Below are 51,136 nucleotides of genomic sequence, written 5' to 3'. Positions count from 1 at the left end.
GCTTTCACTGTTACGCGCAGAGCGGCAGATGCGGAGAATATTTACCTATCTTGTATTCCAGTCGACAGCGTTCGAACGCAAGGATGTCAAAGTACTCCGCGATGCACTCGGGGCGCAGAGGCGCATCTATTTCCAGCATTTCGAGGCAGGCATCAGCGAACTGTCAGGTACAAACATCGCGGTGTTGATCGGAAATCAGCATCAGGCGCTGCGGAAACAATTGGACGATGCCATGGAAGCCCGGAACAAGATTTTCCATGGACAGCTAACCTCCGACCGCAACGACACGACGATGCTTCTCCAGCACGTCAGCCATATTCGCGATTGGTGCCGGCAACTCGCCAACGGGGCCCAGAACACGTTTGGCTACGACGGATTTCGAAGACCCTCATCTTTCAAAAAGGCTCCGCTGGGCATTCAACTATCCGACAGGGTGACCCGGCTTATTGCTAACGTTCCCGCCTATGAGGCCTTTCTGGTTAGGCTCGCTCGCGAGCGGCTATAGCCAGGATCGCGGGCTGATATGCGCGACCAGTAGGAAACTGTCTGGAACGCTAGCTCCAAAGAACGAGACAGAGTAGTTACTGCGGCGCCCTGCCAATTGCGACTGAGCGGCTGAGATGCTTGATAGAGAATGCCCGATCTGTGGAGCTAGCGCTGACACCGGCGGCAGTGGTGACATGAAGCAGGTCGATTGCGAGCGGTGTGGACAGTACGAGGTCACTCGATCGGCGATCGCGATGATGCGTACGCGCGTCAAAGATAGGATGTTCCGAGCACGGCTCAGCCATGCAGTTAGGCGAAGAAGCGGCGACCCGTGGCCAGTTATCGACTCGTCGAACTTGGATTTATGGGGCGGCGAGAAGCTTCCGCCAATCCGAGCACAGGTCGACCAACTTCTGCATTGGATAGCGGCCCAGCTAGACGACGATCGGATGGGCTATGTGGACATCGGTTGGCATGAACACCTGGCTGGCTTGATCGGCGCCGTCGATGGCGACGCTGTATCTCATGTGCTAGCCGAGGCATCCAAGGACGATCTAGTGCGACTTCGTCCCGACGATTTCTATGGGCTGACAAGCCTGGGATGGGACGAAGTTGAGCAAGCGTTACTTGATGCGGCAAGCACGGGGCAGCAGATGGCAGACACGAACAGTAAGCGCATATTCGTTGGCCATGGCAGATCGGCCGTCTGGCGAGACCTCAAGGACTACCTCGTCGAAAGGCTGGGCCTCGAATGCGTCGAATTCAATAGTGAATCAGTTGCCGGCCACTCAACGACGGAACGTCTGAAGCAGATGCTCGAACAGGCCGGCTTCGCCTTTCTAGTGATGACTGGGGAGGATGAGGCGAGCGACGGCAGTCTCACCGCACGTATGAACGTCGTACACGAGCTAGGTCTTTTTCAGGGCCGTCTCGGCTTTGAGAGGGCGATCATTCTGATGGAGACGAACTGCGCCGACTTCTCGAATATTCACGGGCTGACTTACATCCCGTTTCCCAAGGGCGATATTAACAGCGCCAAGGACGAGATACGTCGGGTGCTCGAGCGAGAGGGCCTGGTGCCGGGGCTCATTCGAAACAAGTGAACGCGCTAGCGCCACGCTGCAGGCCCGCGCGGAGCGCGCCCTAGGCAAGCTACCGAGGGGGCTTAAATGAAGATTGCAGTCACTCTATTGTTCTTCTTAATTTTTGCGTTTCCCGTGCACGCACTTACCTCAAAAGAGCGTCAGGACGCGCTAGTCCTTGGCCTATTGGCCAACGAGTGCGGCTGGAAGCTCAAGTCAAAAACTGCCGGGTGGCTTACAGGGCTTTGGGATGCATCTCCGCAATCTGTTACCGGCGAAGCGGAATGGTTCGCGCGAAACCAGTTGCGTGATTGGACGAAAAAACTTGGTCGGAAGGAAGCCTGTCGGCGCTTCAGAGGAATGCTCGCTGATCTGGACTGGTTGTAGAGCATTGCTTTTCTCTCGACCGCCGACGCGAATAAAGCAGCGGAATTCGCGTCGGCGGGCAGTTCCCCAACCAACGCGCGTAATACTTCCGCCCCCGCAGCGCCGCGCAGGTGGGCCGAAAATGCTGCGGAGCCCCTACCTTCGGCGGCCTCCACCGCCGTCGTGTAGGGCGTCCCTGCGGACCCTGCAGAGGCTGCCGGGGGGCCGCCGTAGCCCGGCCCGCGCCGTGCCATACCGGGGGGATTGCCGCAAAGCTCGCAAAGGACCCGCTACGCGCTTACGCCCGCGCCTATGATCGCGCGCGCGGGTAACGGCTTTAATGGCTTTACGTCCTTTACGCACGCTACACCCGAGGGCCGGCGAGGTGTCGCGAAAAAGCAGAACCCGACTTCGTGATACTTTGCTCGGCTTTTCGGCGCGACCATTAGATCGGCTCCCCCGGGATTGGCGGAAGGTCTTCGTGCCGAAACGGGTCGATGCTCTCGAATAGATTGCTCCTTATCCACCGAACCTCAGTGGTCACCCCCTTCAGCTTCTTGGTCGTCTTGCCGTGGTCGACGCCTTCACGGCCAATTCCTGCCAGAAGCCTGCCGAGGACCTGGCGCTTCGTACTCCTGAACGGGCCAGAGTCCTTTCTGTCGAGAAACCGGTGAAAGTCCTCGAAGCGAAAGTAGATGCGCCTGTCGTCGTCTACGTGGGCGGGCTTACCCAGCATGAGGTCCTCTACACTGTCGCCGTGATGCCTGTGCATGCAGAACTCGCGCAGGGCGTCGCGGAACATGCCTTCGACGGTTTCGTCGGGTGGAATCTCCAGTACCTCCGCAACCACGAGGGCAGCTGCGATCTGATCATTCCACGCGTCGGCCTTCATCTGGCGAAAGGACGTCCGCAGCTTGTCAGCGCATCGCATGTTGAACGTCCAGTAGTGCATCGCTTCCTTGACCGGCAGCGTAATGGTGCCGTGTCCGGCTAGCGTGATTTCCCACAGGGTCTCCTCGCCGCCGCGCCAGACGACGATGCTCTCGATGCGAGGATACCGCCCTCCCTCTTCCTCGCGGTCAGGGGGCTCTTTTCTCCCGTCCGCAATTCCGCGGCGGATGTGGTCGGTCGCCTCGAAGGGCGGCAGCGGAGTGCTGCTGTCGAAGGTTGCGGCCTTCAACAGCGCGCTACAGACTGCATCCTCGTCGATCCAATCCGCGCCGATCAGTCTGCCCATGTCCTTCGCGCGGCCATAGAGAAGCTTTGCCCGCCCGCCCTGCCGCTGTGCCGCTATCTCTACGCAGTATCTCGCCAAATCGCACTGCGCCCTCGCTGGTCTTTCTTCGCCCGCCTCGCCTGCCCTACCATTCGTCGGCCGGACTCCCCGGGACCCTGAGCCGAGCGCCCGCGTCAGGGCGACGAGTTCCGCGTGCGACGTCTGTGCTCCCCCCGCTGCCGCGACGAACTCCGCCAGGGTCATCATCAGGCCGCCAGCCTTCACCGCATAGCGGTTCGTTCGCTGGTCGCCCTCGAAGTAGGGCATGTTCAGCCAGTTTCCCGGTCCGTCAGCCCGGGGGAACACGTCGGCTCGCGGGAAGCCGAGCTTGGCGGCCATCACCTTCAGCGCACCGTTCACGGTTTTCTGCGGCGTCCAGTCGTCGAGAAAGAGCATCAGATGGGCACCCCCCGACTTCGATCGGCAGACGATCAGCGGAAGATTCGCCCTCTCGACCTCATTGACAACATCCGCGAGGCGCACATCGCCGTAGCTGCCGCTAGGCACGTCCCGGCCGTCCACGTCAATGACGCCCCATCTGCACATACCGTCGGCGCGTACCGGGCGGATGCCTAGCGGTACGACGCCGCCGAGGTGCTGCCGCCAGAGGTCCGGCGTTGGGGACCCCGGTACATCTCGCGGCCCGCGCCCGGTCTCATCCTTCATTTCCATCTTGCTTCCGACAAGATGCAGTCCTTTGTCATACGTACCGTGGTGGTTCCGATCCCCCTCGAAAAGTTCGTAGAGCCGCTCGGCCTTCCAATCGTCCGGCAACTTTGTCGCTGGCTCGCTCATCTGTCGGCCTCCTCGTCGGGCTTGTAGAGTTCGCCGGCGTCCTCCGCCGCGGTCCGGCAGATGGCCTGCATCACGCGATAGAACCACTCTTTCGGGTCGACCCAAGCGAACACCACCAGGAGCCGCTCCATAGCTCGCGCATGGAACGTTCGGTATCGCAGGATATCCCGCGCTTGCAGCGTCATCGTGCCGGCACCGCCCAAGGTAATCTGCCACTGTGCACCCCTGCCGGCACCGGGGGAGATAAGGCGCAGGATCTCAGGGGCCTCCGGGCTTGAGGCCGTCCTCATCAGAACCGTCCCCCAGACAGGGCGTACTGGGACCTGGCCTTCAGCTTGGCGCGCTGAACGGCCGCCGACTCCTCGTTCTCACTGGAGGCGATCCAATCGCGAATCGCGTTGGCGCTGATGCGAACGACCGAGCCGACACAGCGTATCTCGCGAGGCGCGCGCCCCTCAGAGCGCATCTTGTAGTACGTCGGCGTCGAGATGCCAAAGCGACGACAGAACTCCGGGATCGAGATTGCCCCCGCTAGATCAGGGTTAGCGACTTCCTTGATTGAATTCATTGGCCTAAGCTCCGTTTTATCAACAGAGCTAAAGGGTAGCCCGGCTTCGCCCGCACTATTAGCCCCGCGCGCTAAGCGCGCGGGGCTAATCTTAAAAGATTATCGCTTCAGACAGGCGTTGGACGGCCCTCTCAATCGCCCAGGCCGTCGTGTCCGGCTGGCGAGCTTTGGCGTTCTTCACCCTCTTCCGTGCGGCCGCGAAGGTCTCATCGGCACGTTGAACCTCGAACGCCATCAAATCCATCGCCCGCGACTGATAAATGCCCGTTCGTTTGTCAGGGTAGGAACGTCGCAAGATACCAACAAACCGCTCATGTCGCCGCCTTGCTTCGGCTGGAGTTATTGTCCCTTCCTTCCTCTGCCTTGGGCCGCGATTGTGAAGGGCGTTGGCTGCAATCAGATCGGCGACTACGCCTAGGAAGTGGCGCGAAGGTTGCTCTGCTCGCAAGCACGCGACTAAATCGTCCCACGCATGGAGCTTGCCCGCTTCCTGACGCTTCGCTCCCCGCAAAACGGCCCGGTATTCTTCGCGCGAAATGCGCGGCATACTCGCGAGATAGCGGTGCAGATCATCGCGTGAAGCTGCGGTCAGGTTGCTCTCGGGCGCATCGTGGGGTTCGTAGTCCTGCTGCTGGATCCAATCAGTCATCGCGGCCAACTGAGCATTGCTTGGCTTCTCCACGCCCCACTTGGGCGGGGCGGCCGTCGGATACTCTGGCTGCGGCTCCTCGCCCAGAATGTAGCGCGTCACCGCTGCGCCTCCGTCAAGGGCACGACATTCGTCGGCGCCGTCATACCGAAACGCGGCCCACTGTTGCGGATCGCCTCGTCGCGATAGTCCTCGGTCAGGTGGCCATAATGGCGCTCCACCATGCGCGTGTCTCGGTGCCCTAGGTTCTCGGCCACGATCATCAGCGGCATCCCGTTCATCACCGCCAGTGAGGCCCACGTGTGGCGCAGCTGGTGGAAGCCGACGGCCGGGACGATCTTCGCCGCTGTGCAGGCGTCGCGCATGGGCCTTGCCTGATGCGACTTTGCCCACGCCGAGCCGTCCGCGTGCGCGAATATCAGGGCATCCGCCGGGCGGCCCGACGTGAGCGACCGGAAAAACGTTGCCGCCTCGTCGGTCAGGCGCACGTCGCGCGGCTTGCCGCTCTTGGATTCGCGAACGACGATGCGCCCACGCTGGAAGTCACCCACTCGCAGACGAAAAAGCTCGCCGTAGCGGCACCCGGTCAGGAGCGCGCCGTGCGCAAGGTCGCGGAAGCCGGACTCTTCATCGGCGGCGTTTATGAGTCGCTGGGCCTCGGCAACGGACAGGTGGCCGGGTCGGGCCACGTCTACCTTGTCGAACGGCTTCAGCCGCCGCCATGCCAAGTCGTCATTCACCCGCCCGTGCTCGAACGCACGGTTTAGCGCGGCCTTGAGCACAGTGGCGGTCCGATTGACCGTTGCTCGACGAGCACGGGCGTCGCCTGGCGTGGCCGGGGCCGGCCGATAGCGCTGCTCCCTGCCCTTTCGCGTGCGCAGCCGGGCGGGCGCGGCGGCCAGCGCGTCCCGCCACTGTACCAAGCGCTCGGTGGTCAGCTCTGCGACCTTGAGACTACCAAGCTGCGGCAGGATGAAATTGTCGGCGCGCCGCTCAGCGTCGCGGCCGGTTCGCCGCTCAGCCTTCAAGAACCTGACGTAGTCATCAACCACGTCGCGCACTGTCGGATGCCGGGGAGACGTGACGGCACCTCCCCTCGACGCCTCTGCAGCCCACTCGTGCGCCCGCCTCTGCACGTCCGCGTAGGACAGCACCGTCACACCGTCGGCCTCCCGGTAGTCGTCGGCAAGGCCCATCGTCTCCTTCTGGTAGGGGTTCTTGCCCTTCTCAACCGCCCCTAGGTAGCGTCTGACCAGCCACTTGCCCGGCGCATCGGCACGCCTCTTGCGGTATCCCAGATGAAGCTCGCCCGGCACCAGCGTTCGCCAGTATGGATCGTCCCCCTTCGGCAGCCTCGACCGCGCCGCCCTCGTCTCAAGTTTAGCGTCCCTCACAGTTCTCGCCACTTCCCTGATCTCCAGTGTCCCCGGCCAACCGGGTTAAAAATCAGGTTAATATACCAGGGCGCTCCCGCGCTAGCCCTTGCTACTCGCCCGCGCCGAAAAAATATTTACATCAATGCTTTAGTTGAGTTTACCGGAGCTAGCGGGGGCTAACCGAGGTGCCGAAACGCGGCCCTTTCACGGCGGTAACAGGGGTTCGATTCCCCTTGGGCGTACCAGATCTTTCAGGAAAACAAGAAGCCTCGCGGCAGCCGCCGAACTAGCAGCGGCTGGAACGGTGGCGCGGCGCATCGGTGAACCGGCGCACGCGCTGCCGTGCCGAGATTTCCCCTGGCGCCTGCTCGCGGCAATCTCCGGCCACTCATCCCTGGTCGTGCGCTACCTGCGGCCAGCGCTGTAACGCCGCGTGGCCACCCTCGGTCAGCGCGTAGACGCCGCGCTCGGCCCTGGCGAACCAGCCATAGACATTGTCCAATAGGATGCTGGCCGCGCGCGGCGAAATCGCTTTCAGATCGCGCGGGCGTTTCGGCCCGTCGGTCATGGCTGCGGCGCAGGCCAGCGCATCCTGCCGGTAGGCCGTCATGATCGGGGCTCGCGAGCCACCGCCGACCACCGGATCGCCGCGCCGGCGCCGGTGTTCCTCCATCAGCCGCGAGCGCCGCTTTGGATCGCGACGCGGCGGCAGAGCGGCCGGGCTGAGCAGCAATTCGACCTCCCCCTTGCCGCTGACAGCCAGAAGCCCGAAGCCGAGCCGCCGGCACAGCGCGCGAAAACGGCGGTCGTGCTCGCGGCCTTTGCCACGCGCCGACATGCGCGCCGCCAGCCACACTTCGTCGCATGCCGCGGCGCGATCGACACCTTGCAGCACCAGTTCGAGGTTGAACTGCAATTTCAGTTCGCAGATGACCAGCACAGGCGGCTCGCCGTCGCGCACCGCCACGATGTCGCAGTGCCCGACTTCGCCCTTGACCGTGAATTCCAAGCTCTCGAGAAACCGCTTCACCGGGATGTAGAGAGACGTTTCCTGCATCGCGCAGGCATAGCCGATTCGGATCGGGTCGGCACAGGGATCACCGAGAGGCCGACGCCTTGCGCTAAGCCGCCTTGAAACCCACTGTTTGCAAAGGCGGCCGTCAGGCAGGGCTCCGGCATGATAGTCCCGCCATAGCGCTCGACGATTTCCTTGGCGATGACCGACGTCGCCAGGGCCGAGCGCGACCAGTATTTCATCGCCTGTCTCGCGTTCAACAAGGCGCTCGCCGTGGCTGGGACGGCACAATCGACAGCGTAAGACCCGAGATCCGTCGACGCCAAGACCGGTCCACGGTTGGCCACACAATGATGAGCGCGTGTGTTTTGAGGCTAGGGGCGGGTGCGCGTCCGGCGCTGCCCCGGTGCGGCATCGTCCGCCTTGAAATGCATCTCGTCCTGGACCGCGGCAAAAAACCGGCGGACATCGTTGGCCGCCGAAGCTGCATCGCTGCCGGCCGCGACTGCCTTGTCGAGGAGTTCGCGCGCCGTGGCCTTCCAGAACGACGTGGCCGTGTCGCCGTGCAGTCTGCCCAGCCTTGCGGCGACCTCGCGCACCAGCACGGTCTGCCGATCTAGCGGGAAGGTACGCACATTGGCTGAAGACATGTTCTGCACCATGAAACCGACGCAACGAATCAGACGCTGCTCTATGGCTCATGCCTAGCTGTGAAGTCGGAAACGGAACCTTAACGCCGCGGAGTCCGCGCCGATTGGAACGAGTCGGTTGGCCCGGCCTCCAGACCAAGCAGAACTCTAGACCCTCAGGCCCCTCGCCTCGCCGGCGCGCTTGGCCGTAACCATCATGTCCCTGGCCAGCAGGCCACTGACCCGGCAAAACGCCATGAAGGCGCGCCATGCGTCCTCAGTCCTGACCACATCCACCGTGGCCCCGAAACAGGCATTGAACGCCGCTTCATAGACCTTGCCCTGTCGCTTCTTTGGCCAGTCATGCAGGATATCCAGCGCCTGTTCGACGCTGTATATTTCCTCTACCGGCAGCCCGGGCGCGGGCGCGATGCGCACCGGCACCTCGAATTGCAATCTGTCCATTCTATATCTCCCGAACTGGCGTCGACCACAGCAACGCCGTTCGTCGTCAAAAGTTGCTTTGGCTGCTTTTGCGCGAAAATGTGTCGTCAGTGCGATCTCGGCATTTGTAGCGCGCAAAATCGTTTGGCACCTCCGCGCAACTTCACTTGGCATCAAAAGGGCGGCGCGAATAGCCCTTCAACGGCCATTCACGCCGGCGTTAAGGCAGCGGTGAGGGCGGCGCGCATCCACTTGGCGGTGTCTGGGTTGCGGCAGTAGGCGGCGGCATCCAACGCGCGGTTGACCATCTCCTCCGTCACCGCCCTTTCCTTCACGCCCAAAGGGGCGGCTGGCGCCAGCCGCGCGATGAAATCGCCCCACACAAAGCTATCCCGCCATTGGGCCTCGCCAACGCCGCACACGAAGACGAACAGCGCCTTTTGCTCGGCTGGATGGATTTCCCAATCCGGATCGTTCTCCACGACCTGGACGATCTCCCAGTTGTCACTTGGCGTCAGCTCAGCACCGTCCTGGGTTCCCTCAGTCGCCACACGCCATTTCGCCCAATAGTAGCCGGGTTTTAGAGGGATCTTCGGCGCACCTTCGCCAGCGGGAATGCTCATCTGCGTCTCCTACCTTCTGGCTAACCTTTTGCCATCGTGGGGACGGCGGCGGTACCTGTGCAATTGCACAGGTTTTATTCGCTCGCGCCGGTCTGACCCTTAAGTGCCCGCGAGATGATCGCCAGCTCGGTGTCCATCGGGACGAGAGCCTGCCGCTTCTCGCGATAGGTCGCGTCGATCGGCTTCAGCTTGGCCTCTAGGACGCGGATCTCGGCGATGATGTCGTCCATCTGCTTGCGCAGCGGTTCGACGTCGGTGGTGGACATCCGCTCTCGCTCGGCGCGCAGAGCGTGAAAGCGAGTGCGCATGTCGTTGTGATCGAAATTGTACGTGGTCTTCATGATGAGCCTATCCCCTATGCCAGTGTCAGAACGCCGGCGGAGCCGTCGAAGTCGATGGTGAAGCTGTTGCCGTTGACCATGGAGAGGTCCGAGCCGTAGTCGAGATATCCGATCAGCTCCTTGTTCGTGGCAGTGTCGTTATAGAGAACGACGTACCGGAACGGCCCGACAGCCCCGGTCGCACTCAGTACGAGGTCCGTCAGTACGAGCTTGTATGTGCCCCCCGTCTGCGCCGACGTCGAGGTCGTCACGGCTCTGGAGGACACGTTGGCGTAGCTGATCTCCGTCAGGTTGGAGAGCTGCGAGTTCCCCGCCACGGGAGCGTTTGCTGCCGCGCAGAGCGCGACCTTGATGGCATCCGATCCGAGGTTGTGGACCTTCTCGGCCAGTGCCTCAGAGAAAGAGTTGAACTTGTTAAATGCGACCATGATGGTCTCCTGTGTAGGGTGAGGTCTACTGGAATGACATGCCGACTATGTTCACTAATTGCCCGCTGTCCGCTGCGGTGAAGTCTCGACCGGTGTTGTTCTCGGTCGTGGGTATGGAGAAGACGTTCAGGCAGCCACTCTGATCGTTAAGTTGGTCCGTCACATCGCGGATTGGCGTGTCCACTCCGTTCCACGAGCTGCTGTCCAGCGACGGCGTGCCGGACCGACCGGTGTCGATCGCTATGAGAGCCAGCCCGGTGGTCTTGACCTCCAGATCAGTCAGGGTCGCAGATGCACTTGCGCCGGCGGTTACGCTGTCGACAGGCGTGCTGCTGGCCGGGAACAGGCGGTACGTCGCGATCGCGCAGTTCTGGGTTCCATTACTGAAGGTGACGACGAAGTTGGCCGTCGTCCCAGTGGGTTCGACGATATAGAACCAAGCTAGGGTTGCTTGACCGGTGCCGCCGCCGGTGACGGCTGGTCCTGGCGTCATGGCGTTGCCATTGCAGGTGACGCCCGAGACGGACCGAGGAGTGCCAATGCTCGACGGGCGCGACTGGACGGCTATGGCTATCACCCGACCGGCGCCAGCTGCGCCGACGTTCTTGGCATTGAACGTGTAGACGGTGAGGTTGGAGTTATCGAGCGTGTAGCCCTCGAAGCTGTAGGTCATTGTCGAGACGAATGTGAGGCCAACGGCGATGCCTGTTAGCGCAAACGAGCCCGTCCCGGCCGAGATCGACAGAGCGTTGCTGAGGCCCACGGCGTTGCCCGTGATAATGTACGAGCCCGTCCCGACCGGCATGGTGACCTTGAACGCCACAGGATTGAACGCCAGCAGGTAGTTCGCGACGGTCGCGACGATGCCTCGGGACAGGCCCACGTCGTGACCTGTGATTACGAATGATCCGGCCGACACGGCAGTGAAGGCCACCTGAAGCTGATACGCCTGCCACTCGCGATATCCGTCCCGTTCCGCGCCGAACCGCACCCATCCCGACGAGTTGCCGGCAAACGACGCCACAGGAACAGAGAACGATGTTCCGGATAACCCGCTGTGGGTCGTCAGCACCGTCGTGCCCGATGGGTCCAGCACTTCGAGGACCGTCGTCTGACCAGCCTCTGAACCCTCCGTTGCATCGGTCCACGATGGCAATGGCGACAGCTCGATCAGGCGGTTGCGCTCCGACCAGGTGGCCGCCAGATCGGCGATGCCGTTCGAGGTGACGAGGCCGGCCCCGATGTCGTTGAGCTTCCCGCCCGCCGGCCGCAGCGGCCGGATGGCACGGCTGTCGAACGCCACCGTGTCGGTCGGCGCCGCCGCCGCGTCCAGGGTGTCGATCCCGGTGACCGTCAGCAGCTTTACCGAGACATCGTCGCCGGCCGTGTAGATCTCGAAATCGGTGTTCGAGATGTCGTCGAAAAAGACGATTGAAGCGCCGCTGGAATGGGCGTGGGGCACCGTGTCGAGGAAGCCCCTGGCAATGGTGAGCGTGTTGCCAACGATGGCGTCGATCCGGACAATCTCGTCGGTCAGCGGCGTCGCACCGTTGATGATCGCCAGAGTGCCCAGCTCGACGATGTCGAAGTCGATCGCGCCGGTCACCGTGATCTCGGTCGCGTCAATCGCGACATCGCCGTCGAGGAACGCACCAGGTGCGAAATCAAGAGGCGTGCCGGCCTCGGCATAGCCGGAGCCGGCGTCGACCTCGATCAGCGCATTTGTGGCGTCAGGCGTCGGTGAGGCACCCGCGATCTGAAGCACGCCGGCATCGGGATTGCTGGCGAGCGTGGCGGCCAGGTCGGAAGGCCCCATCATCTGCAGCAACTCGCGGTAAGGCATCTCGGCGACCATCCTGGGCGAAACCGGCAGAGGCTCTTGAGAAGGCGGCTCCCAGCCACCGCCCGACGTGCCATCGTCGACCAGCGCCGCCGCCGGCAGCTTGAAGACGTCCTGGACAAGACCGAGGCCGATCTTGTTGCTGCGACCGTCACCGAAGCGCTGGTTGGCGACGCGCATGACCTCGCCCGAAAGTCTGTGGCGTGCGGAGACGATCCTGAATGGGTCGCCAGGGTTGAGGACCGAAGCGTTGCGGTTGGCAACGATGCGCCCACTGATCAGGCCAGAGCCGAGGGCTACCACATCCCTTTGAGCTACGCGTATCGCAAGCGCCGGTACGTTGATGCCGGGATAATCCCGCGTCGCCGGCGGCTGCACCTTCGTGGCCTGCATTGCCTGGGCGGTGTTGGTAACACGATGGGCGCCGACCTTGCGCTTTTCGCGGTTGTTGTATTTGACCACGACAGAGCTGATCGCCTCCGAGGGCTGCCGGCGCTTGATCTCGGTGAATTCGACGATGTCGTCTTCCGTCAGGATCGGGATCAGGTCGAGGTCGTAGTCGTCCCGCACGGGCTTCAGGACGAACTTTCCGGTTTTGCGCGAGCCGTAAAGGTATGCGTCGGCGCAAGACAGCACCGCCGTCGTAATGAACTCCTGGATCTCTTCTTCGCGGTACCATTTAAGGCTGAGACCAAATCCCTCGTTGAAGAAGGTGTCAGCCGCGTAGCTGAAGCTGGTGTCGTCGATGTCGTCATCGTGCCAGCCAAGGCCCCACACGGGGTCGGTCAGGCACTCCCGGATGATGTGAGCCGGGTTCATATCGTAGAAGCGGATCAGCGCTCCCGGCGTCATTGCGCTGTCCAGCGTGCCGGAGCCGAAGATGAGCAGATGGACGCCAGTGTCCTCGCCCGGTGTTGTATCCCCTGGCGTCGTATCGAACTGGGTAAGCACGTGGTCGACGCTGCCTGCTCCGAACACGCGGAAGCTGTAGACGGAGATATCGTCCATGCTGGCCAGCGTCTCCAGCGCACCCGGGACGCCCGAGAAGACGTCGTCAACCTGGTCGTCATCATCCGAGATGATGATGATGCACGGCGTCTTCTTGGTATCCGTGCCGTCGAAATAGGACGGTGCGCTGGCGAGGCCGGCTTCGAAGTTCGTTCCATTCTCGCTCGCCGTCGTCAGGGCCGTGACCCAGTCGTACAGTGCATCGAAGTCCGCCGCCTTGCAGTTCCGGCGCTGTATGCTTGACCTGACGCTGGCACCGAATGACACCATGCGAACGTCGTACTTGATGAGCACGTTATCATCGTCACCGTAGGCCGCGCGCATGGTGTCGATCGCGCCTTGAACGGCGTGCTTGAGTGCGTTCAGCCGAACGCCGACCACGCTGTCGGAGGTGTCGAGTGCGAAATAGAACGCGAGGTTGTCGGTGGTCGTTGCCTCGGCCGGGATCGCGGCCTTCTCCGGATACCATTGCTCGCTGCCGTCCGAGCGCTTTAGGATGCGCTGGACGCGAAATTCCCATGGTTTGATGTAGTTCGACGTGCCGAGATAGACCTGCCGCAGCACAACCGTGAAGACACCGCGGAACGCCGAGATTTTCTCGCTGAGCTTCGCCTGAAGGTAGTCGTTGCGCGGCTGGTCGGGCGCGCCCATGCAGATATCGATATCGCCGGAAATGCCGCCTTCGCTCTGGTCGCCGCCAAAGAGCTTGGGCTTGTTGATCGTGATCCGACCGCCGGCCGCTCTGCCCTTCCATGCCTGTTTGTCGCCGACCGTCACGCGCAGCAAATAGTCGGGCACGCCGTGACAGACGCTCAGCTGCATGCCGAGCGAGTATTTATAGCCGAGCACCTGGCGCGGACCGAAAAAGCCGTAACGCCGCGCCCCCTTGATCGCACGTTTGCCCAGGTCGCCATGCCAGGTCGAGTTCGGGCTCTGGTCATCATTGGTGCCGAAGAACACCGGAATAGAGCGGCCTTCTTCAGCCGTCGGCGCGTTGAAATCCTCAAGCGACTTTGGCTTCGCATTCTGCGGCTTAGGCGCAAATATCAGCTGGAGCGCGTATGAGGCGATCGCGAGGATTATGTTCCAAAACATCAGGTGATGCTCTGGGAGAACGGGTTGACGTCAGCCATGAACTCGAAGCCGCCATATTCAAGGTTGTTGTCGAACTTTTCGCAGCCGGTCGGGCCGCTGCTGAGATCGCAGCCTGGAGCAATGAAGACGGCTGCAGATCCGTGGGCGGCCACCTCTTCGGCCAGCCCTTCGATACCGCTGGCGATCAGAGTGAGCTGGTCGCCGTCATGATCGCCTACCCAGCCGTAGAGGCCGTCGAAAATGACCAGGCCGCCTTTAAACCATTGGTCGGTTTCCGCAGCGGCCTCGGCGACGGTGAGGAGCAGGCCGCCTGTCACCGCCGAAACGGTCGCCGGGATCTTCCAATCATCGACGTTGAGGTTGCAACCGGTGAAATAGAGGGCATGCCGGCATGGGCGCATATACTGGGCGCGGCAGCCTGTCCGGCGCATCGAAGTAGAGGCGAGTTCGACCGTGACTTTGATGTTGAGCTTCTGATCCACCGTGTCGACGACACGCCCTTTCCAGAAGACCTCCAGCTCACCGTCCGGATCCGTGTGGTGCCCCCGCCAGATCGTCACAGTGACGACTTCGCTGCCCGGCTTTTGCAGGGTTCGGGCATAGTCGTCGGACAGCGGAAAAGTGATGTCGACCGAGTTCCGCTCGATGTTGCCGGTCTGCTCGATCTCCGTGTGCGCGATTGCCGATTTGAACCATTTCTGTGGCGTCCCGGTTTCCTCGGGATCGGCCATGATCGGCTCGGCGTCGGACGTGAAGCGCCGTTTGGCGACGCCGTTGTTGAACAGATAGAGGAAGTATGGCTCGCCGTCGTCGACCGAGGCCTCGGGTGTGTCGTAGCTCACGCCGGCACCTCCATGACCGGAACAGACAGCGTGGCGACCAGCGGTCCGCGACCGGAGGCCGGAAAGTTGAAGGTGACCGCGTCGGCGTCCAGGCGCACCTTGCTGAGGTAGCAGAACCACAGGATCTGCACGGCGCTGACGGCAGCGCCAAGGCTGGTGTTCAACGTCACCTCGTCGGTGTCGCCCACGCGCACCGCGCCCACGATCTGCCGGAAATAGCGGGTGCCGTTCTTCAGCTCGATCATGACGTGGCGGCCGAGGTAGCCCGCCGGCAGCGCCGCCCGCTTGATAGTGACGACGGTGTCGGCCGCGCCGATCGGCGCCATGAGCTTCATGTCGGAGTTGAAGGTCGGTAGCCAGAACGGCTTCTGCTTGCCGTTGCGGGCATGCACCCAAACGCGGCGCCGCCAGACCGCAGCTGCTCCCAGCTCGAGGAAGGCAATGCTCTGGCCGTAGTCGACATATTCGCGCTGGCGCTCGAGCATGACCAGGCCGAAGCCGTTGTCCTGGTATTCGCCTGCCTGGATGATGTTCTCGGAGATGTCGGAGACGCGCGCGGTCGGCTCGGTCAGCACGTCTATGGATTGGTATTGCGGATAGCCGGCGTCGCCCTCCAGCTTGACATTGTCCTCGACCTGGAAGCGCGCGGTCACCTCGATCACCAGCTTGCCACGGCTGATGCTGAAGCCCTCGACCGTCCGAGCGACGCGGACCGGCACGACCGTAGGCGTGGTGAAGTCGGCGCCGATCGGCGCCAGCAGCGTGACGCTGTCGACCTCGACTGCGGTGATCAGGGCCAGCGCATAATTGTCCGCGCTCTGCCAGACGATCAGCCGACCGCCTGCGCGCCAGTCGCCGGCCGTCGTGTCGATCGAGATCTCCGTGTCGACCGCCGAAACATCGCCGGCCAGGCGGATGCCTTCCCACCAGATCGGAAGGCAGACCTGAGTGCCGGCTCTGCGACGAGCGAAGTCACTGGCCTGGCTGAACTCCGCCGGATCTAGCTTGACCGTGTAGCGCGGGTTCTGGCGCGGTGCCTTGCGCAGCGCCAGGCGCTGCTCCTCGGTGTAGGACGGCATCACTTCGGACAGGGTTTCCAGCGTGTCGCTGGCGCCGATCAGCGGGCGGAACGGCCATGGCTCGTAAAGCATCACCATCTCCGGTGAGGCGAGATCCGGCGCGCCGGCATCCAGGTTGCCGGTCGACAGGTGATGGATCAGCCCAAGGTGCAGCGACGGCAGGTCAGGCGTGCCCGCGTCGAGATTGCCGGTTGAGAGGGCAACGGTCGCCATGCGTCAGGCCGGGCCTGGTATGCCGATGTCGAACGCCGGCAGTGTGAAGGTGTCGCCATTGTTGACCGCCAGCACCGCGTCCAGGGCCTTGGTGGCGAGCAGCCGCGAGTTGACCGTGTCGACCAGAGCCCAATGCGAGGCGTTGCCGTTGGCACTGACAGCCCCGTTGGTGATCGCGGAAACAGTCACCTTGCGGCCGGACGGCGTGCGGGCGGCAAGCGCGCCGATCGTCGGCGTGTTCTTTGTGCCGAGCGAGGCCGTGAGCGTCGCGGCATAGTCTGCCGGCTCCGACGAACAGATATGCAGACGGTTGGCGTTGGCGACGATCACCGCCAGGCCGCTGTCGAGGACGAGTGAGTTCAGATAGGACATGGAAAAACTCCTCCCAGCAGGCCGGTGTAAATGTTGCTCCAGGCAGTTCGACTCCTGGGCGTTTTTCTGTTGAGATGGTTGAAACGGAGGACTTGAAGATGAGCGACGAAGTAAAGCCCGATGCGGCGGAGCCGCAGCTGGTGCGGGTCAAGCCTAATACCGACGTGTTTGTGGGCTCGCTTGCGCACTACGCCAACAATGGCATCGGAGTGTCGGTAACAGTCCTTTCTCAGGGCGTGCTGATCAGCGGCCAGGTGATGTCCAATGTCGATTTCTTCAAATGGACCGAACAAAAATGGGGTGAGGCGACGCCACAAGGAGGTGACGCCGAAACGGCTGAGTTGGTACGGACGACGCTGAAAGGGCACGCCGAAAGTACGGCTCAGATCATGAAGGAGAGGAATGCCGAGGGCGGAGCAGATCCCGACAATTTCGAATTCCCGGTCTATCTTCATTTGCGCGACGTGCGGATCATGATCCCTGGTGCCCTTCACGCGATCAAATGCGAGGCTTGGCGTTCCCGGATGGATCAAATCGCTGGTTTCACAATTGGCCAGATGACCGACGAATAGCTGATCGTTCATGGACCAGCTCCGTTGCGACGGTTCACGACTGCAACGGTGTTGTGGCCGTCTTCCGACATCATCCACCGCTTGATGTCGCTGCCGTCGTTCAGGTTGATGATTTTGGCTTCGAGCTTCAGCTTGTCGGCGATCGAATTGACGATCCCTTCGATATGGCTGCGCGCCAGGCCGCCAGAGGAGCCGCCGCCAGGGGCATTGCCGTTCGCCGCCCTGGGCGCCCGCAGCGGCTGATGGTTGACGACGCCGAGGCGACCGTCCGGGCCGCGCTGGAGGGGCATGACCGCTTCTTCGCCGTCCTCGCCCAGGACGCCGGTGCGGCCGGCTGACATCGGGAAATAGGTGGGCGATGAGAACACGTCGCCGCGAGCAAATGGCACCACGTTGCCCCGTGAGAATGCGGCGCCGTTGGCGAACAGGCCCAAGCCCAACGCGCCCGACGCAAAGTCGGCCTGTACTCCAGCTGAGAAGGAACCAATACCGCCGCCGCCACCGAACAGCCCTCCGAACATGTTGAACAGGCCGCCAAACCCACCGCCGCCCCCACCAGGCGCAGCCGGGAACTGGGTCAGTGCGCTTCCAAGCTTGCCGGCACCGCTGCCGAAGATGTCAAGGCCCTTTGCGGCCGCGCCGGTCGAAGACGCGAGGCTGGAAATCGCGCTGGTCGAGCCCGAGAGCGCTGAAGTCGCCGATGTAGCGGTGCCGCCGAAGCGCGATAGTGCCTCCTGGGCTCCGTTGAGGCGACCGGCGAAGTTGTGAGCACCTTCGGGATCGGCCCAGCTGAAGCCCTTCGGCCGCTCAAAGCCGGCGAAGGCGGATGTCGCGCCGCGAACGTCCGTGCTGCCCAGCAGCTTCTTTAGGGCCATGCCCTCGGACGACTGCAACTCCTTCCAGGCAAACTGCAACTGCGATTGGACGTTGCCGAGATTGCCTCGGCCGCCGATCGCGTTGAGCATGGATGGAGCGCGATCGTTCCACTGGAACAAGCCGAGCGCATTGCCACCGTCGCCGACGGCCGTCGGGTTGAAGGCGCTTTCTGCCTTCACATTGCCGAGAATGCCCGCAATCTGAAAAGGCTTCAGCCCCTTAGAGGCGAAGAAATTCCAGACCTGGCCGGCGACACCCCCGCCGGACGCAGCGCTTGCAATGGAGCCCGTCGATGCGGTGTCATTGCCGAAGCCCAGCGGCGAGCCGAGGCCGGAAAGAAGCTTCGCCGCCGTCGCGGCTGTATTCGGCCCGGCAATGCCACCCTGGCTGTTGGAGTTGGCCGCCGCCGGCGACCCGCTGAACAGGCTCTTGAACCAGCCGACGATGCCGCCATTGTCGTTGGCCGCGCCGGGAACGCCGGGCAGGCCTGGAATGCCGCCGATCGGCGACCCGTTGATGAAGACGCTCGCCGCCTGCACCTGCATGGAGGCGACGGCCTTCTGAGCGCCCAGCATCTGGCCAAGCACACCGCCGAAGCCGCCGCCCTTACCGCTGGTCGCTCCGTTGCCGAAGATGCCGAGATCCGCGATCGTTTTGAAATCACCGCCGGTCAGCCGGTTCTTCAGCGGGTTGGTCACCGCCATGTCGAACACGGTCTTGGCCAACTGCTGGCCGGCCTTCTCGATGGCATCCTCGATCGAGCCGCCGCTGAACAACGCGTCGCTGATGCCGTCGATGCCTTCGTTGACCGTCGAGAAGATGTCTTCCCAGGCGGCCTTGGTGGTCTTGAGCTGCTCGTTGTAGCGGATCTGCTGGGCGATCGCCGAGTTGGGGTCGTAGTCGAGGCCGGCGCCACGCATGGTCGAAGCGACGTTCTGCTCGGTGGGAGACCGGAACATCTGCTCGCGGTCGAACTGGAGCTGCTGCTGCAGGCTGGCACGCGCGGTTGCGTCGGCCAGCTCCGCCGCTGCGGCCGTGTTGGCGCGCATGGCCTCGGCCTCCTGGCCGTAGACATCGATGCCGAGCCTGCGGATCTCCTGCTCTGTTATCAGGGCAGCGATGATGCGGTCATGCGCCAGCTTGCTTTGGCCCACGAGTGCCAGCTCGGCGCGCTGGACCTCAAGATCCTCGACCTGGCCATGGATCGTGTCCCGCGCCTCCTGCAGAGCGCGCAGCTTGCCGTATTCGATCGCCTTCTGATGGATGCTGGCGATTTCGGCCTGATCGACGGCAACGTGGTTGCGCGCGGCCTCTTCCTGGACCTGAGCGAGCAGCTGGCTTTCGAGGCGATAGGCCTCCGTTGCTGCCGTGGTCTGTCCGACCAGATCGAGGTCCACTCTTGCCCCGGCAATGGTCTGCTGGAGCGAGCGCGCGCGCTGCTGCTGGGCCTCGTCGAGTTGATGCTGCGCCTGGGCGGCGGCCAAGGCCGCGGCGCTTTCCTCGCGCAGCTGCCGGACGGCAAAGCTTTCTCCCGTGATCGGCTTGGCCCGCTCGGCAGCTCGGGCAGCGTCGGCCAGCTCCTGCGGCGATCGCGCGCCGATCCGGCCGAGTGCGACCTCCTGATCGCGTTTAAGCTGATAGGCGGTCTCGGCGTTCTTGATCAGATCCGCCTGCATGGCGGCGCCTTGGCCAAAGTCCGGCCGGCCACCCCTGACGACAAGCGCATTGACCGCTGCCTGAGCGGCGGGAAGCGCCCTGGCTGCCAAGGCCGCTTCATCCGTCAGGCGGTGAAGTGCGAGCGCCTGACGTTCCAATTCCTGATTTGTCGGGTCGAGCTTCCAACGATCCTCGACCATTTTGCGGAAGCCGAGTACGTCGGGCGCGCCCCTGGCAATTGTGCCGCGAAGATAATCGATCTCGTCGCCAAACTGGGAGAATTCCGACTTGTTAACGACCCCAAACTGCGAGCCGCCTGCTAGGCCGTTGTCGTTTGCAATCATCCCCTTGGCAGCTTGCTGGGCGGCCTGGCTCAAGGAAGCCTTCAGTTCCAGCTCCGTCTGGACCGATTTGATTGCAAGCGCTCCAAACCCTTCGCTGGCATAGGTCTTGATCCCCGCCGTCGCGTCGCCCGCCCAGGCCTGTTTCAGGTCTTTGATGTTGGCTTCGTGATCCTTGAGAACGTCGTCGATCGAGCGAATGCTCTCGCGACTGACCGAGGCATAGGTGAGCAGAGCGGCCGTGCCGGCGATGATGCCCGTCGCCACCAGGCCCACCGGGTTGGAGAAGCTCACAAATGCAGCGGCACCGCTGATTAAGCTTGATGCGGCCGACTTGACGCCAGAGGCGATCCCGGCCAGCGAGCCGCGCAGGCCCTTAGGTCCGCTTTCGAGCGCGTCGTAGATCTGGCCCGCCTGCGAGGCAAAGATCATCATCGGCGGCGCGCCGAGGGCAAACATGGTGACGACGTCGTTGCCCTGGCGGGAAAGGTTGAGCAGCTGATTGGACGTCAGGCGCGCCGCACCGCCAACTGCGCCGAACGCACCGGCGGCCCGAGCCCCTTGTTGGCCCAACACCGTGTAGCGGTTGTTTAGGACTTCAAGTGCAGCCTCGTGCTCGTGACCGGAGATCGCGCCAACGCGGTGCGCCGCATTCAATTGGTCTAGTTCAGTCTCATACTGTTTCGAGGCGGCGTACAGCGGATTGAAGCGGGCGCGCAACTGATCCAGTTCGGCGCCGTAGGCGGCGATCTCAGAACCTCGATCCGGGACGATCGAGACCCGATTGACCATCGCCTGTGCTGCGCTCTTCTGCGCAGCGGCTACGCTACTAAGAGCGCTAACCTGGCTGTTCAGCGCGGCCGTCTCTCTCAACCGGGCATCGGTCGCCAATGAGGCGCTGATGGCTCCGACACGTTCGGCCTGGTTGATGGCTTCAACGGCCGCTTTGTGCCGCATCTGCGCCGCAAATAGGGGATCATAGCGCGCCCTGGTCCGGTCCAGCGCCGCGCCGAAGGCATCGATGTCGGCCGCGCGCTGCCGGTAGCCGGCGTCACTGGTCGGTTGCGCGGCTGCGACCATTGATTGGATCGCACCCTGTAGCTGGCGCTGGGCAGCGGCCTGGGCGGTGATCGCTTCGGTTGCCCCACGTGCCGACGCCACGACCTGGTCGTTTGCCGCCACCATGGCGGAAGCCGTCTGCCGCGCCTCCGCGCCGAGGGCCTTGACGCCGGCCGTCGTCTCGGCGGTCGCCGCCTTGGCGCCAGACGCTTCACCGGAGATGACGAGGGCGAGGTTCAGGCTCATTCGTCGATCTCGCCCATGGCTTCCAGCGCCGCGTGCTCCATCACGCAAATGTCGTCAAACAGCCGGCGCTCGTCGGTGCGGTTGCGGCGTGCAAAGACCGGCTTGGCCGAGGCGTAGTCGATGCCGAGCCAGATCAGGCGACTGCCTTCGCCGACGGCGACGGACACAGCCCGCCACTGGGTCTCGCAGCGGAGGAATGCCATCACCGATTGCCAGTTGATCCGCCACACGGCGATAGCCTCATCGTCATCATCTGCCTCGACCGTCACGCCGAGCTCGGCCCACTGCGCGACCAGGTCGCTGTCGATTGTCGTGGGTAGCTGAGGGTCGCTGCGGCCAGCGCGGGCGAACGCCCATTCCCGCGCGGCCGCTCTCAGTTTCCCTTTCGTGCCTCGTCGGGCGCCAGCGAGCGCCAATAGGCCTTGTAGAGCCCACGGCTGAACCAGGAGAACTGCAGGCAGGATTTTAGGGCATCGGTGCTGAAGGGCACGTCCTCGCCCTTGTCGTCGGTTACATCGCGCCAGTTCTGGCAAACCCGCAGAAGCTCCTCATGCTGGCGAGCCTGCCGCTCCTCGGGTGTCGGCAGCGCCTCGATCTCCTTGAGAAGGGCCGTGCCGTCGTCCGCACCCATGGCCTTGAACTGCATGGTGAAAGACTGGGTGACGGTCTTGCCGGGCTTGTCGGGTTCCGGGATCTGCACCTCGACCGGCCACCAATAGATGTGCTCGTCAATGATTTTGAACTTCATGCGAAGGGCCTTTCAAACGGGTTTAAAGGGGGCGGAAGTAGGGGCGCGAGCGCCCCTACTTGACCGTTATCTTCAGCTCGTCGTCGCCGGCATCGGTGCAGAGCATGAGCGGCAGCGAGTAGTTGATGATCTTCTGCGTCTGACCTTCAGTCGGGCGCCCGATCTCGACCGCCGGCGCGTCGAACATGACGATGTTGCCGGCGACCGTGCCGTGCTGGGCGGCGAGCGCTCCGCGCGTCCTTGCCTGGGCCAGCGCGAACCAGTTGGTCGTTGCCATCAGGCGCGCTTCGACCACGCAAGTGCCGCTCGGGTTGCGGTCGACGAGCTGTATGTTCTCGTCGCCGATCAGGAAGCGCGGCTCGACCTGGTTTCCAAGGTCGATCGCCACACTCTCGGCGACCGCAGCAGTGCCATGCAGCGACAGGGTGGTGTTGGCCTTGTTGACCGGCTTTGGCACCTGGAACGCGGTATAGACGGCGGCCGGCAGTGCGGCGTCGGTGATGGTTCCGAGCAGGCCGGTCAGGGTGAATGTGAAATGTGGGATCTGCTTTGGCGTCAGGTCGATCGTGACGTTGCCGCGCGCGCCAAGCAGGATGTGCCGGACCCCGTCATGGTTGAAATAGAGCGTCCCGGCCTCGAAGGCGCCCGAGATCGGATCATACTGGACGTCGACGCCGTCATCGATCGTTTCGGCCAGGCCGCACATCCGTAGCAGCACGCCGTAACCGGGAACATCTCCGGCCGCACCCGCACCGGCGATTTCAACCGCCCCGGATATCTGGGCATAGGTTCCGGTGAGGATAACGCCCTGCTGGCCGAGATAGGGCAGCATCAGGTCGCGCGACGCCTGGTCACCCGCCAGGGGCGTGATCGTCACGTTGTTCATCTGGATGGCATTGGCCGCGCCGGTCGGAACAGGGTCGACGCCATAGGTGACTTCGAGCTTCGCCAGGACGGCGAGTTTGCGGTAAAAGCGGGATGCCATGGTTATTTGCCTTTCCCAGCCGGACGCCCGGCGCCAGTGTCATCGGCCGGCTTGACAGCCGGCGTGCGGATCGGCGGCGTGGCCGGCTTGGCCGGTGCCTCCGGATTTGTGAACTCGCCATCGCGGACAAGCTTGCCCGTCGCCCGGTCGATGATGTGGCGGCCAGCCGGACGCGGATCGTAGGACTTGGTCATGGTTGCTCCTCGAGATAGTAGGCGGCGGCGAACAGTTCGCGCTGCCAGACGTTGCCGGACTTGGCCTTGAGCAGGTTTCCGGAAACATGGGTGATCGGGTCGCTGCCCAGGCCTGACGGCACGAAGCCCATCAGGGCACCGCGCACTTTGGCTTTCAGGGCCTCGATTTCCTCGGCAGCTGCAGCACCCGTGTTGTCCGAGACATTCCTGGTGACGATGATGACGGCGACATCGGCTTCGACGCGCTGCAGCACCGGCCCGGTCATGCGGGCGTTGTCTTCGCTCTGCTCTTCTTCAACCAGGACATAGGCGGCGGGCGTGGCTTTAGGCTCGCCGGCCAGAGCAGCGAACTCGGCGGCGCCGCCAACGATGCGGAACACCGGTGGGTCGATGTTGTCGAGAAGGCCCCGCAGCTCAGAAACGATGCTCATGGCCGTGCACCCGACGCCTGGTCGGCCTCGGCGCGGAAGGCGTCCTCGGCGACGTGCAGGATCTCGGCGCGGTCGCCATCGTTGAGGTAGAGCGCCTGGCGTGCGGGGATGGTGATGGTGTGCGCGCCGATCCTGACCCGCATCGTCTCCTTTCGCTTGGCCGACGCCTTGACGAAGCGCCGGCCGCGATTGGTCTTGCCAAGGTGGATGTCCTGCTCGCGGGCAGGCATCTGGATCGTGGCACCGAGGAACTGCGCGGCGGCATAGGCGACGTTGGTGCCGACCGCTGCGGTGTTGTCGGTCGCTTCGCCGGTGATCGAGCTGTAAAGGCGGTTCTTGACCCGCAGCATGTGCCCGTAACCGCGCTGGCTGCGACCAATGCGCTTCGCGGCCGTGCGCGGGCTCAGGCGCGGCCATTTTCCTTCCGGACCGGTCTCGGTCTCGAAATGGCGCTGCACCGCAGGCACCAGGTAGGCGGCGATCGCTTCCATGATGGCCCTGGGCGCCGTCGCTACGCGCTCGATGCGATCGAGGGTGGCAAGCACCTGCTGGTCGACGACGCGGAGCTGGATGCCTTCTGCGGCCATCACATGCCCCTCAGGCTGTGGCGGGTGAAGACGCGGTTCGGCTCACTGGTCTTGATGGCGCCGCCGCCGGCCTGCTCCGGGATCTCGCCGCCATCGTCGATCGCGACCAGCCCTTTGGCGACGTCCTTCAGCCAGGCGATCGCGTTGTTGTAGTTGCGGGTGACGATGCTGTCCTTGTCGGCGGCCTCGCCGTGCAGGAAGTAGCGCGCGACGTCCGCCGCGACCTTGACCAGGACAGACGGCACCACTGAGAGGGGCAGCCCATACTTCTTGCTGATGTAGCCGTCGATCACGCCGTCCGCGTCGGCCAGCGCGCGACCGACGACGATATCGTCTATCGTCGTCGGCGGCACGTTGGTCCGGTCCGTGAGCTGGATCAGCTCGGTGGCGCCGAAGCGGTCGACCAGATCCTGTTTGACGGCGTAGCTCATCAGGCGCCCGCCACGAAAAGCCAGATGAAGTAGGCGAGCCACACCAGGAGTGTCGCGGCCGAGGCGGCCGAAAAGCGAACCAGCGCCAAAACGACCGCGCGCAGCTGATAGGAGACGCCGTCGTCGGCGCTCGGCCAAAAGATCGCGCCGGCCCAGATCAGGACCGAAAGCGTCAGCGGCACAAGCCAGATGGGCAGGACGACGTGCACGGTCAGATCAGCTCCACGACCAGGTTGGGTTCGGCGAAGATGGCCTCCAGTTGCTCGGGGCCTTTGAACGCTCCGAGCTGATGCTCGACCGGCGCCTTGGAATGGGGGATGCCGGCGCGGCGGAAGCCGTCGAGCTTGGAGCGGATGCGAAGGCCGGAAGGCAGCTCGTCGCCGTGCTCTGCCTTCCAGGCGTTGAGCGCGGCCGACATGCGGGGAAACCTGCTGCGGAACTCGGCTTCCGTGTCCAGGTGCTCGCCTTGGCCGGCGAGCGCATCGAGCGCGTCGTCCAGTCGGGCATTCCCCTTGGCCGCCGCTTCGGCCAGCGCCAGGGCCTCGGCCTCCGCTTCCGCTTCCGCCTTGGCGTCCGCCTCGGCTTTCAGCCGCGCCGCCGCTTCCGCCAGCGCCTCGGCCTCCGCTTCCGCTTCCGCCTTGGCGTCCGCCTCAGCTTTCAGCCGCGCCGCCGCTTCGAGCTGGCGCAGGTCCTCGGCGGACTTGTCGCGCGCGGAGCCGGCCGGATCGCCGGCTCCGCCCTGGTCGCTCTGCTCGCGGGTATCGGTCCCCGTCGCCGCCCCCGACGACGGGGCATCCTGGCCTTGTGCAGCTTCCGCCGCTTCCAGGCCGGATGTTTCCTTGGGAGCGTCAGCCACCATTTTTGGAGCCTTGGCCTTCGCTTCGCGCAACGCTTTCGCCATCGTTCAATCCTCGTTTTCGGGTCTTTGAAAAGGAGCCTGGTGGCTGCTTTTCGAAAACCCGCCGGCCGGAGCCGGCAGGATCTTCGGCAGGTCCGCGGTCAACCAGGTGGAGATCGGTGCAGCCCGGAGAAGTGCTGCGGATCGAAGTGGCGGCTAAGGTGACGCAGCAGCGTAAAGCGCCCGGCCGACACGGCGAGAGCGAAGAGCACAAGTGCCACGACGACCATCAGCAGGGCGACGGACACGATCCGCATGACATCGGCGACTACGGCGTTGGTCAGCATGGTACCGGCGTCGACAGTGGCGACGGCCGGCGCGTGCCGGAAGAAGTCGTCGGCCATGCTCAGGCCAGTCAGTGGTGCGAGAATGAGAGCGGTGGCGATGCCGATGCTCAAGAACAGTAGAGATCGAAAAAGCTTCATTGGATTTCCTCAGAGGGTTTGCGGAGGTTCCAACTGTTCCGAAAAACCTGCCGGCACCCGTTGGGCGGTGCCGACAGGCAAAGGGTCAAACCGGCTGTGATCAGCCGAGCTGCGGAACGACCACCACTTCGGAGGCCTTGAACCAGATGTTGCTGTCACCGCCGTTGATCAGCTGCGCCTCAACCACCTGCTTCGCATCTGCTTCCAAAGCCTGGGGAACGATGAGCTTGGCCGGGCGGATGTTGATGATCTGGCCATTCTTCTTGCGGATCGCACCCAAGGCATCGCGGGCCGCCTTGAAGTTGGCCGGCGTAAGCGTGGCCTTGGACATATGAGCGAGGTGCCAGAGGCCGAAGCCTGCGTTGCAGCGACCGTCGACGCCGTAGAGATACTGGCCCTTCATGAAGACGTTCGGGTCCGTCTCCTTGTCCATCGGCACAAGCTTGAAGGGCTTGCGCTTCTGGAACACCATGGGCTGGATGACCCTGGTGTCATCGACCAGATACCAGGCCGGGCCGGCGCCATCGGTGAAATTCGACACGGAGGTTTCGCCACCGTTTTCGTCGAAGCCGGGATGGTCGGTGTCGAAGAAGTTCTGGCCATCGTAGCAGAGCGTCGTGCTGCCCAGTTTCCATAGCGGCCAGACCAGCTGGTCGGGGAACTCGGCCGCGTCCTGACCCATCTGGGCGGATATGGTCGTATAGAAGCCGAACTGATCGTCCTCGATCGAGGATCGCTTCACGCCTACGGTGCCCTCGAACTCCTTGTTGCGGATGATGTAGGTCGAGGCCGACAGGTCGTGGACAAGGCGGTCGCCGATCCATTCGCGGATGCCGGGCAGATCGTCCATGCGCGGATATTCATTCATGGCCGTGCTCGACGGCACATCCATGGCGACCGTCCGGTACTGGGTCGGGGTGGATGCGAGCCGCGCATTGAACGCGGTGCTGAGCCCCGTGTAGACGCTGCGCAGCGTGGAAGCATTAATGTCCATTTGAAGCTTTCTCCTACTGCGCAATTTCGGCGACGACGGTCGCCGGAGTTGCGGTTGCGTTGGCGCCGCCGACCGTGAAGCTGATCACGTCGCCGGGGTTGACATCGTTGAGGGCGGTCGGGACCGCCGTGTCGACATCACCAGCGGCGGAGCCGGCCTGGGTGATGGTGATGACGCCGGTGGTCACAGCGACACCGTTGATGGCGCAGGTGATCGTGGCGTCACCGGTGGTCAGGATGCCATCGGTGACGCTGCGCAGCCTGGTGATGCGTCCCCTGACCGAAGCGATCGTCCTGGTGACACCAGCGCCGACCAACGTGGCGATGCGCGCCGACAACGGGATCAGCACCTTCTCAGCGACGGGGATATCGATCCAGGTGCGACCGTCGCTGATGCCGGCAACGGTGCCGACCAGCAGCCGAGCGCCCGAGCCGTCGAAGCTCAAGGTCTGATCGTCGACCGCATAGACCGGTCGGCCGATATCGACCTCGTCGGCGGCGAAGATGAAGCCGAAGCAGCCGCGCAGAGCCTCGACGTTCAGATCGCCGTCAGCGCCGTCGCGGTTGTCGACGTTGCCTTCAGCCAGGCCGACGACGGACACCGCGTTGGCAGTGCCTGCCGGAACCGCCATGCCGGTTGCCAGCAGGGCAACGATCGACTTGCGGAAGATGCGGACACCCGACTTAGCCGGGTAGCCGAACCGGTCGCCGGAGCGAGCCGGGATTTCTAGATCGCGGGACGCGGCCATTTAAGCGGTTTCCTTGTTGAGCTTGAGGGTCTCGGCGAATTTCTTCGGATCGAGGCCCATGGCGGTGCAGACGGCGAGATCGCTATCGGACAAGTCCGAGGCCTCGCCGTCCTGTTTCTTGGGCGTCTTGATCTGGGACGCGGTCAGCGTGGGCGCGCCGCCGACAAAGCTTGTGAACGCCGTCAGGTCAGCCTTTGCATAGGACAGCGCCCACTCCTTCTGGGCCGGAGTGACCTTGCCATCCTCGATCGCGGTGTTGACCGCTTCGGTGGCCTTGTCGGCTGCCAGATCATCGCGGAGCTTCTTCAGGTCGCCCTGGAGTTCGGTGACCATCGCGATCGGCACGAACTTGGTCGGGTCGACCTTGCCAGCAATCGCCGACTGCACGGCGGTGACGATCTCGTCAGCCTTTGCCGCAGCAGTGAGGCCCGCCGCCTGGGCGAATTTGCCCCGGTCAGCGACAATCGAATTGACCGCCGCCAGGATCTCGTCCGGCTTGGCGGTGTCGGTGAGGCCCGCAGCCTTCGCAATCGCCGTGCTGCTGGTCAGGTGAGCATTGATTGCGGCAACGACGCCGTCTTCGTTCGTGCCCTTGGCAAGATTAAGGGCCGCAAGGATCTTGTCCATGCTGTCTCCGGTTTGGTTGTTGAGGGGAAAGAGTGCACTCGCGGCAACCGCGACCAGGTCGAGGTTGGGCGTGTTCGTGAGGCCGGCCATGCGGATGGCTAGCACCCGGCCGGAGGTCTTTTCGTGGAAGAAGACGGGCGAGAGGTAGCGATACTCTTTCGCCTTGATGGCGGTTGCCGCCGCTTCGGTCCATTCGACACGGCCATAGATCCCGTCGTCCTGGGCCTTCAGGTCCTTGATCCAGCCGGCGGCCGGTGCTTTGCCGCCTACGCCTGGGACCGCGCCGAACACCGCCTGGTGGTCATAGTCGATGGCGAGGTCCGTCGAGCCCGCATACTGGCGGGTGTTGGCGACGATCGTCTCCATTGAAGCCTTGTCGCCGGTGATCCAGGGGCCCTGGCCGTTGCGGCCGGTGAACGTGCCGGCCGGCGTCAGCTGCACCCATTTGTCGCCTTCCGTGTCGGCTGCGGTGAGCGCAGTCGAGTGGGAGGCAACCAAGGAGGCCGAAAGGAGTGCGGCAAGTGCGTTGTGCATCGCCGGACATTGGCCCGGCCGCTGACTTCAAATCATGCCCGCCGTCGCGGGCGGTGGTCGGCTCTTGGGGGACCGAACTGGCGGGACGTATTGCTGATAGGTCCGCCGCCGAATTCGCAGCCGAACGGTAGCCGAGCGGAGGGCAACCGGCAAGGCCGCGTCCTGACGACCTCGCCTGGCCCTTGGATAGCCCTTAAAATCGGTTTTGAACGGGTCTAGAGCGCGAAACGAGGCTTCCCGCACCAACGCCACGCCCCAAGGGGCCGCTGTGCGCCTGTGCGGCGATCGTGCGGAGGTGGTCAGGATGGGGGCGACACCCAGTCGGACGATCCAGTCTTTCGCGCCAGATCCTGTTCGACGACGCTGACGTAGCCCTCCTTGCCGGGGTTGTACGCCCAGCCCGGATCGATGCCGTCAGGAACCGTCGTGACTTCGCCGGTGCGCTTGTTGACGAACTTGCGCATCGTGCCGGGCACCGGTTCGAACTTCAGCTTCTCGCCTTCGCGCTCCAGCCGGTCGATATCGCGTTGCGACAGGCCTTGCAGGGTGCAATGGCAGTTCCAGCCGTTCGGGCAGGCGTGGGTGTTCCACCAGGGATGGTCGACCGGCAGCACCGTGTTGTGCCAGAGCGCGTGAAGCGGACGCGGATGCTCCTGGCCTTCCAGATGGACGTAGCGGATAAACGGCCGCGTCGCCTTGTTGCGCTCGAAGGTCGACCAGTGGCCGGCGGCGTAGCTGACGCGCATGTTGACGTCGAAGATGGTCGTCAGGCGCCTGGTGCTGCCAAGCTGCGACCAGAGCGTCTCGCCCGTCAGCGGATCGAAGGCCGGCTGCTGGCCCCACCATCCCTTGGCCTGTAGCAGCGGCGTCAGCTCGGCGGCGAACTGGCGAAAGGTCTTGCCCTCCGACAGCGCCTTGAGCAGGCCCTGGTAGATCTCGTCAAGGATGTCGAAGCCGGCCGACTTGGCGACCGTGAAGGCGCGGGCATGGGCTTGCTGCCAGGTGTCCAGCCAGGAGAATTCGGGATCGAGCCGCTGGCCGCGCGCGAAGAGCGCCGCGATCGCGTCGCGCGGTGGCAGCGGCTTGAGGTCAATGGTCATATGCCTGCTGCCCTTTCGATCGCCTGCCGCTTGCAGCGCATCCATGCCGCATCGCACAGCCTGGCGAGCTTCACCGCCGCGATCCTCTTCGGCGATCCAGCCGGAAACGCCCAATAGCCGTTGTCGCCGTAGAGGTAGCGATATCGCCGATAGAGCTTGTATTTGCGCCGCCGCAGATGCGTCGACACGGCCCGCCAATGGTTGCCACAGATGATTTCGCTCGACCCGTCATCCTTGAACGTGCGGCGGCAGAACGGCACGCAACAAGCCAACCGTTGCGTCATCAGAGCTGATCGTCGACCGCACCTGCCAGGCGCGCGGCGAAAGCCGAGTTCGCGAGCAGTTCGGTCATTGCCGAGGCGTCGAGGCCAGCGAAGCGCTTCGCCAGCAGCGCCTTCACCTCCTCGACCGAGGAGGCCGCGGCGATCTCGGCTTCGAGGCCGGCAACGATCGGCGACACTAGCGGCATCCAGTCGCCAAGCATGGAGTCGGCCGCGCGCTCGATCGCGTCTCGCCTTCCGGTCGCGGTGGAGTGCACCGTCTGTCGTGTCTCTCCTGGCTTCAGTGGTGGCTGGGCAGGGTCTACGGGCGGCTCGATCGGCGCAGGGCCTTTCGGCGCCAATAGCTCCTCGTCTTCAGCCGGGTCGGGCAGGCCTATGCGATCGCGCATCGTCGACATGCCGACCTTGAGGCCGAGAGGAACAAGCTTGGCCACGTTGTCGACCAGCGCCTTGGTGTCGATCTGTTCCGGTCGGCCGATGCAGATCCTGGGATACTTTTTCTGCGGACCGAAGTTGAGGTCGATCAGTGGGCGGACCAGGTCGCGGTTGAGTGTGCCCGCGAGCTGACGCGCATCGGCCTTCTCGATGTCCTCGCGAACGCCATCATGGGTCTTGCCAACGGCGTGACCGCCCGCGATCGCATCGGTGGTCGCGGTCTGGCCGAGCACCACCTTGGAAACCTGCTGGTCAAGCCAGTCCGCCCGCTCCTTGTAGAGTTGGTGCGTTCCCGAGATCTTGGCCTCGATAAAATCGACCGTCATCGACTGAGGAACGATCGCGGCGTAGTCGACGCCGATGTTGCTGACCGCCTTCAGCAGGATGTCCTTGTCATCGTTCGAAGCGCCGGCATCGTATTTGCCGAGCCTTAGCGGCTGGCCATAGGCTTCGCAGAAGATCGCCCAATCCTTGATGGTGAAGCTCTTGAAGAGGAATGTCCAAGCCACCGCGCGGGCGATGCCGCCCCGGATCGGCAGACCGGATTTTACCTTGGCCGAATGGTAGATCCACTTGTACGGCTCAAGCGGCATGTTCTGCCCGCCATCGCGAAGCAGTGGTGTCTCGCCGTCGACCTGGTCGAAGACGAACCAGCGCGGATCTCGCCAAGCGAGCCGTTTCGGGTACCACATGCTTGCCGAGGTATCCCACAGGATCTCGGTGCAGGAGAAGCCCTTGCCAACCGCGTCCTCGATGTCAAACAGCTCATCTTCGAACCCATCGCGCTCAATCACCTCACGCACCAGGTCGGCATGCTTGACACTGGCAGCATCCTCGCCGGCCGCCTCGACCGAGATCTCCAGGCCGGAGACCTGGCGTTTGCGGACACCAAGCACACCAGCGTAGTGCGGATCGCGTTCCTCCATGTCCTCGGCCAAGGCGAGATAGTTTTCCGGGTCGTTCTCGATCGACGCCCGCAACACGCTCGCCAACCGGCCAGGGGTAAGGCCGGCAGCCGGGTGCAATGCGTCGTGGCGGCGAACGCCACTGCCCGTTGGCGCGGCCTGTTCAACGGTCAAAGCGGCTTTCGTGATCGGCCGGCCATAGCGGTCCAGGATGCCCTTGAAATCAGCCATCAGAAGATACCTCGGTTGCGGCGGGTCGATGCCATGCGAAACCCACCGTCTGTGTCATCCGCACGGGCGCGCATTCCGGCCTCGGCGCTTTCTTCAAACCGGCTCTTGGGGATCGTCGCCGCCCGATAATCATATTCGTGCCACTGCATGCGGCTGGCGAAATAGGCCAGCACCAGGGCGACGGCGAAGTCACCGTGCCGCTTGGCCCCTGCCACACCGACCCGCTCCGGCGGGATCGACGGTATGCCCCGTATGATCTTGACCAGGCGAAGATCCACGGCGTGCTCTGCGTCCCTAGTGAGCGCGATGTTGGCGTCTTCAAAGGCTGTTTTAAGCGGCGGGAAATTCTCGTTGTACCAGTTCTGGCTAAGCGTCACCGACCAGACCAGGCCGCCCGGCGTGTCCTCGGTGTGCAAGCCGAACGCCCGGCCGAGATCCTCGGCGAGGTTCATGCCGACGCCGGTGGCGTCCACCGCCGCCCCACAGAGACGGGGCGACGTCTTCAGCATCAGCGTCGCGATTTCCTTCTGCTCCTGGAACGGCACGTTGCGCAGCTCGACGGTCAGCGCCGATTTGCGGCGAAGCACTTTGTCGATCGACAGCAGGGTCATGATCGCCGGATCTGCCTTGCGCGCCGGATCGTAGCCGAAGGCGTGCTGGCGGTTTTCGTCCAGGCCGTCGAGCGCTTCCTTGATGGCGTCCAGGTGCGGCGCCATCAGGTGTTGGCGCTCCAGGGCCGGCAGGTGCAGGAAGTCGAGCGGCAGGTTAATGCGGATGACCGGAGCCTCTTCCGGCGTCAGCGTCATGCGCGCTTCGATCAGCGGACTGGTGAGCCAGGCGCCCGAACCCATGGACGGAACGCAGAACAGCTCTTCGTCGGCGCCGTCGCCATAGAAGTCGATGATGTCCTGGCGCCACTGCGCCTCGGCGTCAGGCGACCACTCGCGCCCGGTCACCAGGCAGATGCGCTCGTAAAGCCCTTCCAGCAGCGCCTGGTCGAAGTCGATCTTGAGATGGCTGTATTTCGACCGGCCGCCGAGGATGTCCTGGACCTGAACGTTGAATTCGTTGTCGGCACCGTTGTGGGTCGAGCAGACCACGACCTGGCCGCCCCACATCAGGTTGGCCAGTGCCGCCTTGAGCAGCTCCTTCAGGCTGTCGACGAATGCCGCCTCGTCGATGATGACCAGGCCCTGCTTGCCCCGAAGGGTGCGCGGAGCGGACGATAGAGCCAGGATCTCGAAACCGGACGCGAACTGGATGCGGAAGGCCTTGATCTGCCGGGTCTCGCTCGGATGGGCCGGGTCGGTGTCGTCGAAGAGGAATTCTTCCTGGGCGATCGCCGCCTGAGCGAAGGCCCGAGCCCACATCGCGCAGGCGTCGATGAACTCGCGCGTCATCTCCTGCGAATAGGAGATGTACATGGCGTCCATGCCGCCGGCATCCTTGGCGCGACCGGCGCGCAGCACGGCATAGGAGGCCAGCGCCCAGGTCTCGCCGATGCGGCGGCTCTTCTCGATGAACAGCACGCGGACGGCCGTGCTCTCTAACAGGGAGACGGTTCGCCCCTGGTAGCCGAGCAGAACGCTGGGCAGACCGACGGTGTCGATGACATGGTCGAGGTTCGCCATGCTCTCACGGCGAACCTTTTCCCATTCTTCCTTTGAGATCGGGCCGGTCATGACGGCCCGCCGGTTTCGAGTGCTGCTTGGCCCAAGTCCGTGATGCGCCATTCGAAGCCGTAGTAGCCATCCGGCCCGCCAATACATTCAAGCAGGCCATCAGACTGCAGCGAGCGCAGCCGGCGCAAGATTACGGCATTGGTGGGGGGATGGCCCGTGCCGCCATTGCGAACGTGCTGACCATGCTGACGGTGCACCTGGTCATTGATGTACGCGCTCCTCGGGCGGACGGCATCCTTGACCGCTTGCAAAGCTGCGGTGCGCGTCAACTTCATGTTGCCCTCACGCCGAGGATCTGCGCCTTGATTGCCTCGGCCGTATCCGCCGACATGCCCTTGGCCTTGGCGACGGTGTCGACGGCGTTCTCGACATCGGCCTTGAATTCCTTCGCCACCTTGGTGCGTCGATCGCTGGAGACGCTCTGCGCCTGGGTCGCCATCTTCAACGCCGTGGCCAGCTGCATGGCGCCGACCGGCGCCAGGCCGCTTTCGCCGGCATCGGTCAGCAGCTCGAACACCAGCGTCTTGATCGCCTCGGCAGCGATCAGGGTGAGATCGTCGGAGCTTTGCGCATCGAACCGCTTGGAGATGGTGGCGGCGATCTCGCGCGTGTCTTCCAGCCGGCGGGTCATCATGGCCAGCTTGATCGAATAGCGGTTGAACGCCGAGAACGACGGGATAACGAATTCCAGCTCGCCCTTATGCTCGGCCTGCAGGGCCTGCATCTTCAGGAAGAATTCTTCATAGATCTCGGTTTGAGTGCGATCGCGGTCCTGCAGCGCGCTCGCTGCCCAGGTGATGATCGGGCCGCACTCCTCCGGCAGGCGTTCGATCAGGGAAAGTTGCCCACGGCCTTTGCGTGCCATCTCAGGCCTCCGGCGAGGGACGCGCCACGCCTTCGATGATCGACCGCCGTTCCACATGGTCGACGCCGCTGCGGGTGACGGCCGCAACCATCACGGTGCCGAATTCGGTGACCTTGACCGCGCCCAGCTCGGCAAGCTTGCGCAGCTGGGTGCGGACCCATTCGCGCGATCGGTTGTGGCCGAAGCCGTCGAGCGCCTTGGTCAGCATCACCTCATTGAGGCGACCGTCCGTCTGATGGTTCAGCTCGCGCAGGATGACCAGGCGGGCATCGGCGGTCAGATAGTTGTCGAAATCGGTCATGCGGCGCTCTTGTTTCCGGTTAGCAGGAAGTTCTCCATTCGGTGAACCGTGCGCGCGATACCGTTGACCACCTCGGCCTGTTTGCCCGCTTCGCCCTTGATCTCGGCTACGGCCAGGCGAAGGTCGGTGAACGACTTCACGTCAGGCAGGTGCTTCATGTCGCTCTCGATCGACTGGACACGCACGGCGTGGTCTTCCAGCCTCCTATCGACTTCCGCACGGCCTTCGACGATCGACGTGCGGATCGCGTCGAGAATTTCGGCCATGGACGCCTTGAAGGCGTCGATGTCGGTCTGGGCCTTCTTCGAACCGGCCGTCAGAAAGACATAGACGATCGTCGCCAGCGACAGCAGGGGCGAGGCCAGTGAGGCCCACGTGGCAAGGTCATCCATGGGCACGTCTCCGGCTCTGTCGTTCGATGAAGGTTTCGCAATCGACGCACCGGTCGGCCCGAGGCATGGCCTTGCGACGTTCTTCCGGGATGCGCTCGCCGCACTCACAGAATTTCGCGGCCTCCTGGCCGTTGGCTTCCTCGGCGACATACTGCCGGGCGGCGGCCTGGACACGGGCGATGCCGGCGTCGCGCTCCTGCTCGACCCGCCGCTCAGCCAGCTCGATGGCTGCGTTGCCGCCCTTCATTTCGGTTCCCTCGCGGCCTTACGCTCGTCGTACCAGCCGGCGCAGGCGTCGATCTGATCGTTCGCGTTGCCGAGGGCGATGTCGGCTTTCTTATTGGCAACGCCCAGCTTGTCACCCAGCTGCACCCCGCTGTGATGATGGCGGCGGCAATCCGACGGATAGTCCGGCATGCGCCTGGCCTGGGCGACAGCGCGGTCTGCCTCGGTCAGCGCTTCGCCAACGAGGCCGGCCCTGGCCTTGTCGCGATAGGCTTTGCCGAGCGCGGCCTTATCGGTTGTGCAGGCTGTCAAGCAGCTGCTGATCAACAAGGCCATCAACGCGGTCCTGCAGCACGGCGAGTTCATTCTCCGCTTTCCTTTTGTCGGCGTCGGTCAGTGTCAGCTTGGTTTCCAGGGTGACGCGTGCAGCGCGCTCGTCATCGGCGGCCTGGCGCGCTTCGTCGGCCTTGCCGTCGCTCCAGGCGCGCAGCCGGCGCTGTTCCGTCAACTCGGCCTGGAGCGCGTCGAGCTGTGCTCTGGCAACAAGCTCCGTCACCGCCTTATCGACGGCCTGGCGCACGGCCGAGGCCTTGTCGAGCCAGAGCCAGATGCCGGCCGCCAGGAAGATCCACACAGGGAGCGTGACGCCGAAGACCAAGATCGGCCGGATCACCTTCCATATGGTGAAGAGGAGCGCGCTCATCCCCACACCATCCAAAGCGCCAAGGCGATGGCGAGCATGACCAGGTAGGGCACTGCTCGCTCGACAGCGTCCGAAAGCCGGTCAGCTATGAGTTGCTTCAGCCCTTCCATCAGTCGAGCCCCGACACGCAAAGCTCGCCTTCGCCGATGCGGGTCGCGTCCCCCATCTCGCGGCGGTGCGCCAAGCCGATGATGAACTTTTGCCCGGCCCGATTGTAGAGCGTTGCCCTCTTGCAGCTGGCGACGTAATCCGGGGTCTTGCCCTTCTTGACAGCCGCATTGATTATGCCGGCCGCACCGGAATTGCAGGCCGTAGGGGCACCAATGTTCCAGGCCAGGCTGTCCATCATCGAGCGCCAGGAGATCGGCTGCTTGTTGAAGCTGGGAATGCACTTGACCAGGGCCGGGCGGAATTCCTTGGTCATGCGGTTCTGAAGTCGGGTTTTGCAGCCCTTCGGGGTCTCGACCATTTTGGGCTTCACGTTCTTGGTGTCACCGGCACAGATCGTCCAGATCGGTGGCTTGGCGATCCTGTCGAGGTAGGCTTTCAGCGCCACGCTTTCCCATGGCTCGACCAGGTAGGTCGACGCCAGGACGACGTCGTCCGGGACACCGTTGACGTACCGGACGCCGCCGATCGTCACACCCACGAGCGCCAGGATGGCTGCGATGGCTTGCTTGGCGCGCGTGCTGGGCATGATCGTGGCCACTGGATAGACCTTCCGCCTGTGAAATCGGCCGGGAGTTGTCCCGGCCATTTCGCAGCACCATGCCTTTGGCGGCAGGCGGCAATCATGCCCGCCTTGGCGGGCGGCTTAAGGGTGGGTTGTCAGTTGCTGGAGAACAGATCGGTCTGGCGCGGATCTCTGCTGCCCTTGACGGGCTTGTCCGGCATGCGCCGGAAGAGTTTGTCCACGCCGGTCTCGGTGATCCCGAGGCGGCCGGCTATGTCGCCGTTCGATGCGCCGGCTTCGCGATACTGCCGCGCCCGAAGCTCGCGGGCAAGAGGCACCCGGATATACGAGCCGGAATAACGGCGGGCAAGTTTCTTGGCTGCCGTGGCGCCGAGGTCTTTTGCGAGGGCGGTATCGTCGCCGGACGCCGGCACATAGAGCCGGCGGCCGCCATAGGTTTCAGCAAGGCGCACGAAGTCCGCCTGGCCAAGCAGGTGGAGCAATTCGGCGGATCGCTGATCGTCGCTCACACGACCTCCGCTTCGCCGTCGCGCATCAGGCGCGTGAGGAACTCATAGCCGGGCACGCTGTGGCCGCCGATCGTCGTCACGACGCGTCCGTTGACCAACAGGAAGCGCGCACCCAACGCCTTGACGCATGGGGCGCCCTGGTGGCGACGGGCGGCGTCGGCGATGTGGGCACGCAGCTGCTCGATGTCGACGCCGAGGATCAGCTGCAAATAAAGGATGATCGCGTGGTCAGAGACGTAGACTGGCTCGTCGTTCATGCGGGCTCCCATTCGATCAGCTTTCCCTCAAAGCGTCCGACGCCGTGATGCTGGAGCCAGAACAGACCCATGTTTTCGCGTGCGGTTTCGCCCCAAAGACCGAAGGCGGAGACGCACGACGGCGCGAAGCCGTCAGCGCGGCAGAACAGCTCGATCTCCTCGCGATGCAGCGGGATGCCCTCAATAGCGATGCTGATGATCGGCATTGGCATCAGGTCGCTGACCGCGATCTCGATCGAGCGGACGTTGCTGCAGACCGGATCGGCATCGACCAGTTTGCGGCAATGGATCGTCCGCATGCCCTGGTAGAGCTGGACCGGCTCGCCGGGTCGAGCATGCCGCTTGCGATCGGCGCGGACAGTTTGCCGCTTGATCAGGCCCGAGACCTGCGGACCGAACATCGGCTTGAAGCTGTAGGCGACCATCAGCGGGCGCGTCCCGATGAGAGGGAGGCCAGAACAGTATCGGCCAAACGCCCCACATCGATTAGCGGTCGCGGCGCCGGGTAGACCACCGGATAGCTGAGCATTGTCTTGCCGTCTGCATCAATGAAAGTCGTCATGATGCCGAGATCGTATTGGCGGTTAAGCTCGGCTTGAAGGGCCGAGACAAGAATGGACCTGTCGGGAGTGCTCATGCCTTTTCCTTCCTAATGAGGTCGCCCAGGGTGTTCATCACGGCCGGCCAGTCGCGGTCGGTCATCTGGTCGAGCGGCTTGGCCTTGTCGAAAATGAACTTGCGGAAGCCGTTGGGATCGACGGCCCGCAGCACGGAAAGAACCTGCCACTGCGCGAGTGCAATCTTTGCACCCGATGACCGGAGCCAGGAGGCCGTCGAGACGCTCTGGCTCCAGTCGACGCCGGCTTCACGCGTCATCCATGCCTTGAGCGCGTCGATCGCCTTGGCGGCATCCTCCGCATCCAGCAGAAATCGGGTGTGCTCAATGCCGGTCTGCCGCTTGATGAATGACAGCATGGCGGCATCGGTCCGGTCGCCGACGATGCCGAGGTTCCAGGCGGCGATCCAGAGCGCCTGCAGCTTCTTGGCGAACGGCCCTTGAAGGCCCTTTTCAGCCGGCTTGAAACCCTGCCGGCGGTGTTCGGTGACGATGAGCTGGAGCTCGCGATCGTTCATCTCGCGCAGGCTGCGCTTGCCGGTGACCCGCTGATAGAGATCGCGGGCAGTATCCTCGTCCAGGCCGAGCTGCTTGTTGCCGACATGGATGGCCCCGAGCGCGCTCATGACGCGCTCCGGCAGTCATGGTGTTCGACGTAGCTCCTCGGCGCAGCTTCGGATCTCGTGGGCGACGAGAGTGAAAAGCAGCGCGAGCTTTTCGATTGGAACCTCTTGGAGATTGGGGGCCGCCGACACCAGGTCGTTGAGCCCTTCGAATGCAAGCACTGCGTAGTCCAGCCGGTCGATCGGCTGTAGAGTTCCTGACATTTAGTCTCCCCCCGGGGAAAGGCCTTTTCGTTGTTGCTGGCTGCGTCGCGCGCGCCGGCCGTCCTGGTGGCCGGACGAACGCAGGTTGGTAGACCGCATGGAAACGGCAAGCCTTTCGGCTTCCCGCGTCGCCCGACCAGGACGCTCCATGTCGGGCTACCAAACCCGGCTCCGCCTTTTTCGCGGAGCAGGCTGACGATAGACACGAAAGGGCGAAGGCTGAAAGAGAAATAACGGCCTCTCCCAGTGCTACCCACATGTTGGTTAGCAAGTTCTCTGTATTGGACAGTGTTCGTCATCAATAGCTCCTCGGCGGCACGAACAGACAGATGGTTTTGCCCGCATCGAGCCCGGCCTGGTGAGCGCACCAATGGAACAGCCCATCAGGGCTGTTCTTGACCCGTTTGTCGGACATCGGGATGACTTCGCCGGTGTGGGCGATCACATAGCCCTCGGGCTTCTCCAAGACCTCGCCCGACTGTGTGGTGCGGCAATCGTAGTTGGCGCAGCAGGCGAAGGGATATGACCAGCCCTGAGGCGCGGCGGCCGTGGGCGTGGCATCGTGGGCGAACGCGGGGATGGAAGCGAGCGCGCTGCAGGCGAGGAGGAGGCTCTTGATCATGCCGCCAGCTCCTCCGCATCGTCCAGGACCGCGTCGACTAAGTCGCTTTCAGCGACGGCATCGACGATCATCCAGGCAAGCGTTTCGCGGGTGATGCCACGACGCCGCGCATGCGGTGCTAGGCGCTGCAGAAGTCCGATCGGCAGATGAACCGTCCGGCCGACGCCGTCGCTGCGTTGCGATTTCGGCGCAAAGCGACGAACCGAACATTCCAGCGCCGAGACGGTCGAGGAGGAGATGCCAATCCGTTGGGCAATGGCGGTGGTCTCCATGCCCTGGGCGCGGAAAGCAGCAATGGCGGCGGTGCGGCTTGGATATCCGAGCGTTGGCTTGGCGCTGCTCATTGACCGGCCTCCCTCGGCTCGATCGTCACCGGGCCGGAGCCGTGCGGGTTGAAGCCGTCGTCAGCTGCGATGCGTTTGCACGCGGCCGTGTGCCAGTTCCGCAGCGCGGCCGTCGTGCCGCCGGTCGAGGTCGCCCGAACGCCCGCCATCTTCACCGAGACCTCATGTGCCGGGCGGTCGTTGAACCGAGCGCCTTCCTCGTTGGTGAAGTACGCGATCAGCTTCTCCTGGGCGGCAGCGGTGCGCCTCCGCCATCCGTCATAGTCGGTATGGCTGTACTCGCCTTGCTCGGCGTTGGCGGCTGCGAGCTTCTCGTCAACGACCTGGACTACGCGCTGCAGAGTTTCGATCCAAAGCGTGTCCATGGGATCAGGCCTCCTGCAAGTCGACCGGAGTGGTCGCTACGGCATGGCGGGTGATTACGGTGGCCAAATCCTCAAGCACGCGGGCGGCGGTATGGAAGGCGCCGTCCTCGGCATAGATCTTGGCGAGATCGGTTTTCTCCTGGATCACGGCGTGTATCGACTGAGTGTCGCGGTGCTGGGAAAAGCGGTTGGTTTGCTTGGCCATGGTCATGCCCTCGCCAGGTCGATGGTGACGGGGCGCCATTCGGCGTCCTGGCTGTCACGCTCGTAGCAGCGGACATAGGTCTTCGAGCCGATCACGCGCATGGCGTCACGGATGGCCTCCATGGCGCGCTGCCAGCGCACGTCCTCGATGTCGAGGCGCAGCAGCATGAAGATCTCGGTACGGTTGATCTGCCCCTGCTTCTCGACGTTGAAGGCGCGCGAGATGATCGACCGGATTTCAGTGCGGCTGTCGGCCGACCACTCGGTCAGGCACTCGTCGATCAGGCCCTTGGCTACCTGCAGCTGCGAGCCGAAGTCGATCAGATCGGCCACCTGCACCGACACCTTTTTCAACCCGTCGAAGGTCATGAAGGTCTTGTTGCCCTTGGCGCCGCCCTTCGTCGCGCCATACTCCTGGGCGAGCAGGGCCTCGAACGAAGAGAGATCGTCAAACGTGTGTTCCTTGAACCGCCCGATCTGCGCAGACAGTTCGACGGCATGGCCGATGATCTTGCGAACCGTTTCGTCCTCAAGTTTGTGGACGGGCTTGATGGCCTCGATCGGCACCAGATTGCCCTTTGCGTCGGGCATGTAGGACTTGCCGGCGACGACGATCGCGCCGGCTTCAGCTGCTGCTTGCATGGTCATTCTCCTGTTGAATTGGAATTGGGTGGATGAAGGCGAGAAGGTCGCGGACGGCGGCCATCTGCAGAGCGACGTGCTCCTGGTGCTCAGCATCGGCGGTGTCAGCCCAGGGCATTGCCCGTTCGAGCGCCGAGACCAGGAGGTTGGCTTCCAGCACGATTGCCCAAAGACCTTCGGTCGCCTTAGCCAGGGCGTAGATCTCGGCGATGGTTGCCCTGGGCGCATTGCGCTCGGGCTTGGTGATGATGCGGCTGCAAAGCTCGATCATGTCGAGCCGGGAGACCGCGGCTAAAAGCGCCTCACTTGCGGGCATAGCGAGCCTCCCGCAGGTCGATCAGCTTGCGAAGTTCCCTGGTCGCGTTGTCAAGCTCCCAGCGGGCACGGCGTTCGCCCTTTGTGTGAATAGACGCATCGACCTTGTCGAGCGCTCGACCGAGCACGCCACAAGCCACCATGATCGCCTCGTCCTTTGGTGACAGCGGGCGAGGCTGCAGCGGCTTCCTGACCACCAGCGCTGCCGCAATCAGCGGCAGCATCTGTTTGGCGATCAGCGCGGCGCTAGCTTCAGCCTCCTGTTGGTGGCCGGTCATCATGCCGCACCGCCTGGCCGACCGTCCGAGAACGGGCGCGGGATCACCGGGAACAGGCAAATGTTCGATCCCGGCTGGAAGGCCGCCTCGGCGATGCGCTCGGCCTCGGCGTCGCGCTCGATGCGCGCGGCGTCGTTCCAGAGCTTTGCGCTTAGCTGGTTCTCCAGGGCGCGGGCTGCATAGCGAAGCTGCTTGATACGGTCGCTCAGAATACGGGCGTCGCACGGATCGAGGATGCGGGGTTCGTGCTTGAATTCGTCAAGCAGGCCGTCGATTTCGGCCAGGCCGTCCGACAGTTCGAGGGACATTCTCTCGCCCATGGCTATTTTCTCCTTTGGGGGCAGGTTTTGCAGGCGTGGAAAAGCTGGGCGCGGTGCCGCGACGTGGCGCGGAACGGCTCCTTTTGTTCGGTGAGGCAGCGGTCGCGGCCGATCTCGCCCAACACCGGGCAGTCGACGGTCATCGACATCAGAGCGCCGCGCACCATCTGCTCGACGCGGCCGAGGTCGCCCTTGTATTTGCCGCTTACGATGGTCGAGACGGCGGACGGGCTGTAGTCGATCCGCTGGGCTGCAGCCTTCAGCGACGTGGCGTCGGCCAGAGTTGCCAACTCCTCGACCCAATCGGGCAGCGGCGTCCAGGCCTTGGTCGCGTTGGAGATATACGACCCGAACACCGGCCGCTGTTCCTTCGCAGGGCCACGGTTCATGGCTTCACCTCGAAGGTGACCGATGGGCCGACGACAGTTTTCTTGTTCGGGTCGTAGACCAGCTTGGTGGCGAGGATTTTCGGCGCCTGGAGGCCGAGGTTTCGGACCAGGCGATAGGCCCCTGGATTGCCCGCCACGATGCCAGCCGCCGACAGAGCCTGGAGATAGGCCTTTACCGTCCCTATCGCGACGTCAGGGCAATGCTCCGACAGATCGGCATGGCTGAACACCTTGGCCATCTTCATGGCGCGCCAGAGCTGCTCTATGCCCAACTCGGGCATGGCTTTGCCGTCCCGCGAGATCCGAGGGGCGACGAGCGGACGCCTGACCAGGCGATAGATGACTGCTGCAGGAAGATTGCCGCCGCCCACATTGCCGGCGGTTCTCGTTTCGACGACCTGGGCGATGCCGGCGAGCTTGAGCCTTCGCACATAGCGGCCGACCAGGCTGGTGCTGACATTCGTCCGGTCGCAGATCTGCCGCACCGTCCAGGGGCCGCCGAGGTCGAGATCTCGGATGATCGACCAGTAGCCGGCCTCGCCACGCGGAACGGCGATGCTGATCTGCACCATGTCCACAATAGCGCGAAGGCTCATGCTGCCCGCCTCGCGCTGAACTTCGGCGTCGCGTTGATGACGCCGGCACCGCCGAATGTTGCGAGGTCGACCGTGGTCGCACCCGTCAGCTGCGCTACCTTGGCGACGGTCGCGAGGTTGATGACGATGCGCCGCGTGTTGCCCTTAGTCTTGTCCAGGATTGCGGCGGCGAGATCCGGCGCGACGGTGACGCCGTTGCAGCGGTTCTTGACCAGCAGTTCGAAGTCGACGGCATCGCAGGGGACGGCGGGCAGCCATTCCAGGACGCGGTTGTGGACTCGCTCGAATGCCTCCAGGAGGCGCGGCAGGTTCTCCTCGCCGATCATGATGACCGGTGCACCCGACTTGTCGGACAGCTCGCGCATGAGGTCGACGAACCGCTTGTGGGCGATGAAGTGGGCTTCGTCGATGATCAGCGGCCGACCCGGATCGGACACCATCAGCATAATGGCCTTGTTCTTCAGATCCTCGATGGTTCCGCGCGGGTTGGGCTCGCCGAGTTCCCTCAAAATATCGCAGAGCAGCGAACGGGCCGTGGTGAACTGGCCGCACTCGACATAGGCGGCGCGATACTTGTTGGCGCCATAGACTGCGGACTCCGTCTTGCCCCAGCCGGAAGGGCTGAAGTAGGCGGCCAGGCCGGGCAGCCTCGGATCGCGTTCGACCATCGTCTGGAGCAGCGTGGCGAAGGCGGCGACGTTCTTCAGCGGCGCCGGCCGATTGACTTTCGTGGGTTGGTTCATCATTTTCCTCGTTGTGCTGTGCCGCTTCGGCGGCGCGTTCTTGCGGAGAGCCCGGTTTGCAGACCGGGCTTTTCCGTTACTCAGGACAGGTACGCGTCCCCAAAATCCTCATGGATCATCGATTGGGTCTTGAACTCGGGCGACATGACGTAGCCGCCGAGCCACATGGCGTCGGCGGCGGACAGCTCGCCGGCCTGCATGCGGTCGCGGAAGAGCAGCGCGCGGCGGTAGCGTTCCATCGGCGTTTCCGGCAGGGCGACAACGTTGTCAGGCAAATGCGCGGTGCGCTCCGCCTCGATCTCGGCCTGGCGGGCCTTGAGGATCGCGTCGGTGCTCGCCACCAGCTCCGCTTCCTCCTCGGCGCGCATCTCGTCGATCAGCCGGCGATGTGCAGCTGCGGCAGCCTGGTCGAGCGGTGCCGTTGGGTTGATCTGCTCCGACATGGCCGCGATCGCCGCGTCGATCTGTGCAGTCGAGTGCGCTTCCTCGCGGCGTGGCAGTGGGATGACGTTCGGTGCGTCGCGGCGTGCCACTTCCAGGGCACGCTCGATGAGCGGCTTGCCCCTCGCCAGGCGCTTCATGTCGGCCTTGAGGTCGCGCGCCTGTTCGTTGACCAGGTCGGACCGGATTTCCTTGGCGGCACGGTGGAACGTCTCGGGATGGATGCCGGCGAGATCCGGGCAAGTGGCGTCGCCGAGGAACTCGGCGCCGTCCTGGGCGAAGGCGTAGGCGCGCCCGGCGTCATTCGGGTCCATGCGCACGAAGACAGCGGTGCCGGGCATGATCGACGGCGTCTGATAGTAGTTGTCGGCAATGCGCACGCCGCGCTTGGTGACGATGCGCTGGCCGCTGTCACCGGCTACCGGCATCAGCAACAGGTCGAGGGCGCGCTGATCGACCTTTCGCACCGGCTTCGACGAGGCGAGCGCAGTGGCGAATGGGGTCGCGCCCTTCAGGCCGGCATGCGGGCGGTGCTGGTAGATCGTGCTTGCCCAGTCGTCGACATGCTTCTGCAGCTCCGGCCCGGTCAGCGTGACGCCGAAAACCTCGGCCTCGGTTTCGCCAAGGCGTTGCGAAAACGACTTGCGGCTTTCGATGGCTTTGCGATCGGCGACGTTGTGGCCGACAAAACCCGGCAGCAGGGTCGCCATGTCATGCTGGAACGTCTTGATGACGCGCTCGACATGGCCCTTCTGTTCGGGCGAATAGGCGTCCGACGTTTCGGCCTCGATGCCGAGCGAGACGAACAAGCGGCTGGTATCCTTGGCGACGAAATCGGAGCCGTTGTCGGTCTTGATGACCTCCGGGACGCCCCATTCCAGGATGGCCTTGCGGATCAGCAGTGCGACCGCCGAAGCACGCGGCGTCCGCGACAGCAGCCAGATGCTGCGGCGGGTGGCGATGTCGATGCAGGCATAGACCGAATGGCGGCCGTCGGTGCAGAGCGCGTCGACCGGCGAGGCGTCGATCTGCCAGAGCTGGTTCGGATCGGTGACGTGGCGAAGCATGCCGACGCCGGCCGGCGCCATGTGCGAGCGATATCGGTCGGGGTTGGTGAGCTTCAGCAGCTCGACCTTGTGGGTTTCCTTCAGCCCTTTCAGTGCATGCTGGAAGGTGCGGACCGGCGGCATCGGAATGACCGTTTCAACGCCCTTTGAAAGCGCCTTCAACGTGTCGCCGAACTCGGAGCGGCAGAGCGTCCTGACGTGGTGCCCCGAAAGATGCGGCTGCTGGGCTATCAGCGCCAGCATGAAGGCGCGCACGGCGCCGCCATTGGCGGTTTCGAGCACGCCCGTGCCCTTTCGCGCCTGGGCGGGATCGTGCGCCAGCGCGTTGACCTTGCCGTCGCGCTTTTGCGACTGCCAGCGGGCGAGCGAGCGCTTGGACAGGCTCGGGATGATCTCCAGCGCCCACGGCTCGATGTTGAGCGAGCCGGCATTGTACTTGTCGGTGAAGACCTGGACGCGGGTGGCGTAGCCAAGCTGCATGCCGCGGGAGAATTTTTCGAAGGCGGCGACGATCGCCAGCCGCGCATCGCGCTCTTCCATGGCGCGCGCCGACAGGCTGGCGTCGGGCGAGCCCTTGGCCGGCTTTACCGGCAGCTCGATGACGATGTGACGCTGCTGATAGGCGACCTGGGCGAGCGTCGGAAACAGCGAGACATGATACTCGGTGGCGCCGCCACGGCCGGCGCGGGCGCGCGCCTGGGTCAGGCGATCGGCCCAGCCTTCGCGCTGGGCCATGCGGATGACGGCGCTTTCCGTTGCCGGCATGTCGGGCAGCTGCTCGGCTGCGATCTCGCGGGCGGTCAGCCAGTCTTTCATCGCACCGACCTATTGATCTCGGCGCGCAGCTCGGCCGCGTTCATTGCCTTGCGGGCGACAATGTCGAGCACACGTCGGCGCTCGGTGCCCATGCCTCGGTCGAGCACCTTGGCGAAGACCATCGCCAGCGCCATCGTCTGCTTGGAGGTCAGGCCGGTGACGCCGATGGCTGCCAGCGCCTCGTCGATCTCGTTGGTGAAATCGAGGATCATGGCTGCACCTGCGGGAAGCCGTCGTGGGTTCGACCATCGAGCAGGCGGCCGGCATCGCCCTTCTTCATCCGCAAAAGCGTCGTGCCGTCGCTCTGATGCTCGAACGCGTGCCCGAGGAACTCCGCCAGCCAGGCTGCGTCACCGAAATTGAGAGGAACCGGCGGAACCCACACCTGACCGTCGCGCATGATCCATGCGGTGCCCGCTTTGGTCGCTTCGGCAATGCGGCCCGCGATCTGGTCGGCATCGATCAAGCAGCCCCACTGCTTGAAGAGGTAGGGGATGGCGTTCGCCGCACAGAAATCGCGGGTAGCGCGGTGCCAGTCGGGATGATGCGATCGGGCGTCTTGGCCGCTCTCACCGCCGGATACAATCCAGTTGAGGAACTCCCAGCCGGTCCAGTCGACAGGGCCGAGGGCTGGCTCGTAGCTGACCCATGTTTTCCAGCCCATTTCTGAAAGCCGGCGCAAGCTGTCGCGGCGCTCGTCGGCGCGGGCCTGGTCCTCGATCGAGCAGCCCAGCAGGGCATTCTTCAGAGGAGAATGAACGGCCAGCCAAAGCGAGGGGTCTTCGCCAGGATGTCGCGCGGCATAGATCGCCTGAGCCGTTCCTTCGATCAAGGCATCGCGCCAGCCGGCTCCGGCAAGCCTCTGATCGCCGTTTTCGATACTCTCGAAATATTCGAGCATCCGGCCCGGTCGCTTGGTGAGCACCTGAAAGATGTGCTGCGGCGCCAGCGCCATGACGGCGAAAATCTGGTCGATCCACTCGTCCGGCACCGCCTCGTAGAACAGGTCGGCATGCGCGCAGACGAAGATCATGCGCGGCTTGGTCCAATGCAGCGGCTGGGTGAGCCACGCTTCGTTGAACTGAACCTGCCCGTTCCAGACCGGGCCGTTCTTGGTGTCGATGGTCAGGCCTTTGCGGCTCCAGTGATGCTTCAGCCGGGTGCCGGCGAGCTTCATCGCGTAGCAATGCTTGCAGCCCGGCGACTTGACCTGGCAGCCGGTGATCGGGTTCCAGGTGGCGTCCGTCCATTCGATGGTGGTGCCGTCAGCCATTGGTGCCCGCCTTCCGGTTGTGCTCGGACACCAGCCAGTCGATCGCCTGGCGCATCGTCGGGAAGCGGCCTTCGTTCGCTTCGCTGACCGACTTGCGGTGGATCGAAAAGGCAACCCAGCGCTCCGCCGGCTTGTTGCCGACGAATTTGCCGACATTGCCGGTGGCTACGTCGTCGAGCGCGATCTCTCTCATGGATAGCGCCGCTCAAGTTCGCGCGCGCCCGCCGCCACCTCGGAGGATGGTCGGCGGGCGCCGTCGAGGGCGGCTTGGGAGCTGCGAGCCTCGGGTGTTTGGGGAAGCTTGCTGATGACCACGCTGATGTAGGCAGCGAGCTGCTCTTCCAGATGCTTCTTCGTGTCGGCATCTTCGCAGCGGCTGCACTCGATCTTCATGCGTGTGAGCAGTCCGGTGTAGCCCTTCGGCAGTTGGAAATAGTGGTCGACACAGAACACTCCGTGCCGGCCGGTAGTGTCGTCCGGGCAGGATGGTGCGGCGCATTTCGTCATGACCAGATCCACCCTTTCAGGACATGCTTGCGCATGCGGCGGCGGAACACGGCACCGGCGGCGAGGCGCCGGGCCTGCTGGCGGGTGAAGAGCAGGTGCACCCCGTAGAGGATCGCCCCGTAGAGGGCGGCACCGCATAGACCGTAGGCAAAGAGGCTCATTGCGAGGGCCTTTCAGCGTTTGGCTCTGGAGCGCGCGTGCAGCGCCGCCTTGCGGGCGGCGATGTCGCGCTCGTGTTCTTCGATCAGGCTGATTTCGATGATGTCGGCGTACTTCTCGGGCACGACCGCGTAGCCGAACTTTTCGGGCACGAAGCCAAGCAGGCCGTCTGCCTGGCTGGCGTCGATCAGGGCGATGAACGCGTCGAGCGGGATCCGGTGTTCGTCGCTGCTTTCCGACGACCACTTGTTGAGCATGCCCTCCGACACTTGGCGGCCGAGGTAGACCGACATGCTCCGGGCGATCTCGGCGCGCGAACCCTTGCCCTCGTCGCGGCAATCGCGGAGCGCACGGCTCACCAGCCGGGAAATCTGGTTGTCGAGATCGCCACGGCCGGCGACATCGGCTGCATAGCCGACCGCGACCTTCGGCGGTTCCCATTCGAAGAGGTCGGCGGTCAGTTGATCGCGGCGCGAGCGGACCATCAGCTTTTCCGCCCTTTCATCCACCGCTGGATGGCGGCTTCATGCAGGGTGAAGAAACGGTCCTGTTCGCTCTCCTTCAGCTTGGAGAACTCGGTGGCGACCTTCTCCCACTTCGGTGCGGTCGCCGGCTTGGAGGTCCGGTCGATGACGGCGATGGCGTCGCTGACCGTCTGCGGCGCGTCGGCCGCTGCCATGGTGAGCAGGCGCGCAATGGCGGCCTGGCGCTCCAGCGGTTCGGCCGCGAGTTGCAGCAAATCGGTCTGGCTGTTGGCGACCGCGTGAAGCGAGATGTCCTGGCGGATCGGCTCCGGAATGGTGGCGATCTTCAGCGCGTGGAAGACGCTGCGGCGGGATATGCCGAGCACCGCCTGTGCGGCCTCGGAGAAATTGAGTGCAAACTTTGCACTCAATTCGTCATCCTCGACGATCTCTCTCGTCTTCTTGCGGCCGGTTTTGCCGGTGCCGTGCTCGGCGTCATAGATGTCGCGCCAGTCGGCGATGTCCTTCGCGCGGTCGAGCACCGACAGCTGGCGCCGGATCAGGTTCTCGGCGATCTCGCGCTTGCGGATCTGGGTTTCGGTGGCGACGTCCTTGGGATCTTTGACGAACGCGTCGATCTCGTCGCTCCCGAGGCCGGAAACGGCGGCGAGCCGGTGCCCGCCGAAGATCAGCCGGTATTCGTAGCCATCGGTCTTCTCGGGCACGACCTCGATGGGGATCATGTGGCCGTTGCCGCCCTGAATGTCGGCCATGATGGTCGCCACCCAGGCGGGATCGAGCCGGCGCCGGTTCGCGGGCACCCGAATTTCAGCAATCTTGATCTTGGTTGGTGTCACGTTCCGCAGGCCCCTGATTGAATTCCCCCGTCTGCGCATGCTCTCGCGCTAGACAGCGGGCTCAGGGCGCCCCGGATGCGTTGTCTAAAATGAGTGCAACTTTTGCACTTCCGCTGCGACCGGCCGAACTGGTAGTGTCGACCTCGTCATGACGGCCTCTTGTGTAGAGAGTCGGGAAAAGCTCGCGGAATGGTTTGTTCAGGGCTGCGGCGATCGCCTCGGCTCCTGGGCGGCTCAAGCCGATGATGCCTTGCCTGCAGGCGCTGGAATAAAGCCCAGCACTTTTGGCAATCCCGGTCAGCGTCATGCCACGGCGCCGAAGCTCGGCGTTGATGGCGTGACGGTCCCACACCAGAGGCGTGTTCATGGCGGCTCCACCGATCGTCCGGACCTTTGCACAGGGCCGGATGGTTAAAGTTTTAAACAACACTAGTCGCGACTAATGTCGCACAATTGGGTGAACCTATCAACCCTAAGGCGCAAATATCCACGCGTCAGAGTTCGAGTGTCCGCCAAATTGTGCAAAATTGGTCTAAGACGCTGATATTGCGAGGTTTTCTTGTCCAATGTCACGGAAATCGAAACTCTGACGCACGGTCAGAGTTCGGAGCGGGCGGACATGTCGTTCGCTGAGCGGCTACGAATTGCACTATCGGGCGAATCACCGCACGCGTTTTCGAAGCGGTCGGGGATCGGTGATTCGACGATGCGCAAATATCTGCTGGGCTCAATGCCAGGCCTGGACAATCTGCTGGTCATCGCGGAGGCGGCAAACGTCACTCTCGACTGGTTGGCTGCGGGGAAAGGACCGATGAGCCCGGGGAAGGGCGGCCATACCTTTATGGTGGCTGGCGGTGCGCCTGAAGGCTTCGTATCCATTCCCAAGCTCGACATCCGGCCAAGCGCCGGCGCCGGCAGCATCGATCTCTACGATGAGAGCGAGCCGGACATCTTCGCGTTCCGAGAGGAGTGGTTACGGCGGATCGGGGTCAGCCCTAAAACTGCCCGCCTCATGGTCGCCAAGGGCGATTCGATGCGGGAGACCATCAACGATGGGGACCTGATGATCGTCGACGTCTCAATTCGCGAGTTCATCGACGAGGCGATCTACGTTCTGGTCTACGGCGGCCTGGTGCGGCTCAAACGGCTGCAAATGCTGCGTTCCGGTTTGCTGCTGCTCAAGAGCGACAATCCGCGATACGAGACCGAGGAAGTGCCATTGGCCGAGCAGCCCGAGCTAATCATCGGTGGCCGCGTTCGCTGGGCAGGCGGCGCGATTTAGGGTTTGGAGGGTGTTTTGGACGCGTTGAGCCATCTGAGGTCGAAGCCTATGCTGCTGGTTTTCCTCGGGCTACTGGCCCTGGCTTGGTACAAGGCCGCCAGTGGTCCGCGTAGTTCTGGACTAGACCGGCAGACTTGCGACGAAGCGTTCGATCGGGTTGCCGCCGGCGATCTGGGAGACGCGAAGGAACTCTATCGTGCCACTATCGCCCAATGCATCAAAACGGGGCTGCTCGACCCATAAGCCCTCATTGGCTGGTGCCAAACGAACTTGCGCGGTCGCCGCCGCCGGCTTCATTTGGTGCCAAGTGAAGTTGCGCGGGCCGTTTTTCGAGCCGGCGCCGCTCCGTTCCCTTCAATAGCCGTTGAATGCCTTGTTTTCCGGGCTCCTCGCGGCCGTTCCCGCCGATTATCACCTTTTCCCAGCATTAGCCGGCAGATGCCATCCGATCTTGCGCGTTACAGCTGTAACGCGCAAGATCGGATGGCATCTCTGGCAAAAGGTGAGAGACCCCGCCAGAAGCCGCCAAATACCAAGGGTCAGGTAGAGA

Annotated in this window: 73 protein-coding genes (1 of these 73 cut by a window edge); 5 read left to right on the top strand and 68 right to left on the bottom strand. The window is 63.7% G+C overall.

The features are described from left to right. From NKI10_RS26385 to NKI10_RS26375, 3 genes are all read left to right on the top strand, one after another. Positions 1 to 505, top strand: partial view of a hypothetical protein gene (locus NKI10_RS26385; protein WP_352862276.1) — the 3' portion only. 41 nt of this gene lie to the left of the window's left edge; only the last 505 of its 546 coding nucleotides appear in the window; its start codon lies off the left edge, out of view; its stop codon occupies positions 503 to 505. A 175-nt stretch (positions 506 to 680) separates the two neighbouring features. After that, on the top strand, positions 681 to 1,589 hold the full coding sequence (locus NKI10_RS26380) for a TIR domain-containing protein (protein WP_352862275.1): 909 nt from the start codon (positions 681 to 683) through the stop codon (positions 1,587 to 1,589). 66 nt (positions 1,590 to 1,655) lie between these two features. Continuing rightward, a complete protein-coding gene (locus tag NKI10_RS26375; protein ID WP_352862274.1) occupies positions 1,656 to 1,955 on the top strand; it encodes a hypothetical protein in 300 nt (99 codons plus the stop codon). A gap of 424 nt (positions 1,956 to 2,379) precedes the next feature. Here the strand turns inward: NKI10_RS26375 and NKI10_RS26370 are convergent, their stop codons facing one another. From NKI10_RS26370 to NKI10_RS26300, 15 genes are all read right to left on the bottom strand, one after another. Next, on the bottom strand, positions 2,380 to 4,005 hold the full coding sequence (locus NKI10_RS26370) for a hypothetical protein (RefSeq protein WP_352862273.1): 1,626 nt from the start codon (positions 4,003 to 4,005) through the stop codon (positions 2,380 to 2,382). After that, positions 4,002 to 4,208, bottom strand: a complete 207-nt coding sequence (locus NKI10_RS26365; RefSeq protein ID WP_352862272.1) for a hypothetical protein — start codon at positions 4,206 to 4,208, stop codon at positions 4,002 to 4,004. Before NKI10_RS26365 ends, NKI10_RS26370 begins: the two co-directional genes overlap by 4 nt. An 86-nt stretch (positions 4,209 to 4,294) precedes the next feature. Further along, positions 4,295 to 4,573, bottom strand: a complete 279-nt coding sequence (locus NKI10_RS26360; RefSeq protein ID WP_352862271.1) for a helix-turn-helix transcriptional regulator — start codon at positions 4,571 to 4,573, stop codon at positions 4,295 to 4,297. 91 nt (positions 4,574 to 4,664) lie between these two features. Continuing rightward, positions 4,665 to 5,324 (bottom strand): hypothetical protein, encoded by a 660-nt coding sequence (locus NKI10_RS26355; protein ID WP_352862270.1) that lies wholly within the window; start codon positions 5,322 to 5,324, stop codon positions 4,665 to 4,667. Continuing rightward, positions 5,321 to 6,538, bottom strand: coding sequence for a tyrosine-type recombinase/integrase (locus tag NKI10_RS26350; protein ID WP_352862269.1), 1,218 nt, complete (start codon positions 6,536 to 6,538; stop codon positions 5,321 to 5,323). The genes NKI10_RS26355 and NKI10_RS26350 overlap by 4 nt, the downstream gene beginning before the upstream one ends. Before the next feature lie 448 nt (positions 6,539 to 6,986). Next, positions 6,987 to 7,655: a DUF2161 domain-containing phosphodiesterase gene (locus tag NKI10_RS26345; RefSeq protein WP_023688243.1), complete on the bottom strand. Its 669-nt coding sequence runs from the start codon at positions 7,653 to 7,655 to the stop codon at positions 6,987 to 6,989. 332 nt (positions 7,656 to 7,987) lie between these two features. Next, on the bottom strand, positions 7,988 to 8,263 hold the full coding sequence (locus tag NKI10_RS26340; RefSeq protein ID WP_023725693.1) for a DUF6074 family protein: 276 nt from the start codon (positions 8,261 to 8,263) through the stop codon (positions 7,988 to 7,990). 147 nt (positions 8,264 to 8,410) lie between these two features. Continuing rightward, positions 8,411 to 8,707: a DUF982 domain-containing protein gene (locus NKI10_RS26335; protein ID WP_023688240.1), complete on the bottom strand. Its 297-nt coding sequence runs from the start codon at positions 8,705 to 8,707 to the stop codon at positions 8,411 to 8,413. 188 nt (positions 8,708 to 8,895) lie between these two features. Further along, complete coding sequence (locus tag NKI10_RS26330) at positions 8,896 to 9,309, bottom strand: hypothetical protein (RefSeq protein ID WP_023750245.1); 414 nt, start codon at positions 9,307 to 9,309, stop codon at positions 8,896 to 8,898. A 74-nt stretch (positions 9,310 to 9,383) separates the two neighbouring features. Further along, positions 9,384 to 9,650, bottom strand: coding sequence for a hypothetical protein (locus NKI10_RS26325; protein ID WP_023750246.1), 267 nt, complete (start codon positions 9,648 to 9,650; stop codon positions 9,384 to 9,386). Positions 9,651 to 9,664: 14 nt separating this feature from the next. Then, complete coding sequence (locus NKI10_RS26320) at positions 9,665 to 10,078, bottom strand: hypothetical protein (protein ID WP_023750247.1); 414 nt, start codon at positions 10,076 to 10,078, stop codon at positions 9,665 to 9,667. A 25-nt stretch (positions 10,079 to 10,103) separates the two neighbouring features. After that, positions 10,104 to 14,021 (bottom strand): phage tail protein, encoded by a 3,918-nt coding sequence (locus tag NKI10_RS26315; protein ID WP_352862268.1) that lies wholly within the window; start codon positions 14,019 to 14,021, stop codon positions 10,104 to 10,106. Further along, positions 14,021 to 14,863, bottom strand: a complete 843-nt coding sequence (locus NKI10_RS26310; RefSeq protein ID WP_023750249.1) for a baseplate hub domain-containing protein — start codon at positions 14,861 to 14,863, stop codon at positions 14,021 to 14,023. The genes NKI10_RS26315 and NKI10_RS26310 overlap by 1 nt, the downstream gene beginning before the upstream one ends. Beyond that, a complete protein-coding gene (locus tag NKI10_RS26305; protein WP_023750250.1) occupies positions 14,860 to 16,155 on the bottom strand; it encodes a hypothetical protein in 1,296 nt (431 codons plus the stop codon). Before NKI10_RS26305 ends, NKI10_RS26310 begins: the two co-directional genes overlap by 4 nt. Before the next feature lie 3 nt (positions 16,156 to 16,158). After that, entirely contained in the window at positions 16,159 to 16,527 is a 369-nt protein-coding gene (locus NKI10_RS26300) for a hypothetical protein (protein ID WP_023750251.1), read from the bottom strand. Positions 16,528 to 16,625: 98 nt separating this feature from the next. Here NKI10_RS26300 and NKI10_RS26295 point away from each other — a divergent pair, with 98 nt between their 5' ends. Next, positions 16,626 to 17,099 (top strand): GvpU-like protein, encoded by a 474-nt coding sequence (locus tag NKI10_RS26295; RefSeq protein WP_156936492.1) that lies wholly within the window; start codon positions 16,626 to 16,628, stop codon positions 17,097 to 17,099. A gap of 8 nt (positions 17,100 to 17,107) precedes the next feature. Here NKI10_RS26295 and NKI10_RS26290 read toward each other — a convergent pair whose 3' ends face one another. The 52 genes from NKI10_RS26290 to NKI10_RS26035 form a co-directional block, all read right to left on the bottom strand. Further along, a complete protein-coding gene (locus NKI10_RS26290) occupies positions 17,108 to 21,277 on the bottom strand; it encodes a phage tail tip lysozyme (protein WP_352862267.1) in 4,170 nt (1,389 codons plus the stop codon). Beyond that, on the bottom strand, positions 21,274 to 21,693 hold the full coding sequence (locus tag NKI10_RS26285) for a DUF1799 domain-containing protein (protein ID WP_198022614.1): 420 nt from the start codon (positions 21,691 to 21,693) through the stop codon (positions 21,274 to 21,276). The genes NKI10_RS26290 and NKI10_RS26285 overlap by 4 nt, the downstream gene beginning before the upstream one ends. Beyond that, on the bottom strand, positions 21,651 to 22,025 hold the full coding sequence (locus NKI10_RS26280) for a hypothetical protein (RefSeq protein ID WP_023750255.1): 375 nt from the start codon (positions 22,023 to 22,025) through the stop codon (positions 21,651 to 21,653). Before NKI10_RS26280 ends, NKI10_RS26285 begins: the two co-directional genes overlap by 43 nt. Before the next feature lie 55 nt (positions 22,026 to 22,080). After that, a complete protein-coding gene (locus tag NKI10_RS26275; protein ID WP_023750256.1) occupies positions 22,081 to 23,010 on the bottom strand; it encodes a phage tail tube protein in 930 nt (309 codons plus the stop codon). Positions 23,011 to 23,012: 2 nt separating this feature from the next. Continuing rightward, positions 23,013 to 23,204, bottom strand: coding sequence for a hypothetical protein (locus NKI10_RS26270; protein WP_023750257.1), 192 nt, complete (start codon positions 23,202 to 23,204; stop codon positions 23,013 to 23,015). Then, a complete protein-coding gene (locus NKI10_RS26265) occupies positions 23,201 to 23,635 on the bottom strand; it encodes a phage tail terminator protein (protein WP_023750258.1) in 435 nt (144 codons plus the stop codon). The genes NKI10_RS26270 and NKI10_RS26265 overlap by 4 nt, the downstream gene beginning before the upstream one ends. Continuing rightward, complete coding sequence (locus tag NKI10_RS26260; RefSeq protein WP_023750259.1) at positions 23,632 to 24,222, bottom strand: phage virion morphogenesis family protein; 591 nt, start codon at positions 24,220 to 24,222, stop codon at positions 23,632 to 23,634. The genes NKI10_RS26265 and NKI10_RS26260 overlap by 4 nt, the downstream gene beginning before the upstream one ends. Beyond that, on the bottom strand, positions 24,222 to 24,653 hold the full coding sequence (locus tag NKI10_RS26255) for a gp436 family protein (RefSeq protein WP_352504413.1): 432 nt from the start codon (positions 24,651 to 24,653) through the stop codon (positions 24,222 to 24,224). The genes NKI10_RS26260 and NKI10_RS26255 overlap by 1 nt, the downstream gene beginning before the upstream one ends. Continuing rightward, complete coding sequence (locus NKI10_RS26250) at positions 24,653 to 24,862, bottom strand: hypothetical protein (RefSeq protein ID WP_023750261.1); 210 nt, start codon at positions 24,860 to 24,862, stop codon at positions 24,653 to 24,655. Before NKI10_RS26250 ends, NKI10_RS26255 begins: the two co-directional genes overlap by 1 nt. A gap of 2 nt (positions 24,863 to 24,864) precedes the next feature. Next, positions 24,865 to 25,554 carry an HI1506-related protein gene (locus NKI10_RS26245; RefSeq protein WP_352504412.1) on the bottom strand — a complete coding sequence of 230 codons (690 nt, stop codon included), beginning with the start codon at positions 25,552 to 25,554 and terminating at the stop codon, positions 24,865 to 24,867. A 98-nt stretch (positions 25,555 to 25,652) separates the two neighbouring features. Further along, the gene (locus NKI10_RS26240; protein WP_023750263.1) at positions 25,653 to 25,976 is read right to left on the bottom strand and encodes a hypothetical protein; all 324 of its coding nucleotides are present in this window, start codon (positions 25,974 to 25,976) and stop codon (positions 25,653 to 25,655) included. A 100-nt stretch (positions 25,977 to 26,076) separates the two neighbouring features. Continuing rightward, complete coding sequence (locus tag NKI10_RS26235) at positions 26,077 to 26,970, bottom strand: Mu-like prophage major head subunit gpT family protein (RefSeq protein ID WP_023750264.1); 894 nt, start codon at positions 26,968 to 26,970, stop codon at positions 26,077 to 26,079. Between the two features lie 13 nt (positions 26,971 to 26,983). Beyond that, positions 26,984 to 27,718 carry a hypothetical protein gene (locus NKI10_RS26230; protein WP_156936493.1) on the bottom strand — a complete coding sequence of 245 codons (735 nt, stop codon included), beginning with the start codon at positions 27,716 to 27,718 and terminating at the stop codon, positions 26,984 to 26,986. Then, positions 27,719 to 28,879 carry a phage protease gene (locus NKI10_RS26225; RefSeq protein WP_023750266.1) on the bottom strand — a complete coding sequence of 387 codons (1,161 nt, stop codon included), beginning with the start codon at positions 28,877 to 28,879 and terminating at the stop codon, positions 27,719 to 27,721. A 299-nt stretch (positions 28,880 to 29,178) separates the two neighbouring features. Next, complete coding sequence (locus NKI10_RS26220) at positions 29,179 to 29,979, bottom strand: phage head morphogenesis protein (RefSeq protein ID WP_023750267.1); 801 nt, start codon at positions 29,977 to 29,979, stop codon at positions 29,179 to 29,181. Further along, complete coding sequence (locus NKI10_RS26215; RefSeq protein WP_084013590.1) at positions 29,976 to 30,263, bottom strand: hypothetical protein; 288 nt, start codon at positions 30,261 to 30,263, stop codon at positions 29,976 to 29,978. Before NKI10_RS26215 ends, NKI10_RS26220 begins: the two co-directional genes overlap by 4 nt. Continuing rightward, complete coding sequence (locus NKI10_RS26210) at positions 30,263 to 31,831, bottom strand: DUF935 domain-containing protein (RefSeq protein WP_023750269.1); 1,569 nt, start codon at positions 31,829 to 31,831, stop codon at positions 30,263 to 30,265. Before NKI10_RS26210 ends, NKI10_RS26215 begins: the two co-directional genes overlap by 1 nt. Continuing rightward, positions 31,831 to 33,513 carry a terminase large subunit domain-containing protein gene (locus NKI10_RS26205; RefSeq protein WP_023750270.1) on the bottom strand — a complete coding sequence of 561 codons (1,683 nt, stop codon included), beginning with the start codon at positions 33,511 to 33,513 and terminating at the stop codon, positions 31,831 to 31,833. Before NKI10_RS26205 ends, NKI10_RS26210 begins: the two co-directional genes overlap by 1 nt. Further along, positions 33,510 to 33,788: a hypothetical protein gene (locus NKI10_RS26200; RefSeq protein WP_023750271.1), complete on the bottom strand. Its 279-nt coding sequence runs from the start codon at positions 33,786 to 33,788 to the stop codon at positions 33,510 to 33,512. The genes NKI10_RS26205 and NKI10_RS26200 overlap by 4 nt, the downstream gene beginning before the upstream one ends. After that, entirely contained in the window at positions 33,785 to 34,378 is a 594-nt protein-coding gene (locus NKI10_RS26195) for a DUF3486 family protein (RefSeq protein WP_023750272.1), read from the bottom strand. Before NKI10_RS26195 ends, NKI10_RS26200 begins: the two co-directional genes overlap by 4 nt. A gap of 1 nt (position 34,379) precedes the next feature. Further along, entirely contained in the window at positions 34,380 to 34,679 is a 300-nt protein-coding gene (locus tag NKI10_RS26190; RefSeq protein ID WP_023750273.1) for a VpaChn25_0724 family phage protein, read from the bottom strand. Continuing rightward, complete coding sequence (locus tag NKI10_RS26185; RefSeq protein ID WP_023750274.1) at positions 34,676 to 35,071, bottom strand: DUF2730 family protein; 396 nt, start codon at positions 35,069 to 35,071, stop codon at positions 34,676 to 34,678. Before NKI10_RS26185 ends, NKI10_RS26190 begins: the two co-directional genes overlap by 4 nt. Beyond that, positions 35,064 to 35,318 (bottom strand): TraR/DksA C4-type zinc finger protein, encoded by a 255-nt coding sequence (locus NKI10_RS26180; protein ID WP_023750275.1) that lies wholly within the window; start codon positions 35,316 to 35,318, stop codon positions 35,064 to 35,066. The genes NKI10_RS26185 and NKI10_RS26180 overlap by 8 nt, the downstream gene beginning before the upstream one ends. Continuing rightward, positions 35,315 to 35,632 (bottom strand): hypothetical protein, encoded by a 318-nt coding sequence (locus NKI10_RS26175; RefSeq protein WP_156936494.1) that lies wholly within the window; start codon positions 35,630 to 35,632, stop codon positions 35,315 to 35,317. The genes NKI10_RS26180 and NKI10_RS26175 overlap by 4 nt, the downstream gene beginning before the upstream one ends. After that, positions 35,586 to 35,999, bottom strand: a complete 414-nt coding sequence (locus NKI10_RS26170; RefSeq protein WP_023750277.1) for a hypothetical protein — start codon at positions 35,997 to 35,999, stop codon at positions 35,586 to 35,588. Before NKI10_RS26170 ends, NKI10_RS26175 begins: the two co-directional genes overlap by 47 nt. A 109-nt stretch (positions 36,000 to 36,108) precedes the next feature. Continuing rightward, complete coding sequence (locus tag NKI10_RS26165) at positions 36,109 to 36,696, bottom strand: glycoside hydrolase family protein (RefSeq protein ID WP_031245377.1); 588 nt, start codon at positions 36,694 to 36,696, stop codon at positions 36,109 to 36,111. Between the two features lie 131 nt (positions 36,697 to 36,827). Beyond that, entirely contained in the window at positions 36,828 to 37,202 is a 375-nt protein-coding gene (locus NKI10_RS26160; RefSeq protein ID WP_023750280.1) for a hypothetical protein, read from the bottom strand. Further along, positions 37,199 to 37,459, bottom strand: coding sequence for a hypothetical protein (locus tag NKI10_RS26155; RefSeq protein ID WP_023750281.1), 261 nt, complete (start codon positions 37,457 to 37,459; stop codon positions 37,199 to 37,201). Before NKI10_RS26155 ends, NKI10_RS26160 begins: the two co-directional genes overlap by 4 nt. Next, entirely contained in the window at positions 37,456 to 37,884 is a 429-nt protein-coding gene (locus NKI10_RS26150) for a hypothetical protein (RefSeq protein ID WP_023750282.1), read from the bottom strand. Before NKI10_RS26150 ends, NKI10_RS26155 begins: the two co-directional genes overlap by 4 nt. Then, a complete protein-coding gene (locus NKI10_RS26145; protein WP_023750283.1) occupies positions 37,884 to 38,096 on the bottom strand; it encodes a hypothetical protein in 213 nt (70 codons plus the stop codon). Before NKI10_RS26145 ends, NKI10_RS26150 begins: the two co-directional genes overlap by 1 nt. Then, positions 38,093 to 38,701, bottom strand: coding sequence for a regulatory protein GemA (locus NKI10_RS26140; protein ID WP_352862266.1), 609 nt, complete (start codon positions 38,699 to 38,701; stop codon positions 38,093 to 38,095). Before NKI10_RS26140 ends, NKI10_RS26145 begins: the two co-directional genes overlap by 4 nt. 15 nt (positions 38,702 to 38,716) lie before the next feature. Further along, on the bottom strand, positions 38,717 to 38,902 hold the full coding sequence (locus NKI10_RS26135) for a hypothetical protein (protein WP_023750285.1): 186 nt from the start codon (positions 38,900 to 38,902) through the stop codon (positions 38,717 to 38,719). A 298-nt stretch (positions 38,903 to 39,200) separates the two neighbouring features. Further along, positions 39,201 to 39,524 (bottom strand): hypothetical protein, encoded by a 324-nt coding sequence (locus NKI10_RS26130; protein WP_023750286.1) that lies wholly within the window; start codon positions 39,522 to 39,524, stop codon positions 39,201 to 39,203. Further along, positions 39,521 to 39,868, bottom strand: coding sequence for a hypothetical protein (locus NKI10_RS26125; protein ID WP_023750287.1), 348 nt, complete (start codon positions 39,866 to 39,868; stop codon positions 39,521 to 39,523). Before NKI10_RS26125 ends, NKI10_RS26130 begins: the two co-directional genes overlap by 4 nt. Next, positions 39,865 to 40,233: a hypothetical protein gene (locus tag NKI10_RS26120; RefSeq protein ID WP_023750288.1), complete on the bottom strand. Its 369-nt coding sequence runs from the start codon at positions 40,231 to 40,233 to the stop codon at positions 39,865 to 39,867. Before NKI10_RS26120 ends, NKI10_RS26125 begins: the two co-directional genes overlap by 4 nt. 4 nt (positions 40,234 to 40,237) lie before the next feature. Beyond that, entirely contained in the window at positions 40,238 to 40,444 is a 207-nt protein-coding gene (locus NKI10_RS26115; protein ID WP_023750289.1) for a hypothetical protein, read from the bottom strand. Further along, positions 40,441 to 41,079: a DUF3164 family protein gene (locus NKI10_RS26110; protein WP_245271214.1), complete on the bottom strand. Its 639-nt coding sequence runs from the start codon at positions 41,077 to 41,079 to the stop codon at positions 40,441 to 40,443. The genes NKI10_RS26115 and NKI10_RS26110 overlap by 4 nt, the downstream gene beginning before the upstream one ends. Further along, the gene (locus tag NKI10_RS26105; RefSeq protein ID WP_156936495.1) at positions 41,063 to 41,395 is read right to left on the bottom strand and encodes a hypothetical protein; all 333 of its coding nucleotides are present in this window, start codon (positions 41,393 to 41,395) and stop codon (positions 41,063 to 41,065) included. Before NKI10_RS26105 ends, NKI10_RS26110 begins: the two co-directional genes overlap by 17 nt. Beyond that, positions 41,382 to 41,675, bottom strand: coding sequence for a hypothetical protein (locus tag NKI10_RS26100; RefSeq protein ID WP_023750292.1), 294 nt, complete (start codon positions 41,673 to 41,675; stop codon positions 41,382 to 41,384). The genes NKI10_RS26105 and NKI10_RS26100 overlap by 14 nt, the downstream gene beginning before the upstream one ends. Beyond that, positions 41,672 to 41,992, bottom strand: coding sequence for a hypothetical protein (locus tag NKI10_RS26095; protein WP_031245378.1), 321 nt, complete (start codon positions 41,990 to 41,992; stop codon positions 41,672 to 41,674). The genes NKI10_RS26100 and NKI10_RS26095 overlap by 4 nt, the downstream gene beginning before the upstream one ends. A gap of 2 nt (positions 41,993 to 41,994) precedes the next feature. Next, positions 41,995 to 42,381, bottom strand: coding sequence for a transcriptional regulator (locus NKI10_RS26090; protein ID WP_023750294.1), 387 nt, complete (start codon positions 42,379 to 42,381; stop codon positions 41,995 to 41,997). Next, entirely contained in the window at positions 42,378 to 42,977 is a 600-nt protein-coding gene (locus tag NKI10_RS26085) for a helix-turn-helix domain-containing protein (RefSeq protein ID WP_156936496.1), read from the bottom strand. The genes NKI10_RS26090 and NKI10_RS26085 overlap by 4 nt, the downstream gene beginning before the upstream one ends. After that, positions 42,974 to 43,720 (bottom strand): AAA family ATPase, encoded by a 747-nt coding sequence (locus tag NKI10_RS26080; RefSeq protein WP_031245379.1) that lies wholly within the window; start codon positions 43,718 to 43,720, stop codon positions 42,974 to 42,976. Before NKI10_RS26080 ends, NKI10_RS26085 begins: the two co-directional genes overlap by 4 nt. An 80-nt stretch (positions 43,721 to 43,800) precedes the next feature. Beyond that, positions 43,801 to 46,044, bottom strand: coding sequence for a TnsB C-terminal domain-containing protein (locus tag NKI10_RS26075; RefSeq protein WP_023750297.1), 2,244 nt, complete (start codon positions 46,042 to 46,044; stop codon positions 43,801 to 43,803). Further along, entirely contained in the window at positions 46,041 to 46,256 is a 216-nt protein-coding gene (locus NKI10_RS26070; RefSeq protein WP_023750298.1) for a hypothetical protein, read from the bottom strand. The genes NKI10_RS26075 and NKI10_RS26070 overlap by 4 nt, the downstream gene beginning before the upstream one ends. Next, entirely contained in the window at positions 46,253 to 47,317 is a 1,065-nt protein-coding gene (locus NKI10_RS26065) for a phage Gp37/Gp68 family protein (protein ID WP_023750299.1), read from the bottom strand. The genes NKI10_RS26070 and NKI10_RS26065 overlap by 4 nt, the downstream gene beginning before the upstream one ends. Continuing rightward, positions 47,310 to 47,510 carry a hypothetical protein gene (locus NKI10_RS26060; RefSeq protein WP_023750300.1) on the bottom strand — a complete coding sequence of 67 codons (201 nt, stop codon included), beginning with the start codon at positions 47,508 to 47,510 and terminating at the stop codon, positions 47,310 to 47,312. Before NKI10_RS26060 ends, NKI10_RS26065 begins: the two co-directional genes overlap by 8 nt. After that, positions 47,507 to 47,824, bottom strand: a complete 318-nt coding sequence (locus NKI10_RS26055) for a hypothetical protein (RefSeq protein ID WP_156936497.1) — start codon at positions 47,822 to 47,824, stop codon at positions 47,507 to 47,509. The genes NKI10_RS26060 and NKI10_RS26055 overlap by 4 nt, the downstream gene beginning before the upstream one ends. After that, positions 47,821 to 47,985 carry a hypothetical protein gene (locus NKI10_RS26050; protein ID WP_023750302.1) on the bottom strand — a complete coding sequence of 55 codons (165 nt, stop codon included), beginning with the start codon at positions 47,983 to 47,985 and terminating at the stop codon, positions 47,821 to 47,823. Before NKI10_RS26050 ends, NKI10_RS26055 begins: the two co-directional genes overlap by 4 nt. A 12-nt stretch (positions 47,986 to 47,997) precedes the next feature. Continuing rightward, a complete protein-coding gene (locus NKI10_RS26045) occupies positions 47,998 to 48,468 on the bottom strand; it encodes a hypothetical protein (RefSeq protein WP_023750303.1) in 471 nt (156 codons plus the stop codon). Continuing rightward, the gene (locus NKI10_RS26040) at positions 48,468 to 49,304 is read right to left on the bottom strand and encodes a ParB/RepB/Spo0J family partition protein (protein WP_023750304.1); all 837 of its coding nucleotides are present in this window, start codon (positions 49,302 to 49,304) and stop codon (positions 48,468 to 48,470) included. Before NKI10_RS26040 ends, NKI10_RS26045 begins: the two co-directional genes overlap by 1 nt. 61 nt (positions 49,305 to 49,365) lie before the next feature. Then, on the bottom strand, positions 49,366 to 49,671 hold the full coding sequence (locus NKI10_RS26035; protein WP_023750305.1) for a helix-turn-helix domain-containing protein: 306 nt from the start codon (positions 49,669 to 49,671) through the stop codon (positions 49,366 to 49,368). A gap of 192 nt (positions 49,672 to 49,863) precedes the next feature. Between NKI10_RS26035 and NKI10_RS26030 the strand changes: the two genes are divergently transcribed. Further along, complete coding sequence (locus NKI10_RS26030) at positions 49,864 to 50,586, top strand: LexA family transcriptional regulator (RefSeq protein ID WP_023750306.1); 723 nt, start codon at positions 49,864 to 49,866, stop codon at positions 50,584 to 50,586. Positions 50,587 to 50,706: 120 nt separating this feature from the next. On the opposite strand, the gene NKI10_RS26025 is transcribed toward NKI10_RS26030, so the two are convergent. After that, positions 50,707 to 50,883, bottom strand: coding sequence for a hypothetical protein (locus NKI10_RS26025; protein WP_156936498.1), 177 nt, complete (start codon positions 50,881 to 50,883; stop codon positions 50,707 to 50,709). Positions 50,884 to 51,136: the final 253 nt, after the last annotated feature.

Source organism: Mesorhizobium sp. M0802 (assembly GCF_040320115.1).
GTDB lineage: Bacteria > Pseudomonadota > Alphaproteobacteria > Rhizobiales > Rhizobiaceae > Mesorhizobium.
Note: the sequence above shows the minus strand (reverse complement) of the source record. Positions and strands in the feature narration are given on the sequence as shown.

What these genes read in the sequence shown, in the direction of transcription:
- NKI10_RS26380 (WP_352862275.1), top strand. Translation starts at nt 681, where the DNA reads ATGAAGCAGGTCGATTGCGAGCGGTGTGGACAGTACGAGGTCACTCGA.
- NKI10_RS26375 (WP_352862274.1), top strand. Translation starts at nt 1,656, where the DNA reads ATGAAGATTGCAGTCACTCTATTGTTCTTCTTAATTTTTGCGTTTCCC.
- NKI10_RS26370 (WP_352862273.1), bottom strand. Translation starts at nt 4,005, where the DNA reads ATGAGCGAGCCAGCGACAAAGTTGCCGGACGATTGGAAGGCCGAGCGG.
- NKI10_RS26360 (WP_352862271.1), bottom strand. Translation starts at nt 4,573, where the DNA reads ATGAATTCAATCAAGGAAGTCGCTAACCCTGATCTAGCGGGGGCAATC.
- NKI10_RS26345 (WP_023688243.1), bottom strand. Translation starts at nt 7,655, where the DNA reads ATGCAGGAAACGTCTCTCTACATCCCGGTGAAGCGGTTTCTCGAGAGC.
- NKI10_RS26340 (WP_023725693.1), bottom strand. Translation starts at nt 8,263, where the DNA reads ATGTCTTCAGCCAATGTGCGTACCTTCCCGCTAGATCGGCAGACCGTG.
- NKI10_RS26335 (WP_023688240.1), bottom strand. Translation starts at nt 8,707, where the DNA reads ATGGACAGATTGCAATTCGAGGTGCCGGTGCGCATCGCGCCCGCGCCC.
- NKI10_RS26330 (WP_023750245.1), bottom strand. Translation starts at nt 9,309, where the DNA reads ATGAGCATTCCCGCTGGCGAAGGTGCGCCGAAGATCCCTCTAAAACCC.
- NKI10_RS26325 (WP_023750246.1), bottom strand. Translation starts at nt 9,650, where the DNA reads ATGAAGACCACGTACAATTTCGATCACAACGACATGCGCACTCGCTTT.
- NKI10_RS26320 (WP_023750247.1), bottom strand. Translation starts at nt 10,078, where the DNA reads ATGGTCGCATTTAACAAGTTCAACTCTTTCTCTGAGGCACTGGCCGAG.
- NKI10_RS26315 (WP_352862268.1), bottom strand. Translation starts at nt 14,021, where the DNA reads ATGTTTTGGAACATAATCCTCGCGATCGCCTCATACGCGCTCCAGCTG.
- NKI10_RS26305 (WP_023750250.1), bottom strand. Translation starts at nt 16,155, where the DNA reads ATGGCGACCGTTGCCCTCTCAACCGGCAATCTCGACGCGGGCACGCCT.
- NKI10_RS26300 (WP_023750251.1), bottom strand. Translation starts at nt 16,527, where the DNA reads ATGTCCTATCTGAACTCACTCGTCCTCGACAGCGGCCTGGCGGTGATC.
- NKI10_RS26295 (WP_156936492.1), top strand. Translation starts at nt 16,626, where the DNA reads ATGAGCGACGAAGTAAAGCCCGATGCGGCGGAGCCGCAGCTGGTGCGG.
- NKI10_RS26290 (WP_352862267.1), bottom strand. Translation starts at nt 21,277, where the DNA reads ATGAGCCTGAACCTCGCCCTCGTCATCTCCGGTGAAGCGTCTGGCGCC.
- NKI10_RS26280 (WP_023750255.1), bottom strand. Translation starts at nt 22,025, where the DNA reads ATGAAGTTCAAAATCATTGACGAGCACATCTATTGGTGGCCGGTCGAG.
- NKI10_RS26275 (WP_023750256.1), bottom strand. Translation starts at nt 23,010, where the DNA reads ATGGCATCCCGCTTTTACCGCAAACTCGCCGTCCTGGCGAAGCTCGAA.
- NKI10_RS26270 (WP_023750257.1), bottom strand. Translation starts at nt 23,204, where the DNA reads ATGACCAAGTCCTACGATCCGCGTCCGGCTGGCCGCCACATCATCGAC.
- NKI10_RS26265 (WP_023750258.1), bottom strand. Translation starts at nt 23,635, where the DNA reads ATGAGCATCGTTTCTGAGCTGCGGGGCCTTCTCGACAACATCGACCCA.
- NKI10_RS26260 (WP_023750259.1), bottom strand. Translation starts at nt 24,222, where the DNA reads ATGGCCGCAGAAGGCATCCAGCTCCGCGTCGTCGACCAGCAGGTGCTT.
- NKI10_RS26255 (WP_352504413.1), bottom strand. Translation starts at nt 24,653, where the DNA reads ATGAGCTACGCCGTCAAACAGGATCTGGTCGACCGCTTCGGCGCCACC.
- NKI10_RS26245 (WP_352504412.1), bottom strand. Translation starts at nt 25,554, where the DNA reads ATGGCGAAAGCGTTGCGCGAAGCGAAGGCCAAGGCTCCAAAAATGGTG.
- NKI10_RS26240 (WP_023750263.1), bottom strand. Translation starts at nt 25,976, where the DNA reads ATGAAGCTTTTTCGATCTCTACTGTTCTTGAGCATCGGCATCGCCACC.
- NKI10_RS26235 (WP_023750264.1), bottom strand. Translation starts at nt 26,970, where the DNA reads ATGGACATTAATGCTTCCACGCTGCGCAGCGTCTACACGGGGCTCAGC.
- NKI10_RS26230 (WP_156936493.1), bottom strand. Translation starts at nt 27,718, where the DNA reads ATGGCCGCGTCCCGCGATCTAGAAATCCCGGCTCGCTCCGGCGACCGG.
- NKI10_RS26225 (WP_023750266.1), bottom strand. Translation starts at nt 28,879, where the DNA reads ATGCACAACGCACTTGCCGCACTCCTTTCGGCCTCCTTGGTTGCCTCC.
- NKI10_RS26220 (WP_023750267.1), bottom strand. Translation starts at nt 29,979, where the DNA reads ATGACCATTGACCTCAAGCCGCTGCCACCGCGCGACGCGATCGCGGCG.
- NKI10_RS26215 (WP_084013590.1), bottom strand. Translation starts at nt 30,263, where the DNA reads ATGACGCAACGGTTGGCTTGTTGCGTGCCGTTCTGCCGCCGCACGTTC.
- NKI10_RS26210 (WP_023750269.1), bottom strand. Translation starts at nt 31,831, where the DNA reads ATGGCTGATTTCAAGGGCATCCTGGACCGCTATGGCCGGCCGATCACG.
- NKI10_RS26205 (WP_023750270.1), bottom strand. Translation starts at nt 33,513, where the DNA reads ATGACCGGCCCGATCTCAAAGGAAGAATGGGAAAAGGTTCGCCGTGAG.
- NKI10_RS26200 (WP_023750271.1), bottom strand. Translation starts at nt 33,788, where the DNA reads ATGAAGTTGACGCGCACCGCAGCTTTGCAAGCGGTCAAGGATGCCGTC.
- NKI10_RS26195 (WP_023750272.1), bottom strand. Translation starts at nt 34,378, where the DNA reads ATGGCACGCAAAGGCCGTGGGCAACTTTCCCTGATCGAACGCCTGCCG.
- NKI10_RS26190 (WP_023750273.1), bottom strand. Translation starts at nt 34,679, where the DNA reads ATGACCGATTTCGACAACTATCTGACCGCCGATGCCCGCCTGGTCATC.
- NKI10_RS26185 (WP_023750274.1), bottom strand. Translation starts at nt 35,071, where the DNA reads ATGGATGACCTTGCCACGTGGGCCTCACTGGCCTCGCCCCTGCTGTCG.
- NKI10_RS26180 (WP_023750275.1), bottom strand. Translation starts at nt 35,318, where the DNA reads ATGAAGGGCGGCAACGCAGCCATCGAGCTGGCTGAGCGGCGGGTCGAG.
- NKI10_RS26175 (WP_156936494.1), bottom strand. Translation starts at nt 35,632, where the DNA reads ATGGCCTTGTTGATCAGCAGCTGCTTGACAGCCTGCACAACCGATAAG.
- NKI10_RS26170 (WP_023750277.1), bottom strand. Translation starts at nt 35,999, where the DNA reads ATGAGCGCGCTCCTCTTCACCATATGGAAGGTGATCCGGCCGATCTTG.
- NKI10_RS26165 (WP_031245377.1), bottom strand. Translation starts at nt 36,696, where the DNA reads ATGCCCAGCACGCGCGCCAAGCAAGCCATCGCAGCCATCCTGGCGCTC.
- NKI10_RS26155 (WP_023750281.1), bottom strand. Translation starts at nt 37,459, where the DNA reads ATGAACGACGAGCCAGTCTACGTCTCTGACCACGCGATCATCCTTTAT.
- NKI10_RS26150 (WP_023750282.1), bottom strand. Translation starts at nt 37,884, where the DNA reads ATGGTCGCCTACAGCTTCAAGCCGATGTTCGGTCCGCAGGTCTCGGGC.
- NKI10_RS26145 (WP_023750283.1), bottom strand. Translation starts at nt 38,096, where the DNA reads ATGAGCACTCCCGACAGGTCCATTCTTGTCTCGGCCCTTCAAGCCGAG.
- NKI10_RS26140 (WP_352862266.1), bottom strand. Translation starts at nt 38,701, where the DNA reads ATGAGCGCGCTCGGGGCCATCCATGTCGGCAACAAGCAGCTCGGCCTG.
- NKI10_RS26135 (WP_023750285.1), bottom strand. Translation starts at nt 38,902, where the DNA reads ATGTCAGGAACTCTACAGCCGATCGACCGGCTGGACTACGCAGTGCTT.
- NKI10_RS26130 (WP_023750286.1), bottom strand. Translation starts at nt 39,524, where the DNA reads ATGATCAAGAGCCTCCTCCTCGCCTGCAGCGCGCTCGCTTCCATCCCC.
- NKI10_RS26125 (WP_023750287.1), bottom strand. Translation starts at nt 39,868, where the DNA reads ATGAGCAGCGCCAAGCCAACGCTCGGATATCCAAGCCGCACCGCCGCC.
- NKI10_RS26120 (WP_023750288.1), bottom strand. Translation starts at nt 40,233, where the DNA reads ATGGACACGCTTTGGATCGAAACTCTGCAGCGCGTAGTCCAGGTCGTT.
- NKI10_RS26115 (WP_023750289.1), bottom strand. Translation starts at nt 40,444, where the DNA reads ATGACCATGGCCAAGCAAACCAACCGCTTTTCCCAGCACCGCGACACT.
- NKI10_RS26110 (WP_245271214.1), bottom strand. Translation starts at nt 41,079, where the DNA reads ATGCAAGCAGCAGCTGAAGCCGGCGCGATCGTCGTCGCCGGCAAGTCC.
- NKI10_RS26105 (WP_156936495.1), bottom strand. Translation starts at nt 41,395, where the DNA reads ATGCCCGCAAGTGAGGCGCTTTTAGCCGCGGTCTCCCGGCTCGACATG.
- NKI10_RS26100 (WP_023750292.1), bottom strand. Translation starts at nt 41,675, where the DNA reads ATGATGACCGGCCACCAACAGGAGGCTGAAGCTAGCGCCGCGCTGATC.
- NKI10_RS26095 (WP_031245378.1), bottom strand. Translation starts at nt 41,992, where the DNA reads ATGGGCGAGAGAATGTCCCTCGAACTGTCGGACGGCCTGGCCGAAATC.
- NKI10_RS26090 (WP_023750294.1), bottom strand. Translation starts at nt 42,381, where the DNA reads ATGAACCGTGGCCCTGCGAAGGAACAGCGGCCGGTGTTCGGGTCGTAT.
- NKI10_RS26085 (WP_156936496.1), bottom strand. Translation starts at nt 42,977, where the DNA reads ATGAGCCTTCGCGCTATTGTGGACATGGTGCAGATCAGCATCGCCGTT.
- NKI10_RS26080 (WP_031245379.1), bottom strand. Translation starts at nt 43,720, where the DNA reads ATGAACCAACCCACGAAAGTCAATCGGCCGGCGCCGCTGAAGAACGTC.
- NKI10_RS26075 (WP_023750297.1), bottom strand. Translation starts at nt 46,044, where the DNA reads ATGAAAGACTGGCTGACCGCCCGCGAGATCGCAGCCGAGCAGCTGCCC.
- NKI10_RS26070 (WP_023750298.1), bottom strand. Translation starts at nt 46,256, where the DNA reads ATGATCCTCGATTTCACCAACGAGATCGACGAGGCGCTGGCAGCCATC.
- NKI10_RS26065 (WP_023750299.1), bottom strand. Translation starts at nt 47,317, where the DNA reads ATGGCTGACGGCACCACCATCGAATGGACGGACGCCACCTGGAACCCG.
- NKI10_RS26060 (WP_023750300.1), bottom strand. Translation starts at nt 47,510, where the DNA reads ATGAGAGAGATCGCGCTCGACGACGTAGCCACCGGCAATGTCGGCAAA.
- NKI10_RS26055 (WP_156936497.1), bottom strand. Translation starts at nt 47,824, where the DNA reads ATGACGAAATGCGCCGCACCATCCTGCCCGGACGACACTACCGGCCGG.
- NKI10_RS26050 (WP_023750302.1), bottom strand. Translation starts at nt 47,985, where the DNA reads ATGAGCCTCTTTGCCTACGGTCTATGCGGTGCCGCCCTCTACGGGGCG.
- NKI10_RS26045 (WP_023750303.1), bottom strand. Translation starts at nt 48,468, where the DNA reads ATGGTCCGCTCGCGCCGCGATCAACTGACCGCCGACCTCTTCGAATGG.
- NKI10_RS26035 (WP_023750305.1), bottom strand. Translation starts at nt 49,671, where the DNA reads ATGAACACGCCTCTGGTGTGGGACCGTCACGCCATCAACGCCGAGCTT.
- NKI10_RS26025 (WP_156936498.1), bottom strand. Translation starts at nt 50,883, where the DNA reads ATGAAGCCGGCGGCGGCGACCGCGCAAGTTCGTTTGGCACCAGCCAAT.